General features: G+C 61.4%; 26 protein-coding genes, 1 tRNA gene and 1 pseudogene. 18 read left to right on the forward strand and 10 right to left on the reverse strand.

What is annotated here, in order from left to right:
- Positions 1-2,383, reverse strand: a 2,383-nt coding sequence (locus BV034_RS05510; protein ID WP_265592660.1) for a hypothetical protein, incomplete at its 3' end; no start/stop codon positions are given.
- A gap of 563 nt (positions 2,384-2,946) precedes the next feature.
- Between BV034_RS05510 and BV034_RS05515 the strand changes: the two genes are divergently transcribed.
- The 6 genes from BV034_RS05515 to BV034_RS05545 all read left to right on the forward strand — a co-directional run bounded on the left by BV034_RS05515 (position 2,947) and on the right by BV034_RS05545 (position 16,297).
- On the forward strand, positions 2,947-6,939 hold the full coding sequence (locus BV034_RS05515) for a polysaccharide deacetylase family protein (RefSeq protein ID WP_265592661.1): 3,993 nt from the start codon (positions 2,947-2,949) through the stop codon (positions 6,937-6,939).
- Complete coding sequence (locus BV034_RS05520; protein ID WP_265592662.1) at positions 6,936-9,863, forward strand: hypothetical protein; 2,928 nt, start codon at positions 6,936-6,938, stop codon at positions 9,861-9,863. Before BV034_RS05515 ends, BV034_RS05520 begins: the two co-directional genes overlap by 4 nt.
- Positions 9,864-9,889: 26 nt before the next feature.
- Entirely contained in the window at positions 9,890-12,580 is a 2,691-nt protein-coding gene (locus BV034_RS05525) for a hypothetical protein (protein WP_050024953.1), read from the forward strand.
- 25 nt (positions 12,581-12,605) lie between these two features.
- Positions 12,606-14,393, forward strand: coding sequence for a hypothetical protein (locus BV034_RS05530; RefSeq protein WP_050024955.1), 1,788 nt, complete (start codon positions 12,606-12,608; stop codon positions 14,391-14,393).
- A gap of 311 nt (positions 14,394-14,704) precedes the next feature.
- On the forward strand, positions 14,705-15,433 hold the full coding sequence (locus BV034_RS05540; RefSeq protein WP_050024959.1) for a hypothetical protein: 729 nt from the start codon (positions 14,705-14,707) through the stop codon (positions 15,431-15,433).
- A gap of 42 nt (positions 15,434-15,475) precedes the next feature.
- The gene (locus BV034_RS05545; protein WP_050024960.1) at positions 15,476-16,297 is read left to right on the forward strand and encodes a hypothetical protein; all 822 of its coding nucleotides are present in this window, start codon (positions 15,476-15,478) and stop codon (positions 16,295-16,297) included.
- Positions 16,298-16,379: 82 nt separating this feature from the next.
- Here the strand turns inward: BV034_RS05545 and BV034_RS05550 are convergent, their stop codons facing one another.
- Positions 16,380-17,366 (reverse strand): hypothetical protein, encoded by a 987-nt coding sequence (locus tag BV034_RS05550; RefSeq protein WP_265592663.1) that lies wholly within the window; start codon positions 17,364-17,366, stop codon positions 16,380-16,382.
- A 350-nt stretch (positions 17,367-17,716) separates the two neighbouring features.
- Between BV034_RS05550 and BV034_RS05555 the strand changes: the two genes are divergently transcribed.
- The 4 genes from BV034_RS05555 to BV034_RS35695 all read left to right on the forward strand — a co-directional run bounded on the left by BV034_RS05555 (position 17,717) and on the right by BV034_RS35695 (position 20,537).
- Positions 17,717-18,619 carry a hypothetical protein gene (locus BV034_RS05555; RefSeq protein ID WP_050024964.1) on the forward strand — a complete coding sequence of 301 codons (903 nt, stop codon included), beginning with the start codon at positions 17,717-17,719 and terminating at the stop codon, positions 18,617-18,619.
- A 67-nt stretch (positions 18,620-18,686) separates the two neighbouring features.
- A tRNA-Thr gene (locus BV034_RS05560) sits at positions 18,687-18,758 on the forward strand.
- Between the two features lie 61 nt (positions 18,759-18,819).
- Positions 18,820-20,118 carry an EF-Tu/IF-2/RF-3 family GTPase gene (locus tag BV034_RS05565; RefSeq protein ID WP_050024966.1) on the forward strand — a complete coding sequence of 433 codons (1,299 nt, stop codon included), beginning with the start codon at positions 18,820-18,822 and terminating at the stop codon, positions 20,116-20,118.
- Between the two features lie 242 nt (positions 20,119-20,360).
- A complete protein-coding gene (locus tag BV034_RS35695; RefSeq protein WP_265592664.1) occupies positions 20,361-20,537 on the forward strand; it encodes a hypothetical protein in 177 nt (58 codons plus the stop codon).
- A 64-nt stretch (positions 20,538-20,601) separates the two neighbouring features.
- On the opposite strand, the gene BV034_RS05570 is transcribed toward BV034_RS35695, so the two are convergent.
- The 5 genes and pseudogenes from BV034_RS05570 to BV034_RS35700 form a co-directional block, all read right to left on the reverse strand.
- On the reverse strand, positions 20,602-21,783 hold the full coding sequence (locus tag BV034_RS05570; RefSeq protein WP_050024968.1) for a COR domain-containing protein: 1,182 nt from the start codon (positions 21,781-21,783) through the stop codon (positions 20,602-20,604).
- The gene (locus BV034_RS05575) at positions 21,768-22,355 is read right to left on the reverse strand and encodes a COR domain-containing protein (protein ID WP_081887594.1); all 588 of its coding nucleotides are present in this window, start codon (positions 22,353-22,355) and stop codon (positions 21,768-21,770) included. Before BV034_RS05575 ends, BV034_RS05570 begins: the two co-directional genes overlap by 16 nt.
- On the reverse strand, positions 22,288-23,649 hold the full coding sequence (locus BV034_RS34475) for a hypothetical protein (protein ID WP_343123283.1): 1,362 nt from the start codon (positions 23,647-23,649) through the stop codon (positions 22,288-22,290). Before BV034_RS34475 ends, BV034_RS05575 begins: the two co-directional genes overlap by 68 nt.
- Positions 23,650-23,727: 78 nt before the next feature.
- Positions 23,728-23,814: pseudogene (locus tag BV034_RS36790) on the reverse strand (hypothetical protein); the annotation flags it as partial.
- An 18-nt stretch (positions 23,815-23,832) separates the two neighbouring features.
- Positions 23,833-24,054, reverse strand: a complete 222-nt coding sequence (locus BV034_RS35700) for a hypothetical protein (RefSeq protein WP_265592665.1) — start codon at positions 24,052-24,054, stop codon at positions 23,833-23,835.
- 375 nt (positions 24,055-24,429) lie between these two features.
- On the opposite strand from BV034_RS35700, the gene BV034_RS05585 reads away from it, so the two are divergent.
- The 8 genes from BV034_RS05585 to BV034_RS05620 all read left to right on the forward strand — a co-directional run bounded on the left by BV034_RS05585 (position 24,430) and on the right by BV034_RS05620 (position 45,129).
- Entirely contained in the window at positions 24,430-25,107 is a 678-nt protein-coding gene (locus BV034_RS05585) for a hypothetical protein (RefSeq protein WP_265592666.1), read from the forward strand.
- The gene (locus BV034_RS05590; protein WP_050024973.1) at positions 25,107-25,643 is read left to right on the forward strand and encodes a hypothetical protein; all 537 of its coding nucleotides are present in this window, start codon (positions 25,107-25,109) and stop codon (positions 25,641-25,643) included. The genes BV034_RS05585 and BV034_RS05590 overlap by 1 nt, the downstream gene beginning before the upstream one ends.
- A 1,329-nt stretch (positions 25,644-26,972) precedes the next feature.
- On the forward strand, positions 26,973-32,546 hold the full coding sequence (locus BV034_RS34140) for a fibronectin type III domain-containing protein (protein WP_265592667.1): 5,574 nt from the start codon (positions 26,973-26,975) through the stop codon (positions 32,544-32,546).
- Positions 32,547-32,609: 63 nt separating this feature from the next.
- Positions 32,610-33,119, forward strand: coding sequence for a hypothetical protein (locus tag BV034_RS05600; protein ID WP_050024975.1), 510 nt, complete (start codon positions 32,610-32,612; stop codon positions 33,117-33,119).
- Positions 33,120-33,181: 62 nt separating this feature from the next.
- Complete coding sequence (locus BV034_RS05605) at positions 33,182-43,372, forward strand: RHS repeat-associated core domain-containing protein (RefSeq protein ID WP_050024980.1); 10,191 nt, start codon at positions 33,182-33,184, stop codon at positions 43,370-43,372.
- Positions 43,373-43,570: 198 nt separating this feature from the next.
- A complete protein-coding gene (locus tag BV034_RS05610; protein ID WP_050024981.1) occupies positions 43,571-44,053 on the forward strand; it encodes a hypothetical protein in 483 nt (160 codons plus the stop codon).
- Positions 44,054-44,118: 65 nt separating this feature from the next.
- Positions 44,119-44,541 (forward strand): hypothetical protein, encoded by a 423-nt coding sequence (locus BV034_RS05615; protein ID WP_265592668.1) that lies wholly within the window; start codon positions 44,119-44,121, stop codon positions 44,539-44,541.
- A 105-nt stretch (positions 44,542-44,646) separates the two neighbouring features.
- Positions 44,647-45,129: a helix-hairpin-helix domain-containing protein gene (locus tag BV034_RS05620; RefSeq protein WP_050024985.1), complete on the forward strand. Its 483-nt coding sequence runs from the start codon at positions 44,647-44,649 to the stop codon at positions 45,127-45,129.
- 233 nt (positions 45,130-45,362) lie between these two features.
- Here the strand turns inward: BV034_RS05620 and BV034_RS05625 are convergent, their stop codons facing one another.
- The 3 genes from BV034_RS05625 to BV034_RS05635 form a co-directional block, all read right to left on the reverse strand.
- A complete protein-coding gene (locus tag BV034_RS05625) occupies positions 45,363-45,896 on the reverse strand; it encodes a hypothetical protein (protein ID WP_265592669.1) in 534 nt (177 codons plus the stop codon).
- 399 nt (positions 45,897-46,295) lie between these two features.
- Positions 46,296-46,916 carry a hypothetical protein gene (locus BV034_RS05630; protein ID WP_050024988.1) on the reverse strand — a complete coding sequence of 207 codons (621 nt, stop codon included), beginning with the start codon at positions 46,914-46,916 and terminating at the stop codon, positions 46,296-46,298.
- A 317-nt stretch (positions 46,917-47,233) separates the two neighbouring features.
- A complete protein-coding gene (locus BV034_RS05635; protein ID WP_050024990.1) occupies positions 47,234-47,710 on the reverse strand; it encodes a hypothetical protein in 477 nt (158 codons plus the stop codon).
- Between the last annotated feature and the right edge of the window lie 601 nt (positions 47,711-48,311).

The raw sequence follows: 48,311 nt of genomic DNA on the forward strand, positions 1-48,311 counted from the left end.
CGGTGCCCAGAGCCAGGGCGCAGCCGAAGTGGAGCCAGCTGACGAAGGTCTCCCGCTGATGCTGGGTGGGGAAGGTGCGCCGCAGCCACGCGACGAGCGGGCGGTACGTGGAAGGGGGCGTGGAGCCAGGGGTGCTCCCCTGGGGTGGGTCTTCATCCTCATCCATCCACAAGGTGGGGAAGAAGACGCGCCAGAAGTGGAGGTGCAGGGGGGACTTGCCGCCGGTGCGCTGGCCCCTGGAGAGCCTCTCTGCCAGCCAGAACTGGAAGGGGACGAGCAGGAGCAGGGCGGCGATGAAGAGGGCCCAGGAACTGGAGGCGGTAAGCTGGGTCAGGGTGGCGTCATGGGTGGCCCTGTCCTCTCCACAGACGTCCATGTAGAGGGCCTGGAAGGCGAGCAGGAAGGCGGCACTGAGCAGGACGCGGCCAAGGCCCTCCCAGGACTCCAGCAGGAGGGTGTGCTTCCTCACGGTGCCGGAGAAGTAGGTGCTCTGCCCCTGGATCCAGCCTTTCTGCACGGCTTCCAGGAGAGTGAGCTGGTCTGGCAGCGGCTGTTGGAGAAACCACTGCCGGGTGCGCAGGTAGGGGAAGGTGAAGCTGCTGACGACGCCGCGGATCCAGCCGAGCTCCCCACGCAGACGCTGGATGTAGCGGCTGGCGACGGCGGAGTAGAGGCCGGAGATGGACCAGTAGGCCTGGACGCGCATGCCTTCGGCAATGATGCGGTAGTCGAACTGGCGGTCTTCCACCTGGGCAGGGGGGACTCTGGTCTGGTCCTCCTTCTCCAGCCCAAACTGAAAGAGGCGGGCGGGATTGTGCCCCCGGTGGAGCAGCCAGGCGACGGCTGAACTGCCGGTGGCGATGGCGAAGGCCAGCCCACGCAGGATGCCTGAGGCGGACTCGCTGAGGGAGAACTTGACCAGATTGGTGGTGGAGAGGACGAACAGAAAAAGGGAGGCGACGGTGATGCCGACTATGAAGAGGTGAAGGTGGTCCGCCCTCTTGCCCCAGCCGTTGCCGACGTCGGCGGTGAGATCCCGCAGCCGGGCAAAGGTGCCGAAGGGGGAGGTGGTGCAGCTCAAGGCGATCCCCACGGCGCGATCGTGGGTGGTGGCGTTCTTGCTGCCGGTGAAGAGCTTCCGCAGGGCCTCCTCCCGCTGCGCGGCGGTGGTGGGTACGGTGGGGAGAAGATGCTGATAGGCGTGCAGGTTCCTGACCATCGCCTGAAGGAGGCGGTGGCCGTTCTCCTGCCAGCGGGGGTGGTGCTCGGGCAGGTGCGTAGCGGAGGGGAGATCGTCAGGCTGCGCGTCGTAGGGCTGAAGGAGACGGAGCGGCCGGTGGGGGAGGGTGAGGCCGTTGGCGCCGGTCTTTGCCCGGTCGATGGGGACGTGAAGCACGGGGCCGGTGTCTGCCCAGGCGATGATGCTGGGGATGGGCAGGAGGCCATCGGTCAGGCCGCGGCGTTTGGCCAGGGTGATGACGGCCGCACCGGGGTTCTGGAGGGAGGTGAGGTCTGCCGGGGTGGCGGTGTCATGCGTCTCATCGTAGATGGCGAGCAGGACGTCGCTGTAGGCGGCGATGTATTCACCGGCGGCGCGGTAGCGGATGTTGCGCCGGGTGAACCTGACGGGGGTGGTGGTACCTGCGGTGAGGTCCACGGCGGGATCGCCGGTCGGATTGTAGTCAGGGTCTGCGGAGACGTCTGGGTGCAGGGGCACGCAGAAGAGATCCCGCTCCGGGCAGAAGCCGTCCTGGCTCTTGATCAGCTCCAGCAGATGCTGGAGGCGGCGCTTGGGGGCGTCTGCAACGCCCAGGGGATTCTGATCGGGGGTGCAGCGGGAGAAGGAGCTGGCCTCGGCATAGATCTCCTCCGGAAAGGGCAGGGGGGCGCGCACGGTGATGCGGGCTTCCGGGTGCCACTTCTTGTAGGCGAAGACGGCTTCCACCACGAGGGTGTCCACCCCCGGTGCCAGGGAGCTGAGCACGACGATGGGGGTGGTGCCCAGGCCGAGGGGCTGCCAGATGGCGTGGTAGGCCTCTGCGGTGTTCCCCTGGGCGTTCTCAAACTGGAGGAAGCGGCGGGAATGAGGATCCAACCGGCCGGTGAAGAGCAGCGGGGTGGGGGTGTGGAGCAGCCAGTCCAGCGTGGCAAACACGGCGTCCCGCACGGCCTGGATGGCTGGCAGAGGGGATGGGCCGGGGTGGGGGCTGCCTGGAGAGTACGTGGGAGGCCAGTGGACGTAGCCCGCGGGATCGTTGTTTCCTGTGACGCCGAGGATGAAAGCGGGAGTCAGAACTGCTTCATTAACAATGGCATGGGGGAAATTTGATGCCGTCGATTGCCGTGTGCCGGCAGCAACAGCAGTTGCAGTGGGGCTTGACATGGAGAGGTGTTTTTCCACGCACGACATGTGCCATGCGATCTTTCTTTTAGACTACTACTACGTTGAGTCATTGTATGTCCATCTGGCAATATGCTGTTGGGTGAATATTTTGATATATTTGCCGGAGATTGCTCATGCGGTCCCCGTTGGGACGGTTGGGATAGTCCGATGGACGATATCTCATCCCTTGAGTGCTGGCTGTTTCGGAGGGGATCGAGCATCGTTCATCCCAATACGAAGCGGGATGCCCGCAGAGGGGGCGAAGGCGCTGCCTGCCTCATTCTTAAAGGCTTGCGCGTGCCTGGCCTGTGCACTTTCAACCATCACTGTGCCTGGGCGGGCCGGTTCACGGGCCGGTGTGGTATCGAACCGAAGCAGTAGTCCGACTTATGCCATGGCGGGTGAAGGCGGAGGGGGCGGTGACAACAAAGTAGTATGTAAATATGTTGATATGTTGATAAGTCCGCTGGTGAATCGAAGACGGCTTGGTTTGTCAGCAACTTGATGGAGAAATGGACTTGACAATGGTCTGGTGTAAAACTTGTTGGAGGGAGATGAGTGGCATGCTTTCGACCCTCTATTTCGCCCTGCCAGTGGTGGTTGTGGTTGTGCTCTCTATTGTCGCGATGGTGTTCAGGATGAGGAGCGGGCTGATAGTGTTGCTGTTGTCCGCGGCGGTGATGGTGACGGGGCTTTGTTTCGCCGGGATGTGGCAACGCGCGACGAACGACCATGCGCGCTGGGAGTGGAAGCTGACCGGCTTCCAAACCAGTGTGAGTGCGGTGCCCTGGGATGAAGGGAAGAACAGGAAGGGGGCGGGAGGCGAGAAGGCGGATCGCTTTGCGTTGCTGCCCTGGAGACTGCTGAACTCCGCATCCGGTGGGCTGGAGATCGGAGTTCAAGGCGGTGATGGAAGACTTCTGGCGCGCCGTGCGGTGGTCGATCCTGGTGAAGGGGTGCTGTTTGTGGACTTCTCGAAGGCGGAGGTACCAGGAAATGACGGTGAGGTGCGGTTTCCGGTGGAAAGAGGAGCGAAGGTGGTCCTGCGGTCCACCGGCGTCATTGATTGTGAACTGACCTATGACGACAACGAATACCGGTGGACGCGGAAGGTTCTGAACAACAAAGGATTGTCCCAGCTTTTGGACAGCGTGAGCGTGCCGGCTTTTCCCAAGGCGGTGCGATTGGGTGAGGATGCGGTGTTTTGGACCACGCGAAAGGGCACGCAGGTCTACGTCCTCCGTACGGGTGTGGGCGGTCTGGAGCTGGATGGAACGGTGAAGGAGCCGACTGCGGTATGGACGGCTCCTGAGCAGTCCTCCTCAATGCTGCGGGTGTGGACGACACGCGAACGCAATGGGGAGACTCGTCTGGTGAGCCTGGCAGAGTTCAGCGTGGGGATCAAAGATGGCGGGTTGAAGGGGAAGCTGACGGGAGGGGCGGCCTCCAAGCGGGAGCAGACGGTGCGCATCCCGGAGCAGTTCATGATGCAGGGAGGCCTGGAGCACTTTCTGGTGAGTGGCTGGGTCTATGATCATGAAGGGGAGCGGGTTCCGGAGTCAACGGCCGTGAGGGCTGGGGATGACCTCTGGAGCGGGATCTATGGGGAGGGTCAGGAGGGGTTGTTGGGGAACAAGGGGCAGGTCCGTATTCTGCCCAATGACCGGCCGAGGATGCAGGTGGCGGTGACGTTTGACGACGGTCCGCACCCCACGAACACGCCCAAGGTGCTGGAGGCGCTACGGCGGCATGGGGCGGTGGCGACGTTTTTCATCCTGGACAGCCGGAAGAGTTTTGCCAGCCCGGCAGATTACGCGAAGATGGTGCGGCGCATCGTGGCAGAGGGGCACGAGCTGGGCAATCACACGCGGACTCACAGCGTCGGCAACTGGACGGATGTGGAGGTGAACGAGTTGCAACGGATCCTGGTGGAGGATTGCAAGGTGCCGCGGCCCAGCTTGTTTCGTAACCCGGGTGGAGCGATGCCAATGCGACATGGGCATGGGGCAAGGCTTTTCGACAGACTGGGGCTCCCGGCGATCTTTTGGACGGTGGATTCTGGGGATTCCACCAAGGGGATCGACCAAAGCGTGACGGCGTTGACGGAGCGGGTGCTCAATGGGACAGACGGGACCTCGGGACGGCTGCAGGATGGCGCGATCATCCTGCTGCATGACATTCAAAATCATACGGTGGCCGCAGTGGATGCCATCCTCACGGGGTTGAGAAACCGGAATGTGGAGTTTTTCACCGTGTCTGAGCTGCGGAGGTTGCAGCTCGGGTCGCAGCTGGCAGGGCTGAGGGTGGCGGAGCTGCCCAGAGCGGGCACAGAGCGTTATGCTTCATACCTGACACTGGGTGGATTGCCTGCGAGATATGAGCATCCTGAGCAGCCATGGCGGTTGATGATGGGGGCTCCTGAGGGCGGGCGGCGTGTGAGATTGGAAGGCGGGGCGGATTTTGCCATGGACTTGCCGGGGCAGGTGGATCTGACGCCCGCTGGTGAGATGAAGGATGGAGAGCGGATGCTGCTGGAGGTGGGGCGGTATGGAGCGGATAACAGGGGGGCTGCCACGATATTGGGGGCCGGAATACTGCTGGGCCTGCTGTTGTGGAGTACTCCTGACCGGGTGTGGCCCCATGGGGGCGTCTTGCTGGCTTTGCTATCCGTTCTGGCGCTGACGCGGGTGCTTCTGGGATGGAGTGCGGACTGGGTGTTCCCGAGCGATGAGGCGGTGCACGTGCGCTCAAGCTGGGCCATTGGCGTGCCGGTGCTCTTCTGGGTGGTGGTCTGGGCGCGTGGTTTTGTATCCTGGCTGCTGAAGCCTCTCAACTGGCAGGGGCTGTATCTGCGGGTGAAGCAGGGAGGACCGCATGGGCCGGAGGTTCGGGAGTCGGCGGTGCTCACGGTGGTGATGGTGCTGGCGGCGGTGCTCACGTTGGGGGCTGCGGTCATGGGAGGGTGGACGGGGGCCTGGGGGGTGGAGCACGATTGGAAGATCCAGGCTGCGGTGGGCGTCGCCGGTGGGGGGGTGGGATTCCTGGGGGGCTATTTGCCAGGCAGGCTGTTGAAGTGGATCAAGCAGGAGGCCGTTCTGGGGGCTCTGTTGCTTGTGATTCTTGGTCTGGGGCTGCTGGTGTGGAAACTGGGTGATGGATGGGGTGGGCTGGTGAAGACCGGCGGCTGGGCGGCCCTGGGCGGGCTTGCTCTATATTGCACGAAGGCTGCCTTTGGCGGGGCCCGGGCAGGCGGGGCCTGGGCGGACGGAGCCCGGGCTGGCGGGGTGATCTTCATCACGGGGATTCTGGTGCTGTTGGTGTTGGGCCCCGGGGTTCTACCGGGCGGGGAACGAATCGCCCTCGGCGTCGGCAACATTCAGAAGTCGGCGATCTATTTCCTCGCCCTGCCTCTGCTGGCGGGCTGGCTGGTGGCGGGATTTGGCCGGAGGTGGCAGCTGAAGCAGCAGTATGAGGAGCAGTCCTGGATGGTGTGGCGCTGGGTCATCCTTGTCTTCGGCGCGGTTGCCGGTCTGCACGCCGCGATATACGGCCTGGTGGTAAAGGATCTCGGTGCGGTGCTGATCCTGGCGCCTGTGGGGTTGGTGCTGCTGAGTTACGTCGCGGGACGGGTGCCCGGATGGCTGGCGAGACTGGTGTTCTGGCTGTTGCTGCCGTTGACGGTCGGATGGTTCGGCATGCTGGGGTACAACTGCCTGGAGCGGGCATTCCGTGAGGATCTGGACGGGGTGGTGGAAAGCGCTGTCAGACTGAACTACTGGATGATTCTGGCCGCTTTGGCGTTGGGCGTGCTGGCCTTAGCCCCAAGGGTGATTGTCTTGTGGAAGGGGTGGGGCGTGGTGCTGGCGGTTTTGGCCATGGTGTTGATCCCCTATGTCTCCAGCTTGATGGCGGAGGGGCCGTTGAGATCTGATCACCTGCTGCCGGCGACGGCGTGGGCCGCAGAGAATGGCCGGGGGGCGGAGGAGGCTGATGGTGAGCTGCGGAAAGACGAGCTGGGGTGGCGCAAAAAATTCCTGCGGCTGCGGTCGCATGACCGGGAGTTCGTGGCGAGCCAGCCGGACGTGAAGGCGGTGGAGATCTTCCAGGAACTGGAGATGGTGGAGATCTACGGGAGGTCTGGCTGGGGGGGAGATGGGTTGTTGAGCGTGCCGATCCGGCAGGGGGCGCGGGCGAATCTGCTGTGTGATTACGCGCCATCTGTGTTTTTGAAGTCGCAGCTGGGCATCCAGGGCACGCTGGCGGTGGTGGCGCTGTACGCGATGTTTCCGCTGGTGGCCTGTTTGTACTGGCGTCCTGAGGGGGGAAGCTCGGTGTTGGTGGTGATGTCTGAGGTGGCGGGCAAGGCTGCCGCGTGGGCGATGGGACTGCTCTCGCTCTACATGATTGCCAGCAACTTCGGTCTCCTGCCCCTGACGGGCAAGAACATGATCATGCTGGGATTGAACAGCTATTCTGACCTGCTGGAGGCGGGTGGGCTGGCCGTGCTGATGGGATGGTGGGGCCAGGGACTGAACTCAAATGGGGGTGACTCATGAGGTGGACGAGGAAACTACGCGAGGTGGTCAGGCCGGTCAGGAGAGGGCTGGAGGCCTGGGCGCGAAGCTCGACGTCCTTCCGGCTGGATGGGGTGCGTGGCGATGGCTGGATCACCCGGACGGTGACGATCTGCCTGGCCCTGACGGGAGCGCTGGCGGTGGGCTGGGTGGTTTACAAGGCGGACAACCTGGAAAGACCGACCCATATCGATCACGACTTCTATGCCCAGACGGTGGAGCAGATGCTGAAGGACGGAGTTTTGACGTCCGACCTGAAACCGTGGTTGGAGATCAGCAAGAAGGCGCAGCAGGAAATCGCTGCGGGCTTTCCCGGCTTCTCCGAATGGCTCACCCGGCAGAAGCCCGAGATGCTGCGCAAACCCAAGGATTACCAGCGTCTGAGCTATCTGATGGAAGAGCATGAGGACAGCTTGGTGGAGGCTGTGGAAAGGTTGCGCAGCAGCAGCCGGTTGAGCGGTTTTGTGCGGCACAGTCCGCTGCTGCAGGAGCTGGAGAAAATGCACCGCAGCTATCTGACCTGGCATGTCGCCCGGAGTACTGCCGGGATCGGGGTCAAAAGAGCTGCGGCAGAGGCGACGGATGCGGTGGAAGGGGATGAGGCGGATGGATGGCGTGAGGGTGTGCTGAAGAGTCAAACCACGTTTGAACTGAATGGTTCGCGCTATGTGGCCAGGCGGGGAGTGCACCGGCAGGAGACTGCGTACCACCAGAAGTTTTCCTGGAGAGGGGAGCTGATGTTCCTGGACCAGTTCAAGCGCCTGGAGGAGCAGCGCCGCCAGGGCAAGGATCCGGTGCTGACGCTGGGCTCGCAGGTCCGGATCGGGTACGTGGGGAAGCACGAGTCTTTCTGCCAGACGGTGATGCCGCAGAGCAGCAAGCCTGCTGTGGTGACGGCGCTGAACCGCAGTCTTGAGGATGGGCGGTTCGATCTTCAGGCGCGTACAGCCGTGCCGGTCATCATGTTGCGGGAGAATGGCAGGGATGTGTGCCACCTCTACGTCCTGAAGACGGGCTCGGGTCAGGAGCTGCGCCTGATCAATCTGGCGAATACTAATAACGTGCGTCTCGATCCGGGAACGGATTGGGAGAGGATTGCAGGAACCAACCCCTTGGAGTACCGGTTGAGGGAGGGCCCGAGGGGGACGATTCACTACCGGCAGGGGGGGCGTAACTCAGACCGGGAGAGGTTGATGGTCACGCTGTTGGACGCCGGGCAGGCCGCGGCCACCCCCTATGTGGCGCCAGGCGGCCGTCGCGAGGAGGATGATCTGATCGGGTTCTTCCACTACCACAACGGTGGGCCGCAGCGGAGGGGGCGTGGGGTGGAGGACAGGATGCCTGGAGCGGAGTATGTGGCCAAGCTGGATGAGGCGATCGACTCTGCCATGGGCTCGATCGCGGAGGAGCACAGCCTCCGGGACAAGTCCTACATGTGCACGCTGGACCGTACATTGCAGGTGCAGATGCAGACGTCGGTGACTCGGCGGCAGGGAGAGCATCGGGGGACGGTGGAGCGGGAGTACGGGGTGACGATCATGAACGAGCATGGTGAGCTGCTGGCTCTGGGATCTGCCGTGCGCGGGATGAAAGCGGGGCTGAATCCCAAGAGTGACCGGGCCATGAATGTAAATTTCCGGCATCATCCGGTGGGCAGTGCGGCGAAGCCGATGTTTGCCGCGGCTGCGGCAGCCGTGGCACCAAGCTTGCTGAATCTGGAGATCGATGGAAAGGGAGCCGAGGACTTGGGAAATAACAGTCGCTCGACGAGTGACGACCGCCTTCGCCTCTCCGCAGTGGGGCGGCAGGTGCGGTGGCTCAAGCCGTTCCACGACTGGACCTATGGCACGGCGGACCAGACGGCACTGGCCTTTGCCAAGTCCTCGAACCTCTGGTTCATCAACCAGGCGCTGCTGGCGGTGGCGCTGACGGGAGACAAGGGGCAGCAGATGACGGCGTGGCAGTTGCGCCCCGGCGGAGGGCAGGGCTTCCGCCTGAACGGAGAGCCCTTTGGGCCGGTGGAAGTGCCGTTGATGGAGGGCAGGGATGAGGTGGCCAAGTTCCCCAAGGGCATCTCAGACACTGGCTTTGCCACGCATCTGGCGGCGCTCTTTGGCACGCCTCTGGCTCCGCCGGCGGAGGGGGATTTCAGTGTCTATGATGCGGAGAGGACTTATGCGGAGCTTTGCAGGGAGCTTCCCGCCGCAGTGCAATGGTTGGGGCGGCACCGGTGTGCCCCTCAGTACAGCCAGCAGTACCTGGTGTCATCGGACATCGATCTTCGGAACGACTTTGTCAGCATGATCGTGGGCGGGGGCAGATTGGGGGAGTGGACGAATGTGGCGCTGGCGCAGAACTTTGCCCGGTTGGTGACGGGACGGCAGGTGCAGGCCACCTTGTTGCGGGCCCGGCCGGAGGCGGGAAGTCCGCTCCAGATGCCGGCACGGGCCGCCCCGCTGGCCCTGCCGGAGCTGACGGTGGCAAGGATGCGCGACCTGTTGCGCAAGCCCATCACGGGAACGGAGTCGGTTGCGGGCACGGCGTCCGTGGTGGGAACGGCGATGCAGAAGTACCCGAACCTTGAGGCGTTTGGCAAGACGGGCACCTATCTGCTGCGAGACTACGACACGGGGCACTACCGGATGTTTGTGTGTTACCTGAAACCCAAGGCGGGGGCCTGGGATGGCCCGGGGCTGTCTCTGGTGGTCTCCGTCAATGGCGATGAGACGGTGAGCCACGGCGATGGCGAGGCGCTGGAACTCTTCGTCAAAGATGTGCTGCCGGTCGCGGCCACCTGGCTGGGATACTATGTGCAGATGCAGACGGCCGGCGCGGTGCCGCCTGCGGCGGGAACGGCGGAATCAGACGGGGCGAAACGGACGGGCAAGGAGAAACAAGGAAGATAGATTCTAAGAGCAACAACGGGGACGATATGAGCAAGATCAAGGAGCTGCTGGAAAAGATGGGCCTTACAAACGATGAGGCAGGGGGTGGGGCGGGAGCCCGATACCCTCTGTCCGGAGGCGCGTCACATCTCGATCCGGCGAAGTGGTCGGCAAACTTTGAGGAAAGTTCCAGGAAGATCGAGGAGGTCCTGACCGGCTGGGATATCCTGCCGAACGGACATGACAACGACAGCAACCCTGAAGTTTACTCGTTTGGCGAGGCTTTCGCCGCGCTTTCAAAAAAGATCCAACCTCCGGGCTTCTTGATGAAACAGTTTGGGCGTGGGAAAGCGAACCGCGCCAAACCCACCACGAAGGACCTGGCAAAGGCCTTCGCCGAAGGTGTGGCAGCCCAGCCCAAGGTGGATCTGATGCTGCAGCGCATGCTGGAGTCTGACATGGAGCAGTATGACGTTTTCATCGTCATCCCGGTGGGGGCGGTTTTGACCCGGGACGCCAAGGACTTCTGGGTCAGCAACCAGGTGGGGCCTGCGTGCAAGGAGTTCACGAACGTGACGAGAGAAGCGATCCTGGAGAAGGCGGACCGTCTGGCCATCTCGATGGCCCGCAAACCTGGCAACTTGAAAGCCCTGCTGTCGGTGAAGATCCACGTCGAGGTGTGTTTCATAGATGCCTCGGGTGATCTGAAGAAGTCGGAGTATGTGCTGGTCACGAAGCGCCGCAGCGGTCCAGATGCGGTCATCTTCCGGTTAAAGGTAAGTACGGAAGCGCGCAGTGAACCCATCCTGTTTGCTGAGACCAGGGGGGTGATCGACCGGGCCTCAGATGCCAATGCCAGTCGCAAGCCGATCCGGCGGGCCGTCTATCCTGAGAACTACCAGTTCTACCTTTGCCACTATCCCGCCCGGCAGGTGAAGCTCAGCATCACGGATATCGCCGTGCCAGAGAGGGACGGCAGCAAAAACAACGGCGGCTGGCGCCCCCCAACGAAGTCGAAAAAGTTGTCCGTTTTTGAGATCCAGCATATTCCTGGACTGGGGCTGACGACCAACCAGCTGGCGGAGGAGATCCGGAGATTTACAGGGAGGAAACTCGAAGTGAACGCGACGGCCAACGATGTGCGCCGCATCTATCAGGACTGGATGAGCCAGGCTGATGCGGGCATCAAGGGCAACATCGCCTGGCTGGGAGCCGCTACTTATGATGATGCAAAAGGGTGGCAGATGGATGCACCCAAGGTGTCGGGTCAGCGCGAGTTCAACCGGCTGCGCATTGACAGCCTGAACTATTTTCCAGAGTTCGACACCGATGCTTTCCAGGATCAAGAAGGGGTGGACGTGCATCTGGAGGCTCTGCCTTCTCTGGTGGAGGCGGTAAAGGCGTCTGATCACGGACCCGACTTGTGGCGTGCGGCGACTCCTCCAGCCAAGGCTGGCCATGCTGCCGCCAAAGGCCTGTTCCGAATTGCGTTCGATACGAAGAAGGATCACTACATCCTGGAAACTTATGAGGGGGTCGCAGCGGACCTTCAGTTCAAGGTGGCAACGCGCATGGAGCTCAACCCCGCGGGTACGGATGACCCGTTGCAGTTGAAGGAGAAGCTGCTGGGGTTTGTCTCTGGGGAATTGCTGCGAGGAGATCAGAAAGACATCAAGCAAGGGATTCCGCTGGGCAACGGGGTCTTTTACCTCGCGGTCGGCTTTCCAGCCGTAGGGTATCTGTTGTTTGTGATCAGCACCGGGTCACGCACCACCTCCTCTGAGGCGTCCAGGGAGAACTCGCTTCCCGTGGAGTTGCAGCAGGCGCACCTGGTGAGCTTCTGTGAGAAGAAGGGGATTACCGGTCTGCGGAAGGCGTTTGCCGACCGGATCACGACCCAGGGGGAAATCTTTGTCGCAGAACCAAGCGATGCCCCGGGGCAGACACACTTCGTCAAAGTCTTCTGGGGGAATGACCTCAACGGCCGGAAAAAGGCCCTCCGTAACATCTGGCCGGTGCTGCAGGACAAGGGCCTGCTGCCGCCCGACATCAAGTGCCTGGCGATGAACGCGGAGTTCAGGGAGGTCTATCCAGAAGACAATAGCTCTGTCGTCTGGCTGGTGGTGTCGCCGAAATTCAAGACCCTGGAGGAGCGCCTGGAGGAACCGCTCACGGTGGTGGAGCGACTGGAGCTGGTGAATCAGCTGCGGCAATTCTACCGCCGGGCGCTGGCGGCCGGGCTGGCCTTTCCGGATTGTACTGCGGAAGACCTGGTGTTGTTTCCTGATGAATCCGGTCTGACGCTGATCGACTTCGGCTCCTACCTGCCGCAGGGGCAGTGGGATGACGACCCCCTGCCCCGCAAGGACGACTACCGGGACCCGGCTTTCGAGGCCTGGAAGAAGTGGCGAAGCAAAGACCTGCCACCATCGAGGGAGCTGCTGCTCAAACAGCATGCCTACAATCTGGGCCTTCTGCAGGCAAGGGTGCTTACTGGAGAGCTCTGCGATGTGGCGGACACCCCCCTGCAGACGGACTCGCAAATGAGGAAGGTGCAGGCGGACTACGAAACACGTCTGGCTGCCATCTCAGGAAAAATCGCAGAAACTTGGGCCGCGGACACGGAGGCGAGTGTGTGGCCTGCGCAGTTGATGCTGGTTCAAGGGGACACGGAGGCATTGCTGTCCTGGGATGTGCCTGGGCGCCCGTCTCCATTGGACTTGGAGGATATTGAGTGAAGAGTCTACAGGACTGAGGAGAACCATGAATCAACCTGAACTTTACGGATTTACCTGCTTTGAGCCGGGGTACTTTTTTGACAAGGCTGTCGCCGGGGGGAGGGATGATGCAGTTCTATGGGTCGATGAAAGAACTGGGAGGTTGGTTGGCTATGTGACCGATGCTCCTGAAGACGTTCCCACGGCGATTCTGGGCGTGATAAGAAACGCGTTTGTGACGGCGGCCCAGCGACTGATCCAGGGGCCTGGTGGAGGGGCCAAGGTTGCGGCGGACCTGATGACCTCCGTCAATCGCGATGTGGCCGCCTATGCCGGTGATCGTGGTGCCCGGGATAAGATGGTGGCATGTCTCACCTGTGTGTACCGGGACTATGACGGCCTCTATGTCGCCTGCCTGGGGGACACCTCAGCAGTGCTTCTTTATCAGGACGGGAGTGCGGCGCGCGTGACGGTCACTGAACTGAATGACAGGCATGGTGACCGGTTTATCGAAAGAAAGAATGAGCTTGTTGAATCTTACTGGGGGCGGCGGGTTGGGAGTCTGGAGATTGCCTATCCAGAGCAGGCGGTTTCCCGGTTTGCTGCCAATGCGAGAGCGATCTGCCTCTTCACGGACGGGATCGAGAAGCACTATCCGGACTTTGAACGCCTGCTGGTGCAGGTGAATGGTTTTGCCCAGCTGAACCAGGGGCTTTCCAGCAGCGGACGCATCCCAACCGATGCTCCGGACAAGCTTGAGGATGACATCTGCGTGTTATATCATGAACTGCCGCCTCTCAACAAGGAGGCAGGTCTGTTGGTCATCGCCCAGGGGCCTGGCGGGGCGAGAACGGGGAGGAAAGATGAGGCGATGGGGGATGCCTCCCAAAAACAGCCTGCTCCGGCCTCGCCACAACTCTCAAAAGAGACGGTTGAGGAGCTGAGAAAGAGCTTGCTCCAGGAAGGCCAGAGCCGGGGAAAGGTACTGGAGGGAAGGATCAAGGGGGTTGAAGAAAAGCTGCAACAACTCAGGCAGGATTCAGTAACCCACCTTGATAGAGTCTTTGATGAGTTGACGAAACTACAGATGCAACGGGCGGATTCGGCGCATGCAGGACGGATTGAACGACCGAGGCAAACCTCTGCCAGGAAAGGGAAATGGGTTCCGAATTGGCTGGCCCGAATGATCGGGTCGCCGAAGCTCGATAACTTGCAGGACTACATTGAGTCTTCTCCGGCTAGTCACCAAGAGCCTCCGTCAGGAGTGGATGCCGAGCGGCTGTTGAACCTGGAAGCCTCTGTCGAGACCCTCAGGGAGGGCCAGAAGCAGATCGTAGATGCTCTGGAAAAATTGCCGCAAAAGCAGAAGAGCGCCGTGGGGCCTGGCACCTTCGTCGCGATGGCACTGGGGGGAGTTCTGCTTTTCTATGGTCCGTTGATATTGGTTTACTCTGACATGACCTCGAAGTCGGAGGAAGCTGCGGAAAAACAAAGTCGCCTGGAAAGGGAGATTTTGGCTGTCAGACAGAATCTGCAGGGTGCCAGAGAGGGCAAGCAGCCGGACAAAACGGGAGCGACCGACAAAGGGGCCGCGTCTGGATCGTCGGAGCCCGATGATGCGGGCATCTCAGGCCCGCCTGATGTCACCAAAGCGGCGGCTGGTGCCGCGGATAAAAAGGAACCAAAGGCTGGAACGCCGGGGGGGCAACCTACTCTGGCGATGCCAAACCAGAAGTGGGAAGGCCTCTGCCAGTGGCGGAAGTGCCCAGAGCTGAAATGGACGCGCTTAACAAGAAACGGGAGGAGCTCAGAACTGAACTCGGAAAGGAAATGAAGAAGCTGAGGGACGAGTGGACGGCAGCGCAAAAACTCCATTCAGAGTCGATGAGCAAGCTCAATCAGGAGGTGGACGCGCTGAAGAAAGAGGCTGAAAAGGCCAAAGTGGGGGCGGCAAAAAACAGTCCGGCAAAAGAGCAACAGAATGCCTCAGGAGGCGGATCAAGAAGGAGAACCGGGCAATAACACCCTTCACGTTATTGCGGAGAGTTGTGCTGAGGAGATGCAAAGACCCAGCGAAATCATGACCGATCTGACAAAACTATGAGGCAGATACTGCTTTGGCTTTCTTTCTCTTCACTCCTGGTGATGGGCTACTATTCAGTCTGGCCGGTGATCCGATATGGAGATCTGTCCAGGCATACGGTGCCATTCGGATGGGATTTTGCGACGCTCGCAGCCTGTCACGTGGTGGTGGTGTTTTTGTTGGCCCTGGTGGCGAGCTTCGGCCAGGGCAAATGGCGCGTGGCCCCACAGGCGGGGGCTGAGCTGGTGAAGCTGACTGGCTACCTCTATACCCTGGCCGGCATGGTGGTGCTGCTGTACGGGAATGCCGGAGGGAGCGCGCAGGCGGCATCCAACGAGTCATCGCAGCAAATTTTGAAGCGAATGCTGCCCATGCTGGGCAGTGGGCTGTTTAGCAGCCTGCTGGGCTGGTTTCTGGCGGGGTTTCTGGATGTGTGGGCGCTCAACCGCCTGCTTCTCCAGCCAAAGACGCCTGGTCCAGCCGTGGTGGCAAACCTGCCGGAGCCCAGCGCCAATGCTATTGTCGAAGGAGTGTCGGTGACCATGCTGGAGGCGATCCGGGAGAACATGGGACACTTTCACCAGACGGTGCAGCAGGCGGCGGACACGGTGACCCTGGCTTCTGTGGGTGTTGACAACGCGAACCTCTTCGTGGGCAAGGCGGCGGAACTGATGGCCGGTGTGCAGACGCTGTTGCTGACGGACGTTGCCCGCAGGGAGCAGTTGGAGGGTGAGCTGGCCGCCATCAAGGTGAACCTGGAAATCCTGACCGCGGAACTGCGGGACAGATGATGTGTGACGGCCACCCAGGGCCTCTCTTCCCCTAGCCATACCATGACGCATCGAGGAATCACTCCGCAGCAAGAACTGTTCATGGCCATCCTGCTGATTGGTATTGCGATGGCCGTGATCAGCAAGAACCCGGAACCGGAGCCTCCTCCTCCTCCTCCGCCTCCTCCTCCGCCTCCTCCTCCTCCAGTACCCGACCTGGTGGTTGAACCTGTGGCTCCGCCGGAGAAACTCCCGCAGATACGGCCCATCTCGGGTGAGGGGGCGTTTTTCGGGGAGCTGTCCTTTGATATTCCGGCTGACTCAGATCTGGCGCAGCGGCTGCTGGGCGTGGCGCGGGAGATTGAGGAGAAGGGGCGGGCTGGTGGGTTTGACGGGGTGGAGGTGGTGGGCCATGCGGACACGACGCCGTTGAACTTTTCGACCTTCGATTCCAAGGCTGATCTGGATACGTTGATGGCTGGCTGGCTGCGGGGGGATGAGACGGTGTCATTGCAACCTGAGCAGGGCAGTCCGCTGATCTTCGTGCCAGTGCCCTCCGCAACCGATTGGGCCAGAAGAAAAATGATCCCCAGCAACGTGGATCTGGCGATGCTGCGTGCTCTGGCGGTGGTGAAGTTTTTGCAGAAGAACCGCGGAGGCTCAGACTGGCCTTCGCTGGACTTCATCAGGGTGTTCCTGCCCTTGTCGGCAGGGGCTTTCATCTCCCCTGATTCCAGGCTGGATCAGGGGCTGATGAAGCAGGAGAAGGAGGTTGCCCGCAAACGCCGGCGCATTGAGTTCCATCTGTTCAAAACAGCGGACCGTCTTTCAGGACAGGCGGAGGAGCTCTTTCCTCCTCCGCCGGTGGCTCTGCCGGTTGAGTGAGGCGCGCAGTGGCAGGCAAGGCAAGGGATGGCATGGCCGCCCACGAAGATGATGCGCGGTATCGGTATCCCTCTTTCCGGGTCTAGGGGAGACGGGGTACAGTGTTTCGGCTGAACCAGGATTTCAGGCGTTCGACTTCGTCCTGCCACTTTCTTTGCTCAGGAGAGGGAGGCATCTGGGCAACGAAGTCCAGCAAGACGTAAGCGGCCCAGGGGCTGGGGGCAACTTGCTGCTTTTCCAGACTGCCTCCGTAATCGGGAGCATTCCAGAGGCGGTGGAAGGCATCCCGATCTTCAAGGGTGACAGGACGGTGGGCTGTGTCGGGAGGCGGTGGCGACGATCGCTTGGGGCGGCCTGTGGGGGCCTTTTGTTTGTTGATGATTTTCTCGCCGAGTTCCTGCCAGCACCGCAGCTCCAGGCTATAGGCGGAGATGGAGTCGAGGTTCTCCTTCTCCACCCAGGCCCAGCGCTGTTGAATGAGGGGGACCCAGGCTGCGGCATTGAGGTGTGTCTTGAGGCTGGAGCTCAGTTTCTCGATGTTGCCCAGGATGAAGCACGCCCGGACGAGGCGGGCCTGGTAGTGGTCAATAGAGGTGGGGCACCTCATTCGAAGCACGGCGTGAACGACCTCTATGTCGATGCCATGCTTGACCGCGCCTGCGCAGGCCATTTCCTCGAACTGAACCCCCTGGCGCCATCTGGCGAGCCGGTGGGGCCGGGCCCTGTTCATCTCATCGTAGGTGAAGCCTTCTCTCTTGCTCCACTCCGCCACGGCGGCGGCAGGGCCGTGGAGGCGGGCGGACTCCAGGACGTCGGCAGGTGCCAGGCTGCAGCCCACGCGGTCGAGCAGGAAACGGACGTAGCCATCACAAACCTCTTCAAGGTCGGCAAACCGGGATGGGGTGGAGGTGGAAGGAAGGAGCGGGGAATAGGGGTGTGACAGGGCCTGGTGGCGGTAGATGGTCAGGCGCCGTGAGTCATACTGCTGCCTGAGGGCTTGTATCTGGCGCGGAATGACGGTGCCAATACGCCTGCCCTGGCGGAGCCACGGCCGAACTTGGTGCCTCATGCGTGAGACCCACCTGCGCCACGGATTGAAGAAGCCCATGCGAGACGGTGCTACAGGTGGCGGGGTTTTTCAAGGGGCTTGCCTGTGCCGTATGCATGAAATTTCGTCAAAAAGGTGGAAAAATTTTACCATTCCCGCGCGAACCAATTCTGCAAGACTGTCAGTGCGTCATTACGATTTTTACCTGCTCGAATCCTCAATTGAATTAACAAACTTAACCGGACCGTCGACAGCCTATGACCCCGCGCAATCCCATTTTTGGACTGGATGCCACCATTTGTGACGACTTAAGCCTATCAGGGCTCCCTTGGGGATCTTTGTATGCCGAGAGACTCGATCAAAGTGCTGAGATGAGCATCCTTCTCGGTATTCCTGACCGTGATCACCGCAACTTTGAGCAGGTGTGTAAATCCAAGATCGAAGAGCGTCTTATCGATTCGTCGTCTCTGACCAAGGTGGCCATGAAAGGCCTGCGCGGGATAACGAAAAATCCGATTCCCATTCGCAGTGAGCAGTTTAAGGATGGTGACCAAAAGCTCCGTGAAACAGCGGCGAGCGCTTCGCCTTTTCGCATCACTCGTCGCCTGGCCGAGGCCGTGAGTGCGGGAGGATTTGTAACGGAAAGACAACTGGCCGCCATCCTACAGATCGGGGTTGATCATGCGGGGGCGATCATCAGGGCCCTCTGCAAGCATGGCAGTCTGAGGAAGCGGGGCAGATTGCCCAATGGAGACACCAAGTATGAATACACAGGAAAAGGGTTCCAGCTCCCGCCCTCTGACAGCGTCTTGCGGGAGCTGGTCTTCCGTATTGGAAATCAAATTGTGAATGCCACTCCCCGCAACAGCGGGTTCTTTGTGGAGGCGGCATTCGACCAGAATGAACGCGTTGATTTTTGCAACTACCTGAGAAGGAGCACCGCCCTCAGCCTGCAGCCTGTTCACGAGGGAATGTCTGAACACAACTATGGCTGTCTGGCACTTGTGGCACCCTGGGAGCAGGGGGATCCGGCAGAGCTCGCTGTCAGCAATGCGATGAGGAACTATCAGTCTCCAGGATGTGCTGTGATGAGGCTGGCGCTGGCTTCAGTGAGCGAAGAGGGGTGGGACCGGGCGACGAACGATCTCATCCCTTCCATGCGCCACGCCCTTGTGGAGCAGGCCGCCGCATCGTGCTCCAAGAAAAAAACCAGCCGCAACCGCTATTTGATCGCGCTGTTGCACGCTCCCGTTTTGCTCCAGAAAGCATCCTAATTCCAACGCAACGAGTCATCAGGAATCTTTGAAGTCATCCAAACCGGCGCTCCACGGACCGTGGTGTGCTTGTGCAGCTCAGTGGTAGAGCACGTCCTTGGTAAGGACGAGGAAGCGGGTTCGAGCCCCGCCATAAGTCCATCTGTCTGCGGAGTCAGCAACTGCCCGAAGTCTAACGCCTACCTACCTCCCTATCCACCATGGAAAAACAAGTCGTTAATAAGGCCGCCAGGAAACAGGCGGGCCCCACCGCCCGGAATGCCTGCATCAACCACGGCAAGACCACGCTCTCCGCTGCGATCGTGAGGGTGCTTTCACAGCATGACGAGGTCTTGACCAAGAAGTATGATGAAATCGACGCTGCTCCTGAACCAGGAGAACCTCACATCACCATGAGCGATGCCCATGAAGTGAGTGCTGCCGGCGAGCGTTGCGTCGTCTATGTCGTCCACCCTGAGCCCGCCGACTATGAGGAGCACAGGATGACCAGCCTCGGCAGGAGAGGCCAAGGAGATTCCGATGATGATGGACTCACTGATGCCTGCCTCGCGCGAGCAAAGGAGTATGATGAAATCGACGCTGCTCCGGGAGAAGGGGAGCAGGGCGTCATCCAGGGCGATGCCTGCGTGGTGTATGATATCGATGTGTGTTGCGTCGTCTATGCTGTTCACCCTGAGCCTGCCGACTATGAGGAAAACAGAATGACCAGCCTCGGCTGGAGGGAGGAGGGCGCTGTTTGTGATGGTGGCAGTCTCTGGCACCTGTTCCGGGAGTTCGCCCGGCGCGTTGTTGGCATCGGCAAGAGAGGCCAAGGAGACACAGATGGCGATGGTCTGCCTGATACGGCCCGAAGGGAGTGTGGACTCCTCGCGGAGGCTGTTGCTTGCGTCACCATGTCCCGGGCCGTCCCAGGTGTGGCAGAACGCAACGCGGAGGACTTAAAGGTCATGGACCCGGTGGACAGCTTGATGGCTCTTTCAGAGCGCCTCATGGATCCTGACATCCTGATGCCCGCGGAAGACGCGATCGCGATCGCAGATCGTGGAGCTGTTGGCCACGGCCGTGTCGAGCGCGGGATCCTCAAGGAGATGCCCTCCGTCCGAACCGTGTCCCCCAGCACCACCGTTACGGACATTGAAATGTTCCGCAAGCTTCTCGACGAAGGCCGCGTGGGTGACAACGTGGGCCTCCTCCTCCGTGGTGTGAAAAAGATCGACGTGAGGCGAGGCCAGGCGGTCGTCAAGACCGGCGCAGGAAGGCCCCGGGGCAAGGTCAAAGGCGGCGGTGGTCGCCGCACCCGCTCCAAATGCCAGCAAGAACAGGCGGAGCTGTCGATCCTCGAGTTGGCGGCACGGAATGGCTGCGGCATGGTGCGTGTCGTCAACTCCCCGACGGACCTCCAAACGGAGCGACAGAAGCCTCCTTTCCTGGCAAGCGTCGCACGGACAGGCAGCCTGGCACCTTCTTTGAAGGTCCCTGCGATCGACCTGGTCTGCTGATGCGTTCTGCAGGTTGACACGCGCCGGTGGCGGCAGGCCATCAGTGAGTGACAACTCGAACCTCACGCGATCACTGCGTCAGACGTGAACACTCAATGCCCGCTGGCCCATGACAAGGCCAGCGGGCATTTTGTTCCGCTTGGTGCCGGAAATAATTTGCCTGAAAAATGGCTTCCAGGCCGGTGCCGGCACAGAAAATAAGGGGGGCAGCAGCTTGGGTGCATTGGGTGTAAAACACCCTCATGAAACTAAAGCACCTGCATTCAGTGTTGTACTTTGTCATGGCAGTCTCTCATGTGGGCGACATCATTCTTGCCGTGAGTTACCTGGGGTTGTCTGTTATTTGTTTGTGTGAGATTCACCACGACGGTGCCAATCGTGATGAATCGAACGAGGTGAACGCTCACGAGGAGGATTAACAGGGGCGGTGGAAACGAGTGAACGTGCGCCGCCGGAAGCCGAGGTGGGGCTTGGGGACTGCGGTCAGGATTTTGAAGCGCGGCGGTTCAGGAAATCGAGAAAGAGCATCCAACCGACAAGGAATGCCATCACAATGTTGAACGATGGCGAGAAGTCTGCCACCCATTTGAGGCCTCCCAGCATGCCCTGGCCTTCGTACTTCGCATCCAGGTGGAAGCCGAGTGCATTGCCGATACTGAGAATGGAGAGGCCAGTGACCGCCAACCTTCGGTGAAAGAGTTGCGGATCCCACTTCATAAAAATGAGCGTGAGGACCGCGAATACTGCGATGGCGTAGCGCAGCCATTGCCATGGCGTGTACCAGGCAGTGAGGATCAGAGCGGTGCCACCGGCGGCCAGGATGACCGACCAGAGCCACCAGGGCATCCCCACAGGGGCGGGGTTCGTGGAGCTTGCTTCCTCCGCTGGGTCAGGGGCAGGAGCAGGTGAAGTTGAGGTTGCCGGGGGGCGGGCATGGTCAGCATGGCGCTCTTCACGATGCCGCTCCCACTCTCCCAAGTCCTGGCGCCGACGGGCAGGAGCGATGCCGTTGAGCAACTGGGACAGGGGCACGTCGCCGACGTCCTCGATGTAGACTTCGGTCTTGCCGTCGCGCTCCATTTGAAGGAGTTTGCGGTAGGGCTCCCTCTTGCCGGGGTTTCCGGGTACGGGCACGAACTCCTGGGCGCCGAGTTTTTCCGAGAACCCTTCGTGGATGGAGTCGAGCACCTCACGGATCACCTCCAGAAAGCTGCGGAGGCTGGCTTCAGGCCCCATCACCTGGATCTCCAGCACGTGGTCCTCAAGGTCGGCTTTGACGCGGGCCTGGCAACCTTCCCTCTCCAGGATGGCGCCGTAGCGCCACGCAGAGTTGGGCTTGATATGGCGGTGCATGGCGACGATGAACCGGCTCACGACGGCCTGGGGCAGCACGGTGTACTTGTAGATGAAGGCGAGGGAGTTCGACCATTGTCCCCGGTAGCCCTCCTCCTTCTGCAGGAGGTCGGGAATCAACATGCCGGGTTCCTTGTGCCCGGGAGCCTCAAATTCGAAGCCGAGCTGGAACCGCTTCATCATCTCCCAGATAAAAGACTCATGCTGTACGTACTTGTAGCCGTCAACCTTCTTGAGGACCTCCACGAAGTACGGGTACTCCAGCAGTCCGTGCCGTTGATTGAGCGGATGGTCATTCAGCAGCCGGTACACCGCAGCGGTGTGACCCAGCCAGGATCCAGCACATGCGTATCCTTCATCAGGGCATGATCGCCAAAGTGGAGCACCAACCCAAGGTCATGCAGGAAGTGGAGGAGAAACTTGCGGTCCTCCTCCGCCACCTCACAGGTGCCACAAGCTCGCTCGAACTGTGCTTCCGTGAGGACATCGCGCTTGTCGTGCTCCAGCTTCGTTTTAAGGTTCAGCCATTCGGGGCGGAACGGGGTGTCCACATGGGCTACATTCTCCGCGACGGTGCGTCCGATGAGGGTGCGCAGTTCATCTAGGCCCTGCCGCTTGTCCTCGCGGGTGGTCTTGTCTTCGAAGCAGGATACCAGCCTGGCGTAGTGTTTGACCTGGGGGTACTTTTCCTTAAGCCCGTGCCAGTTGAGCTGCATGGGCTGCTGGTCGCACTTGTTGCAGACGATGATGACGGGCGAGTTGCCGCCGAAGCTCTGGATGAGCTTGAGCCAGTACTGTTCCTCGTTCGCATAGAGATCAAGGTACTGTAGGAGGGGGAGTTTGGTGAGGGTCTCGGGCAGGTGCTTGAGAGCGTTGCGGTACAATTTCAGATTCCGGAGCTTCTTCAAAATCGCCAATCCAGTCCGGCAGTCTTTTCAGCTCGTTGTTGTCGAGGTCGAGCGTCTCCAGGTTGACCAAGTTTCTTAACGATTCGGGCACCGTGTCGAAGTGGCTGTTGCGCAGGCTCAGATGCTCCAATCCGGTCAACTGGTTAAACCAAGGCGGCAGATCGCATCCACGCATGGAGGTGAATGCCAGGGATCGCAGCCTGGGGAGAGCTTTGATTGAAACGGGAAGCGTCCCTAGAGGATTTTGTGTTGCATCGAGTGACCGTAGTTTTCGGAGGTCGCCCATGCTATCCGGCAATTGACCGAGTTTATTGAAGCTGACATCCAGATCTCTGAGTTGGGGCAAATCAGACAGCCACGACGGTAGCGATGACAAACTGTTCCCAAACACAGAGAGCTCCCGAAGGTGCGATAGATGCCGGATCTCTGATGGCAGCTCATGCAGATTGTTGTTTTCAAGACGGAGGCTTGTAAGAAGGGGGAGCTCACCCAGCTCCTCTGGAACGGACCCCAATCTCAAGTCAGCATGGTTCAGGTGCTGTAGTTTTTTGAGCTGGCCAATTTTTGGGGACAATGAAACGGCACCGGCATTGGAGAGATCCAGCTGGCGAAGTTGATGGAGATCCCAAATCCAGGCTGGAAGTGAGCTGAGCCTGTTCATGGAGAGGTCGAGCTCTTGCAGTTGGGTGAACTCGCTCATCCATTTTGGCAGGGCTTTCAGGTCATTGTGCCCCAGGGAAAGGCGCTTCATTTTGACGAAGGCGGCGTATTCATCGGGGATCTCCTCCAGGTTGCATCCATATAGATCCAGCTCTTGAAGGTGACGACATTCAACGAGCCAGTCGGGGGGACGCAGCCGGTTGCAGTGCCTCAATTTCAATGACTGCAAGCGGGGTAGATGACAAAGCCAGCGTGGAAGATTTTGCAAACTGGGACTGCGAAGGCCCAGCTCTACCAAATGGGTGCATGTATCGATCCAATCTGGCGGCTTATGGTCGATCAAGTTGTTGGTTCCAATATGGAGCTTTGTGAACCGATCGAAATTCTGCAGCCATTCTGGAAACCTCAGGAAGCGATGGCTCGTGAGGTCGAGCTCTTCCAGTTGAGTGAACTGTTGCATCCACTGGGGAAGCTCCATGAGACGGTTGAAGCCTGCGTTGAGGCGCTTCAACCGGCCAGCCGAGCACACCCATTCCGGGATTCTCGGGAGGGAGTTGCGGCTGATGTCGAGAGACCGCAATTCTGGCAGGCCACCGACAAGCACTGGCATCTTGCCGAATCGGTTGTCAGCCAGGGACAGTGTATGGAGATGGGTCAGATTCTCCCGTTTGGCCACTGGATTGTACTCCAGATCAAGCTCTCTCAGGTGGGGGATGTCTCCCACCCAGCCTGATACATGCTCGATATGATTCCGCTTTAGTTTGAGTGACTCAAGCTGAGGAAGTTCTGAGAGTCATCTCGGCAGGGTGGACAACCGGTTGCCGCCGAGATTGAGCCAGCGCAGGTTTTTGCATTCAAGAAGCCATTCTGGGGTGTGGGGAAGATTGCAGTCGGATAGATCGATGGATTCAGCCTGATAAATGGGCTCCATGTCCCTTGGAAGATTATCAGGATCAACTTCGAATGGAGCGTTCGCGTTTGTGCTATCGGAAGGGATGAGGAATGCGCTGGACATGATGAAGGGGAGCGGGAAGGAGCAAGGGCTGGGCCAGTTTCTCCATGGGGCGTGGTAAATTAAGGTTGGATCTGCCGACGGCGTCGCTGCCCTGGGGAGCTCATCTGGTTTCAGATGGGTGGGCCCAGCTGACACGTGGTGCCGGATGTCACCGCTTCGGAATAGGAGGGGGCTGCCAACAGGGGAGCCGGCCTTGGGGCGGCGCGATGCTGCGAGCAGGGGCGCGATGGTTTCCAAGATCGGCGCAATCGATCCTGGTTCGCGAGGTCTTCGATGACTCTTTGGAGTGCCCACCCGTCGATGCGCATGAACCCTCCCAATCAAAGAGCTATTGGAACTGAGTTGTCAGAGTTGAACGGTCCTGAGACGCATGCGTTGGCTGCTCCCCTAGCGCAGCCTGGTGGGGAAGCGCCGGCCAAGGTGGGCCGGTTCGTCGCTTACTGGCGCAAGGTGGGTGGCGGCTCCCTGGTGATCAGCTTGCTCATCCACGCGGGGATCATCATCGCCGCTTACTTCATTGTGAAGAGCGTGATCATCGAGCCGAAGGTGGACTTCCTGCCGGGTGGAGGCTCGAAGTGGGGCAACGATGCGTCCCAAGAACTGAAGCAGAAGGTCAATAGCAAGAAGAACAACCTTCACAAGAAGGTGCCTCTGCAACGGCTGGTCAGCACCTCCATGAATGCTGCGATCGCCCTGCCGGACATGCCGTTGGAGGATCTGGACCTTCCAGACATGAGCAGCCTGTCGGGCGGGGGCGCGATGAGTGGGGGCGGCTTTGGCTCAGGTGGTTTCGGGGGAGGGTCGGGAGGCGGGGCTGGCATGGGTTCTATGAAAGGGGTCATGCTTCGCACGGTCTTTGGCAGTGTGGGGAAGGGGGAGGGCCTGGTGGGCACTTTCTATGACTTCAAGCGGGAGCAGAATGGCGAGGCTGTTGGCATTGATCGCGCCGCCTACGTGGAGATCATCCGGAACTTTGCCAAGGGGAACCGTTGGGAGCCTCCGCACAGCGGCAAGTATTTCGTCTCGGACACGAGCTGTATGCAAAGATCCTGATGTTCAAAGGCATCCCTGATGTCGAGGCGGGGAAGGCCTTTCAAGCCCCTGGCACGGGCCCGGGCAAGTGGCTGGTCCACTACACGGGGGAAGTGCAGGTGGCGACCCCGGGTTCTTACCGGCTGGTTGGGTGGGGGGACAACTGTTTGATCATCGGCATCAATGGCAAGGTGGTTTTGGACGCCTCTGACAAGGGGTACACCGGGGAGAAACGCGAGAGCCTTGGCCTCATCAATGTGCCCGGCAAACCCAGTGCAGCCGTCTTTGCGGGAGATTACTTCAAATTAGGCGTGGGCCAGCGCATCCGTGTGGATGTGCTCATCGGTGATGAGGGCGGCATCTTCTCTGCGGGCGCTCTTTTGCAGAAGGAGGGTTCGGAACTGGAACGAGGGGAGGGCGGCCTGCCTGACCTGCCGGCATTCATTGTGGCACCGCTGGACCGCGCGGATGAGGCGCTCTTCGACTTTGTCCCCGCCAAGAATCTCAAGGGTGGCCTCTTTCAAATGAAGAAGAGCCTGTTCGACAAGGGGATGTGATGGAGGGGCGGGTGAGGGGGAGGTCTTCAGGGGTGGGGGGAAATTCTAGTTTGACCACAGAGGCACAGAGAGCGCAGAGGGGTGGTGGGGTGGTGGAGTGGTGGAGTGGTGGAGTGGTGGAGGGCGCTGGGGTGTTTGTTTGCGCGTTCTTGCGGCGCACTGAGCCGACGGGAGGGGGTGATTAATTCGCTATTTTTTGGCTGGGGATGGGGGTGAGTGGGGCGGTTGGCGCTGGCCCGGAGTTGCTCAGGGGCCTGGACGCGAGGTGACCGGGGGTGCCCTATCTTATATAGGAAACAATTCAGGACGGGTGCGTTTGTGTCGGTGGCGTTACATTTGGCGGCGGAGGTTCTCCAATTTGCATGTTAGGGATGAAAGGCATGAGGGAAGGGGGAGGGCGACTGGAGGGAGGTGGCAAGGGGGGTGGTGCACGGCGCTGTCATGTTCCAGATGCAAGAATGAGTGGATGTGGCAAAAATGGAATGAGGGTCGTCTGATCTGATGCGGACAGGGTTCCCAATCGTGAGAGAGCTGATGCTCATGTTTGAATGGATGAAAAATATACATGGGCAATTTCGCCAGATGGGCGGGGAAATCTGTGCGACAAAAAATTAAAGAGAACATCGAATAATGCATTGCAAGATGGTGAGAGGCGGACAAGGATTTGTGCCGTTAACTCATCCGGACGAGGAAACTGAGTCACTTGTCCGAGCCTGGAAGGAATGGCGCGGTGCCCGTACGAACGGCGGCTGCGCCCATTGAAGAAGACCATGAAGACGGACATTGTGGTTCTATGTAATTGCGTGTGCAGACGGGAGGATGCCCGGCGGGACGGCTTGCGCGGCAGGCGTGCCATGGGGTTCCCTGAAAGCACACGTTTGACCCGGGATTGCCGCGGGGTTGCCTGGATGAGAAAAGCAACTTATGGATAAACTTATTGCGCTTGACGAACTTATGAAGTGCATGTAGAGGGCCGGAGCAAGAGGCTGGCTGACCAACGGAGCGAAGTAGAAGGAATCGAAGGAGTCGAGAGCAGGAGATCGTCAGAGTCACACTTGAAGAGATGGACGACGCGTCGTCATGGAGCGCTGTGCTTCAGAGGCGCGCCGGGATGTCTGCGGATTTTTCACGCCAATCACCATGAAGTTTACAACCAAATGCTTCACGCACAGAGGTGGCTGCCCGAGTGGGGCGGCACCGCATGCCAGTCGTCTGCATGACGGGGAGGCCGTGGGCCACCCGGGATCAGCAGGGGAGGACGGGCTGCCTTGTCCCAGCAGCAGAAGTTCTGGTGCCAGCAGGAGAAGAGGCCGGGGCAGGGTGAGAAGGATGCTGCGCCCGCGGTCAACGACGTGGATGATGCTGACGACGGCGCTGGTGACTCTGGCGAGCCTGGCCTGGGGAGACGGGGCGAGGGCGCAGGCGGTTACGGGAAAGAACCTGGCGGCGGGCCTGTATCACACGGTGGTGGTCAGGGAGGACGGCACGGTCTGGGGCGTGGGCTCGGCAGAGGTGGGGCAGTTGGGCGTTTCCATGACGGGGAGTGCGGAGCTGCCGGTGCAGTCAGGGTCGCTCTCGAACGTCGTGTCTGTTGCAGCCGGGGCGGCGCATACTGCGGCGGTGCGGAGTGATGGCACGTTGTGGATGTACGGGCTCAACACCTTTGGCCAGTTGGGCCTGGGCTACTCGACGGTGAGCGTGTGGAATCCCACCCAGGTGGGGGCGCTCTCCGGGGTGACGGCGGATGCGGCGGCCGGGGATCTGTACACAGTGGTGCTCAAGACGGACGGGACGGTGTGGGGTTTTGGTGAGAACGGAACGGGGAACCTGGGGGACGGCACGACCACGGGGCGGCTCTCGCCAGTGCAGGCCACGGGTCTGACGGATGTGGTGGATGTGGCGGCGGGCAGCGGGCATTCCCTGGCGCTGAAGAGCGATGGCACGGTGTGGGCCTATGGGTCGAACTATGAAGGGCAGCTTGGCGATGGCTCCAACACGACGCGGCTGACCGCGGTGCAGGTGTCGGGGCTGACGGATGTGGTGTCGATCGCGGCGGCGGGGAGCCACTCGCTGGCGCTGAAGAGCGATGGCACGGTGTGGGCCTTTGGGGCGAATGGGCAGGGGCAACTTGGCGATGGGACGACGACATCACGCAATGCACCGGTACAGGTGACGGGCCTGACGGATGTGGTGGCGATTGCGGCCGGAGGCACGCATTCCCTGGCGCTGAAGAGCGATGGCACGGTGTGGGCTTTTGGAGCCAACAACTACGGGCAGCTGGGGGATGGCAGCCTGACGGCCAGCACGGTGCCGGTGGAGATGACGATCACGGATGTGGCGGCGATCGCGGCGGCGAGTGAACACTCGGTGATGATGAAGAACGACGGCACGCTGTGGGGGGTGGGCTACTCTGCGGGGGGCAAGCTGGGCGGGCTCTCGCCATCCCCCAGGACGCTGCCCATGCCGGTGAGCGGGGTGACGACGGTGGCGACGCTGAAGGCGGGGGGGGACAACACCGGGGTGGTGCGGGCCAACGGGGCGGTGCTGGGTTTTGGGTATAACAATTGCGGTCAACTCGGGAACGGGGTGGTGGTGCCGTCTTCCGTGCCGGTGCAGCCCACGGGGCTGAGCGCGGTGCAGGATGTGGCGGTGGGGTACAACCATACGGTGGTGGCCAAGACGGATGGTACGGTGTGGTCTTACGGGCTGAATTCCCTGGGGCAACTCGGGGTGACGGCGGGGGCGTCGCAGCTGACGCCGGTGCAGGTGACGGCCCTGAGCAATGCGAAGGCAGTGGCGGTGGGGTATGACCATTCCCTGGTGCTGAAGACGGATGGCACGGTGTGGGGTTTTGGCAGCAACAGCAATGGCGAGCTGGGGGATGGAACGTGGGTGTCATCCCGGGCCACGCCGCTGCAGGTGAGCGGGACGACGAACATCACGGCGGTGGCGGCTGGGCGGGACCACTCGGTGATGTTGAAGTCGGATGGCACGGTGTGGACCTTTGGCTCGAACACCTATGGCAGGCTGGGGGATGGGACGACGACGGGGCGGAATGTGCCGGTGCAGGCGACGGGGCTGACGGGCGTGGTGGCGGTGGCGGCGGGTGGGATGCACACGGTGGTGCTGAAGTCTGATGGCACGGTGTGGACCTTCGGTGGCAACATAAGTGGGCAGCTGGGGGACGGGACCACGACCAACCGGCTGACGGCAGTGCAGATGAGCGGGCTGACGAATGTGGTGGCGATCGCTGCAGGTGAGGACCACACGGTGGCGGTGCGGAGTGATGGCACGGTCTGGACGGCGGGCAAGAATGCGACGGGCCAGCTGGGCGACGGGACGGTGGCGAACCGGACGACGGCGGTGCAGGTGCCGGGGGTGACGCATGCGGTGGCGGTGGCGGCGGGCCGGGGGCACACGCTGGTGCTGCAGATAGATGGCACTCTCCTCTCCTGGGGTGCGGGGGAGCAGGGGCAGTTGCGTGAGTTTGGCGGGGGCGTGCCGGTGTCCCTGCCCATCAACTCACCTGCGCTGGGCTATCAGTTCGTGGAGCCTACGGCGACCATCGTGTCGCCACCCACGGCGACGATCGTGCCCCTGGGCACGGCCCAGACGATCACGGCCACGATCTCCTCGACCGCAGCGCCTGCCAGGGTGCACTTTTACCACCAGGGGGTCCTGCTGGGGTCTGATGACACGGCGCCGTACACGGTGGAGTTCACGCCCTGGACCTTTGGGGACTTTGAAATAACGGCGGTGGGTGAGGATGAGCTGGGGGCGCTCTCCCTGCCATCGGATCCGGTGGTGATCCGGGCGCCGTATGATCACGATGGCGATGACCTGCCGGACTGGTGGGAGCATGCGCACCACGGTACGCTGGCGCATGACCAGGCGGATGATGTGGACGGGGACGGGCTGACGGAGGCGGGCGAGTACTTCTACGAAACCTCGCCGGTGGACACGGACAGCAATGATGACTCCATCACGGACGGGCAGGCCTTTGCCACGGCGCACGGGCTGGTGGCGACGAGTGTGACGGTGACGGAGCGCCATGCGAATGCGGTGAAGCTCACGTGGCTGAGCGCGTGCACCTTTGAGACGAGCTTCAGCATTGAGAAGTCCCTGGATGGCGGCACCACCTGGGTGGCGGCGGGGAGTGCGCCGGCGAATGCGACGACCTACCTGGTGTCTGGCCTGCCGGAGAAGACGGCGCACCTGTTCCGCGTGGCGACGGTGAGCCTCTATGGCACGGGCCGGAGCGGCACGGTGGCGGCCAGCACGAAGCCCGCCAAGCCGGCCGCGCCTGCGCAGTTGACGCTGGTATCGGCCAATCCGGTGGAGGCGACGCTGTCCTGGCTGGACCAGGCGGGCAATGAAACGAGCTATGTGGTGGAGGGCAAGGAGGTGGGCGCGCCCGCCTTCCTGACCGGGGCCACCACGGGGAGCAATGCCACCACGGCCACGGTGGAGGATCTGGTGGGGGCCAGTGCCTACGTCTTCCGGGTTCGGGCTGTGAACACTGACGGGGTGGACACGGAGTACTCCGACTATTCCAGCGAGCTGACGCTGCCGAAGGTCCCCGCCGCCCCCACCTCCCTGGTGGTGGCTGCGACGCTGCCCTACCAGGCAACACTGGGCTGGGCCCTGCCGGTGGATGCGACCCGCACGGCGGTGCGGGTGCGGGGCTATGATGCGACCGGGGCGAACCAGCGTTTCCAGATCGATCTGGCCCCTGCGGCCCTGCAGTATGTGGACACGGGCCTGGTGCCCGCCACCACGTACCAGTACAAGGTGGCGACGGTGAACGAGCGGGGTGAGACGCAGACGGCCTTTGTGGGGGCGACCACGCAGGGGCTGCTGCCGGCGACGCCCACGGGCGTGACGGCGACGGCGCTGGCCGCACGCGCCATGCTGGTGAACTGGACGGACAACGCCAACAATGAGGTGAGCTACATCGTGGAGCGGTCCACGACCTCCGGCTTTGCCGTGGTGGTGGCGAGCCCGCTGCTGCCGGCCAACACCACGAGCTATGAGGACCGCGTGGGTCTGCAGGGGGCGACCACGTACTACTACCGGGTTAAGGCTGTCAACGAGTCCGGCAGCTCCGCCTACTCGTCCACTGCCACGGGTGTGACCTCGAACTACCCCACGGCCAACCATGCGCCGGATGCGCTGGGCGTGGTGCCGGATGAGCTGGCGCTCTACAGCACGAGTGCGCCGAGTTATGCGGTCTTCACCACCATCGGCACGGGGCAGTTCACGGAGGCGTTCCAGGATGGGGAATTCGTCGCCACCTCAGTGGGCACGGTCTTTCTCTGGCGCACCACGCCGGCCTCGCCCACGGGGGCGGCTCCGCTGAACCAGGTGGAGGTGTATCTCTACAATGGCAGCAGCTGGGTGTACCAGGGGGCGCTGACGCCTCCGGTCGGGGCGGGCACGACCTCAGGGTTCGGCACGAGCATTGTGGCTTCAGGAAACAAGGCCTTCATCGGCGCGCCGGGGGCGGTGAACGGGGGCAGCGGGGCCACGGGCCTGGTCTATGTGCTGGATTTCAACGGGCTGAGCATCACCTCCAGCGTCATCGCGGCTCCGGGTGGCGGGGCGGTGGGGGACCAGTTCGGCGCGTCGTTGTCGGTGGATGGCACCCGCCTGATCGTGGGCTCCCCGGGCAAGGACAAGCCCAACGGCGGCGGCTCGATCACGGATGCGGGCGCGGCGCACCTGTACAACTGGAACGGCAGTGCGTGGGCGCTGCACCGCACGGAGTACAGCCTGGGCGCGCAGACCGGGGGCAAGTATGGCTTCTCTGTCTCCCTCCGCGGGCGGAACTATGTGGTGGGTGCGCCGTATGAGGACGGGCTCTTCCAGGTGGGCAGCACGCTCTATGCGCTGGGGGACACGGGCTCGGTCTATCTGAGCCGGTGGAATGAGCCGGGACAGATCCTGGGCTTCCAGAACCTGTTTGCCCTCTATCCCGCGGTGCAGGCGAAGATCGCCGGCCTGGGCAGCTCGCTCTTTGGTTACTCGGTCTCCATCGACAGCGCGATGCGCATCGCGGTGGGGCGGCCGGCCTCGACCTGGACGGCGGGGGACAACATGAGTGCGTGGGACCGGGGCAATGTGATGCTGCTGCAGTGGAACGGGGAGCTGGACCAGGACTACATCTTTGCGATCGACACCATCACGGACGGTGCGCTCGCGGCGGGGGCCCGCTTTGGCGAGTATGTGGAGGAGGCGCAGGGCTATGAGCTGGCGGTCCGCACGGGTCTGCGTAATGCCACAAACCTGCCCGGGCACTACTACTCCTACCTGGGCATCACGGCGCGGCCGGGCCAGGTGATCGGCGGGGTGCCGGTGTCCCGCCGTGTGGGGGACATGGTGGGGCTGGATGAGGACTATGATCCGCTGACGTTCTCCATCCCGGGCACGAGCAACCCTCTGGCCACGCATTTTGAGATCGGCACCGGCGGGGTGCTGAAGGCGAAGAACACGCTCTCTGGCGTGACCAACGGGCTCTATGTGCTGGCGCTGGCGGTGAGCGATGACCGGGGCGGCTCTGTGGCGCGGGGCCTGGTGGTGGATGTGACGGGGGCCACGGCCTCCAATGACGCGGACCAGGACGGCATCGATGACACGTGGGAGCTGGCCCATGGGCTGAACCCTGCGGACGGGCTGGATTCGCTCTCTGACCTGGATGGGGACGGCTACACGGCGCTGGAGGAGTACCAGCGGGGCCTCTCCGGCCAGAGCTACGCGATCAACCCGGGATCCTGGGATCTGGATCCGAACGGCGACATCGACGGCGACTCGATCGCCAACAAGCTGGACGGCAATCCGCATGATCCCAGCGTGGGCCAGATGAACGTGCAGATCACCTCCCCTGGCAGCGGAGCGACGCTCTGACCGCCGCCTCCTTCACGAACCTCGTTCTTTCTTTCCTGAAACTCTCCCAACCGGACCTCCTCCATGAAACTGTTGTTCACAACTAGAACTCCCGGCGCGCTCCTCACCCTCAGCCTCCTCTGCGCCGCGGTCTGGGGGCTGGGCTCCTGCTCCAAGGAGGGGGCACCTCCGCCAGCTGCGAGCCAGGTGTCTGCGCCGGCACCGGTGAAGAAGAAGGTGTCCGCCGACGGGATCGAGATCATCGAGCACCCCGCCCTGCCGGAGACCAAGGATCTGCGCCCGCTGGCGGTGGCACCGGAGCCCCCGGCCAATCCAGCAGCGGCAGCGGCAGCGATGCCAGCGCAGCCGCTGACGGTGTCGGGTGAGGGCGGGCTGACGCTCTCCAAAGCACCGGGGGAAAACGGCAGCCTCCTGACGGTGGAGTCTGCGACGGAGCAGAAGCTGCAGAAGCAGCCGCCCGCGGAGGGGCCCCAGACGGCGCCGCTGCGGCTGGAGGCCCGGCACCAGGCCATGGCGGAGATGCTGCGCGTGCGCAAGGCCGCAGAAACCCCCGCCCCCGTCCCGGCCCGGTAAGACGAGGCTGACCCACCCTTTCACTCAGGTTTCATAGAACCCTTCTTCACCCCTCTGCTGCAATGATGACGAAGAGCACTCCCCGGGTCTTTTTGTGCCTGGCCACGGCCTTGATGGCCGTGAGCTCATGGTTGACTCCGGCCTCCGCCCAGGCCCCGTCCGGCCCCCAGCCGCGCACGGGCAGGTTTTCCTACGGGGCGGGGGATGACCCCACGTACCAGGCCTTTGTCATTCCGCTGGATTTCCAGAAGGGGGTGCAGCTCTCCCCCACGGGCATTGCGCCGTGGGCCTCCGGCCTGGACTACAATGCCTACCCCTGGTTCTTCAAGATCACGGGGCAGTCCAGCTTCCTCATCCAGAACAACAGCGGCACGGTGACGTATCCGCTGGAGGTGCAGAACCCGATCGCGGGCTTTGGCAGTGAGTCGGGCGGGACGCCGCTGTACATCGGCCAGAGCAGCCGCTTTGCCCTGCACACGGGCGGCCAGTCTGCGGCGACGGATGTGCCGGATGAGATGAGCATCCGCGTGTACCGGAGGTCGGACTTTGCCCAGCAGGGGAACGTGGTGCCGGTGCAGGTGCAGGCGCTGGACATCCCGCACTGGAAGAGCGCCTCCGCCACGAACTCGGCGGCGGAGTGGAAGCAGTTTGGGGACAACGGATTTCAGAAGACCTTTGTGACGACGGTGAGCGGGGTGCAGGTTCTTGAAACTACGGTGCAGCTGGCGCTGGAGGCGGGTCCGGACGGCATGTTTGGCGCGGGCTACTCCGCCCCCTTCATCATCACGCACCGGGCGCTGCCGGGTGCGGAGAACTATTACTTCTCTGTGGCGGCGGTGGGGAACACGATGGTGGGCAGCAACGCCCACTGGATGGCGGTGAGTGATCCGGCCCAGCCGGGCACGAGCGGGACGTTCGTGGTGGGTTATGCCTTGAACTTCGAGTCCGCCCCGCCCTGGGGCACCACGCTGGTGAAGACGCCCCACTTCCAGGGGGAGCCCGCGCCGCCCACGTACCACGGGAAGACGGCGGAGGAGATCCAGGCGCTGACGCCGCGGTTCGAGCACCAGTTCGCGGCACCGGCGGGCAGCACGTACACGCAGCTCAACCAGGCACCGGAACTGCAGGGCCACACGATCCTGGACCGCTTTGTCTCTGAGATGGGGAGCAACCCGATGGCGCTGGTGAACTATGTGCACAATGAGATCGGCCTGACGGATGCGCTGGGCTACAATGAGAACGGGGACATCGATGAGGCGGCGGTGAATGCGGGCGGGATCAACCGCAGCGCGCTGGCCACCTTCCAGGAGGGGCAGGGCTCGCCCGATGAGCAGTGTGCACTGCTGGTGTATCTGCTGCGCAAGGCCGGGGTGCATGCGTCTTATGTGCGCTCCTCGCCCAATGCGGTGAAGATGCTGGACCAGCGCCTGAGCAACCTGCTGCGCATGCGGCTGAAGGGGCTGCAGACGCCGGATGGGACGCAGCCGGTGCCGCAGCTCATCGGGGTGAACTACCCGTGGGTGGCGGCCTATGTGAATGTGGACGGGGTGAACAAGTGGGTGCACCTCTTCCCCTGGCTGAAGGACACGGAGGTGGTGGAAGGCCTGGCCGTGGAAGGCTATCTGCCGAGCGGGACGAAGAGCATCCGTGAATGGGTGCGCAAGTACCTGAAGGCGGAGGCCAATGATGCGCTCTGGACGCTGGATGCGGAGGACCGCACGCCGGGGAACATCTTTCTGAAGGATCTGGACAAGTCCCTGCAGCAGAACTGGCCGGGGCTGGCGAAGGACAGCCTGGGGGTGCGCTTCCGCAATCGGAAGTTCAACCGCGTGCAGTGGAAGGAGTTCCCGCAGCCGACGCAGTTCAACACGACGACGGGGACGTACACGCAGAGCGACCGGGTGAGTGCGAATGGTTCGAGGTTTGACACGGTGGACATTGAGATCGCAAGCGTGCAGTTCCCCACGAACAAGGCGGTCATCAACGGGGTGCGGATCATGGACATGCACAACCGCCGGGCGGTGGTGAGCATTGCTCCACGGGCCGAGGCCGGGCACTACGACATGACTTTCACCATGCAGCCGTTTGACCTGGAGAATCCGGACTCCGGCACGGGCAACTACACGTACGGGACGGATGCGTACCTGCGCAAGAAGCAGGTGACGACGCAGCATGTCAGCACGGTGGATGACCAGTTCAGCTTCAAGGTCACCTACCACCGCCAGCGCAACTACGGTGGACCGGTGGGTGTGGCGGATCAAAATCTGCTGGGTGGCTGGAGCCACTTCGCGGGCATCACGAACTTGGACTTTGGCCCCAACCAGGCGGCTCAAGCTGGCAGCGCGACGACTTCTTATTTCAATCTGGGCGATCTGAATGCCTTCTGTCTGAACACGGGCAGGGTGACGGACCGGATGCTGAAGGTTCACCTGGAGCCGTTCTGGAAGCATGAGCAGGAAAGGGCTGCGAACTCCAGCATCAATCCGGACTATGACCTGATCCAGGGCACCATGGCCTATCTGATGGGTATGTCCTACTATCAACGTGTGTCCCGCTCGTTTGAAACGCTGAAGGACACGTTCAAGGTGCATGCGGTGTCGATGCGCGCCCACGGGTTTGCCCAGCTGGGGGCGGAGCTGAATGGAACACGTGACCCGATCATGGTGACGGTGCCCAACCAGGCGGCCAAGCGGCCCAATCTGGTGTACCCGGTCGTGGACATGAACTTCAGCCGCACGGCCTGGGCCGGCTACGGGGACCTGCGACCAGATGCGGGTGGCCAGGGCATGATCACGGGGGCGGACTTCATGACGAACCTGTTCATCGCAGAGATCTCTGCCCTGGAGCACCACACCATCAAGCAATACATCAAGGTGGAGGACAGTGATGCTGTCTCCACGGTGGATCTGATCCATCGGGTGCAGCAGGATGGGAACGTGAACACCAACGTCGTCGAGCTTACAGTAGACAACTACGTGACGGAGAAGACGAAGACGTACTCCTTTGAGTCGCAGACAAAGACATTGCAGAACTGGGCACCCAGCCTGTGGACCAGCGTGGAGGCGGCTTTTGCGGGTTGGGACAAGAACCTGGCGCGTGTCTTCATCACGCCCGGACCGGTGGCGGGGGCGGCCGGGCAGTGGAAGGGCATGGGGGCGCTGATCATTGGCAAGAGCCAGGCGGGGGCCTTGATCGGGCGCATCAATGGTGGTGCTTCGAACTGGCTGTTCGGCGGCTCCAACACGTACTCATCCTCCAACCTGAGCTTCGGCAACTCCACGATCAGCATCTCCAGCGGCGGCACGTTGAGCTTTTCCCCACAGCCTGCCTATACGCCCAGCTATGGCTTTCTCTCAGACAGCTGGTCGATGAGCTCCACACCCAGTGTGGCCAGCCTGCTGGGATCGGCGGGCGGCTTCCTCTCCAGCAGCAGTTCGTGGTATTACGATGTGTACAGCACGCCATCGGGCTCGCTCGGCAGCCAGTTTCTGAGCAATGTGAGCACCGGCATGCTGCTGGGCAACACGAGCAGCACGCTCACCTTTGGCGACTACTACGGCTCGTCTGGCTACGGGGGCTTTGTGGGGGACCCGGTAAACTCCATCACTGGGGAGCTGTATGCGGATGAGCTGGACCTGACCCTGCCAGGCCCGATCCCGCTCCAGATCCGGCGCAACTATAGCAGCCAGTCCCGCGCGTATGGTCACTTTGGCTACGGATGGAAGATGTCCTACTTCCCCTACATGGTGCCGGTGGATGGTACTGACAAGCTGCAGGTGGCCGAGCTGGATGGCTCTGTGATCGTATATGCCAGAAACACGGCGAACCTGGTGCAGGAGGAATGGACGGTGCGCGCCCAGGACAACCCCCATCTCACCAACGGTGACGGGCTGGAGCTGGGATCTGTACGCAATCTCTTCCGGAACCGGATCCTGCGCACCAGCCCGGGTGGTGTGGTCACGTACACGTTGTACGGGGCCGATGGGAGCACGCGAGTCTATGAGAAGCGGAGCTATCCCGTCTTTGGCGCCAGCCCTGCCATCAGCCGCGAGCGGCCGTATCTGAAGCGCTGGACGGACTCGGCCGGCAACTACCTTGATTTCAAGTTCTTTGGCGACGGGGTTTCGGGGGATCCGTGGTATGTGGCGACGTCAAATTCATCCTACGGTGAGCTGGCGCGGGTACAGGCCAGCAATGGCAACTACTACGGGTTCAAGTACGATGTGTATGGTCACATCGTGGAGATCTATACAGGGGACGGGCGGCGCATCTCCTACCGGTATGACGGCTCTGGCGACCTGGTGGAGGTGACACTGCCGGACAACGCGTGGGTTCGATACGACTACCTCCATGAGCTGGGCAAGGTGGGGAGCACGAGCAACACGGCATGGTCATCCACCCACCTGATCAAGAAGGAGATCCGCCCTGGCGGACGGACGGTGGAGAGCGACTACCAGCTCTATGTGCAGGGCGACCTGGACCTGGAGGGGAATGTCATCGGTGCCGGGAGCGACAAGATCGGCAAGACATCGCACCTGCGCCGTGTGGTGCAGCAGCGGGCGACGGTGGGCAAGCACAGTGGAGGAAACAACCAGGCCCTGCCTGCGGCGGAGTCCTATGAGGCAGTGCGCAATGCCACCTACAGCTACTTCAACAGTGAGGATGCGAACGGGATGACCACCGGCCGGACGGAGATCCTGGACGCGTACAACCGCAAGACCATCTACTACTACACCAACAACCGGCTGACCAAGGTCTTCGACCCGGTGAGCACGGTGACGAATGCCGCGACGGGCACGGGCACAAATCCGAAGATGGAGCAGGAGTGGTACACGGCGCTGGATGTGATCAACGGGGTGCCGGGGGCGTTTGCGGGTGCCTTGAAATCGCTGCAAAACCGGGGGGGAGTGCGCACGGAGTTTGGCTACAACAGCGGCGGCGATGCGACGGAGATCCGCGTGAAGGGGGACCTGGACGGTGATGGCGTCTCTACGGATGTGGCAGTGACGACTGCCACCTACAACAGCCTGCACCTGCCGGAGCTGATCACCCACCCGAATCCCACCACGGGTCTGGCCACGGGCAGGCGCACCCGATACTACTACCAGGATGCGGCGCGACCCTACGCAGTGACCCGGGTGGAGAACCAGGATGCCTCTGGCACGGTGCTGAACGCATCCACCACGAGCTACCAGGATGCCTTCAGCAACCCCTCCAATCAAGCCCAGGTGCCGTTCTGCAAGGGCATGGTCTACACGACCAAGATGGCCGAGGGCACGGCGGAAGAGGCGGTGACGGTGTATCAGCAGGATGCACGTGGGTTCATCACCAAGAGGACGGGCTACAGCGGCCAGGTGGATCAGACTAACTACCCTGACGTGGTCATCGAGTACTCCCACAATCTGCGGGGCGAGCTAGTGGAGGAACGGGTGATGGATGGTGTGGTGGCCAAGAAGGTGAACCGCTATGCCTATGATGACATGGGCCGCCGCCTGTGGATCGAGAATCTGAACGAGTCCGGCACGCAGCTGGGCTGGAACTACACCTACTACAACCTGACGGGTGAGGTGGAGTGGACGGATGGTTCAAGGACCAACCCGGAGGACTACACCTACACCCGGTACGATGGCGCGGGACGCAAGGTGGAGCAGGTGTCCTGGCGCTCCCGGGCGAAGGCGGACGGCACGGGAGTGGAGGCAGTACCGGGAGTGGAGCAGTACGCGACGACGAAATACTTCTACAACCTCTTCGGCGATCTCATCAAGATCATGGACCCTCGTGGACATACGGGGAAGGCGGGCTACGACGGCATTGGCCGCAAGACCCTCACGGAGGCCTACCAGGGTGACTGGCAGAATGGCGGAACCCTGCTGGCAACGGAGACGACTGCCTATGATGATGCCCTGCTGAAGGTGACGCAGACGGATTCCCGCGGAGGGGTCACGCAGAAGTTCTTCACCTCTGATGCGAGACCCAGACGGCAGATCAATCCGGATGGCACGGAGCTGGAGTGGCGCTACTATCTGGACGGGAGGATCAAGCGGGAGCCCGTGAGTGAGCACCAGTACCACGAGTATGCCTACAACGACGCGACTCGCACTACGACGAAGACCTTGAAAAATGCCAGTGGGCAAACGCAGGGCAGTGAGGTCACCACGGCGGATCGCAGGGGGAACGTGGTCAGCTCGACGAACTTTGTCGGGCATGTGACCACGAGCACGTTCGACAAGCTGGATCGCGCCATGACGACGGTGCTGCCAGCCTCTGGTGCCACGAGTGCCGCTCAATCCACCACCGTGTCCTATGACGCCGCCGGTCTGAAGAACAAGGCGGTGAGCAGCCTGGGCGAGAGCACGGAAACGATCTGCGATGCACTGGGGAGGAAGGTGAGCGTGACCGTGAGGAATGCTGCAAACACCATCATCACTCAGTCTGTCTCGACCTACAGCCTGGACTCCCACCAAGTGACCTCCACCACTGGCTCAGGAGGGGAGCAACTGACCCAGTCAACCTGGACAGACACGGCGGGCAGGACGGTCCTTGTCAAAAACGCAGACGGAACCTACGCACGCACGGAGTATGATGCAGCGGGGAATGCAGCCGCGGTCACGGACGAGTCCGGGCAGACGACGAAGACGAGCTACGACGGGATGAACCGGATGGCTCTGACGCTGCTGCCAGACGGGGCTGCCACCCAGTATGTTTACACGAACCTGGGCGGAGGCGGGCAGAAGGTGGAGCGCCTCATGCCTCAAGGGCTGAAGGAAGTGGCGACGCTGGATGCGGCAGGCCGGCCCACGGAGAGCTATCTGGAGGGGGCTGGCGGAGTGCAGAGCCGGCGCTATCACACCTACCAGTTCTACACGGCGGGCAAGGAGAAGGGGATGCTCAAGCAGTTCACCGATCCGCGCGGCCTGGTGCACACCAGCACGTATGATGACTGGCAGAGGATTCTGGCCACGACGGTGGGCACGGTGGGGAGCCCGACCTATGTGAAGCGGGAGATGCTGGCCTATGATGTGCGGGGGCAGGTGACCCATATCAAGGAAACAACAGCGGCCGGGGTCACGGAGATCCTGCGCGCCTATGACGGGCAGGGGCATCTGGAGTACGAGAAGACCAAGCTGGATGGCGTGGTGATCTCCCACCTCGCCAACACTTATGACGGCTCTGGACGTCGCAACGGTCTGGCACGGGGAGGGGATGTCTCGCCTCTGGGGAGTGGTGCCGGGGGCAGCTGGGGCTTTGGCTACCGTGCGGATGGCCTGCTGGCGCAGGTGAGCCTTGGGGGCAGCACCTTCAACTACACCTATGGCGACAGCGGTCTGCTCAAGACTCGCAGCAACCCCTTCCGCAACTACACAGTGCCGGGCAGCGGCGGTCGGGACAACCGCGGCCGGGTGCTGGCGGCGCAGACGCGACTGACGGGGCGCAGCGTGGACGTGGTGGCAGAGGCCATCTCGTGGACCTCTGACAGCCGCCAGGCCAGCTACGCCGCCACGCGTCTGACAGCGAACGACGGCACAGGCACGGCCACCTGGCAGGATGCGAGAAACTACCAATACAGTGCTCAGCGGCGGCAGTTGATCAGCGAGAGCTGGGTGCCTGGTGACGGCCAGAGTGCGAGGACGCAGCTGCACGAGCATGACTACGGCCACCCGGGCGGTCTGGGCATCTACACTGGGCGTGAGACGCCGGCTCCGTCTGGCAGCACGGGCAGCCAGTTGTTCCTGGTAAATGATGCAGGGATGGAGGGCGGTGCCGGCATCAATGCCCTGGGCCGCGTGACGCGTGAAGTGAGCGGCTTCGAAACCCTGGGGCTGACCGCGCAGGGAACGGCCAAGGGGGCGAAGAATGTGGAGCTGGTGGTGAACACCAAGAGTGAGTTGAGCGAAGTGCAGCATGCGGCGGCGACCCGGTTCACCAGCGGAGCGTGGAGCAGGCAGATGTGGATGCCGGCAGGCGGCTACAATCTGTTGGCCAAGGGGAACCACCCCAGCGGGCAGTTTAGCGCCCAGGCGAATGCGACGTTTAACCTGGGGGTGCGGCATTTTGGCGTGGAGAACCTCTTTGATGACGATGGCAATGTGACCCAGCGACACATCGCGGGGGGCTTTGCCCAGAACGGCCGTTCGCAGAGCCTCACTTGGGACGGGTTTGGCCGTTTGGTGAAGGTGGTGCAGGAGGAGTTTGGCGGCTTTGGCTACGAGTGGACGGCGGTGTATGATGGCTTCGGCCGCAGGCTGCAGACCAAGTATGTGCCGAAGCGTGGCAACCTGTATCAAAGTGCGGAGCAGGTGACGGAGCGCTCATGGTATGACCCGCTGGTTGAGTTCCTGGAAGTCGGGATCGAGGTAGTACGCGGCTCTGGCGGCGCTGCGGTCAGGGAGCGCTGGTGGAAGGTGCACGGCCCCGACTTGAGCGGCGGCTATGGCGGCCTGGTAGGTATGGGCGGGCTGGAGGCCCTGGTCAATGAGGCCAATGCCCAGGCGGTGGGCACGGTGGATGATGCCTACGGCCACATCGTGGGCTTTGCCAGGGCGGCGACGCTGAGTGCGGCCGCTGGTGGGACTCTGACGTTCGAGTGGAATGACGCGCGCTTCGGCGGGTATGGACCGTTGTCTGGTTCGTGGAGCCCATCCATACCAGATGGGTTGAGCGTATGGCGTGCGTTTGGCTGGCGTGGGAAGAGGCAGGATGTGACGGGCTTCTATCACATGGGGGCGCGGTACTATGAGTCTGCAAGCGGGCGGTTCCTCTCCACCGACCCCATGGGGCATGAGGCGAGCATGTCGCTCTATGACTATGCGGGTGGCGACCCCATCAACTTCGTGGATCCACAGGGCAGAAGCGCCGTCAACATCTGGAGTTCTCCGGTGCTGGGTACGTCCTATGGCATCTACAGCGAGTCCTGGAACAGTGGCGGCAGCAGCAGCGTCAGCAGTGCTCAGTCTGCAGTGCCGCCAGCAGCGCAGCCCAAGACGGGCTTCTTTAGCGGGCTGTGGGGCGGTACGAAGGATCTCGCCGTTGGATTCTGGGAGGGTGCGGAGACGATCGGCCACACGTTGGGCTATGCCGCTGTCACGGTCTTTGACAATGATCTGGCGGAGGACTTGTACGGCACGGGATATCACCGTATGGCGGGCTTCACGTCTGAGGTGGGATACCAGCTCACGTCCGTCTATGACAGGGATCTGGCGGATGACATCTACGGCTCCACACGCAACGGCTTTGCCGATACGATCTCCAACTACGGGTTCGATGTCTATGAGGGAAATCGCAACGTGGGCGCGGACATCCAGTTTGTCCTGAAAGAGGCGTCTGGCGGACAGGATGCCAGCTGGGAGTATCGCGCTGGATATGTGATACCGGCCATCGTCAGCGCCATCGTGGAAAGGAAGATGCACACGGGTGGTGGCCTGCCGGGCTACTGCTTTGCCCCGGGCACTCCGGTACTGATGGGTGATGGCTCAACCCGCCCTGTGGAAACTATCCGGGAGGGAGACTGGATCATGGCCGATGATCCGGAAGACGAACGGGCTGCGGCACCCCAGAGAGTGCTGGCACTGCATCAAAACTGGTCAGATCACCTGTACGAAGTGCGGGTGGACAAGGACCAGGATGGGCTGCCGGATGGCAGGCTGAAGGCGACAGGGGGACACCCGTTCTGGACGAAAAACCGCGGTTGGATCAAGGTCTGCAACCTTCAACCCAATGACATCCTGGCTGATGCCAGCGGGGGTGATTCCCGGGTGCTGGACACGAAGATCGAGGAAAGAATATCCGCCACATACAACCTGAGTGTGGCCAACATTCACACCTTCTTCGTCATGGCGGGCAAGGTGCCGGTGCTGGTGCACAACACCAACCCGGGACCGAGGACCTACATCATCTACCAGGCCCCCATACCGGGGACGAACCTGATTTATACAGGCCGGGCCAGCATGCCTGGGCTTGTCAGCGGTAGAGAAGTGCTCGAATATCGGTTCGGTGGGGGGCATCATCGGGGACTCGACTTCAATAGCGCAGACGTCGTGGCCCATGTCCAAAGCACGATCGGCAGAGGCTCTATCGAGTACCAGGCGATTCGCGGTGCAGAGCAGATCTGGTACGACCGGGCGGTGCTGAATGAACAGGCCGTGCGACAAATTGCACCGATCAGTGCGTCCAACGGGATGCGGGATGACTACCTGCGGGCAGCACAGACACTTAACCAGAGTGGGTCGCTGGATCTGCCTTGCCCTCGCAGATAAGATACGCTTCGGCTTGTAATCACGATCGGTTGATGGGCGGGAGAAATAGAGCTTGGGCACTGCTCAAGCCAAGTTTCTCCCGTCCAGTCGTCTCACGGGATGGAATTGGTCTGTTGCGTGCAGTACGCAGGATCTTAAGAGAGACAGTCCGCGAAATGAGTTGCAGGCAGAGATGCCAGGAAATAGGGATCGGACACCATGGCCAGCAAACCCAAAGCGACATTGCGGAAAACCAAACCCGGGGACTATGTCGCCATCGCGACAGGGGCCAATGAGTATTGCTATGCCCGATTTTACCGTGATCGGACCATTGGCGTGCTGCCGGTGCTGTCGAGGGGGCTGGTCAATTTGGATGAGGTGAGTGGCTTTGAGCCCGCATTTTTTGCCAGACTCTGGGTGTATGACGATGATCCTACGCCGGCATCTGTCTTGGGTCACCGCGCCTTTGAGAGCGAGGAGGCCTCCTGCCCACCGCCGCAATACTACCCTCCTGACAAGTTTGATCCGGACTACCGGATCCACGGGTTCAACCATACCCTCTACTACATCAAGCGGACCAGCAATCCCGAGGATGTGAAAGGCATGGAAGAATACCTCAAACTGCAGCCGGGGGATCTCGGTTCCTATCTGGCAAAAAAGAAGATTGAATGGCCCTGGCTGGAGGGCTCCCTGGATGTGTGAGCGGGATGGTGAAACCACAAGATTTAGGCAAGTGCACGAATGACCAACTCGTGCAATCGACCCCTTTGAAATCTTTTGATGTCTGGCAAATTGAACTGAAGGAGGGGTTCCCGGGAGTCCGCATCCTCAAGTTTTACGGCAAGAACCATTACCTCGTCCTGGGCCGGCATGAGGAGCTCAAGCCTGGGCCTCACGGGGATCTCTACTTCGAGTGTGATTCCCAGGGGCAGTCTGGGTATGATGTGATCGACTCGGTGATCACGGGGCCCGTAAGTATGGAGATCCTGCTGAGGAATCATGATCCGGAGCAAGGGGTGGACACGGAGCATTTTGGCCCGAGGACTCAATACCATCTGTCAATGAAAGTGCCGGACGTCAAATGGACCAAAATCAAAGAGCTTTTGCACCATCTGTTGCGGGACTTCCGGACGGAAGTTCAAGAGGGGGGATATCACGCCTTCCAGCTACAAGCGGAGGCTGGGCAATGAGGAATGAAGGTGGTAACTGATGCTCAAGGGGGCCTTCGAAGTGGTGGTCAAGCCAACGAAGCCGCTTGAACTGGAGGTATTGTTCGGGGAAATGGATTCAAACCCATGGCAAGCAAACCCGCGGCGACGTTGCGCAAGACCAAACCGGGAGACTATGTCGCCATCGCGACAGGGGCCAATGAGTATTGCTATGCGCGATTTTACCGTGATCGGACCATGGGCGTGCTTCCGGTGTTGTCGCGGGGCCTTGTCCCTTTGGATGAGGTGAGTGGCTTTGAGCCTGCATTCTTTGCAAGACTCTGGGTGTATGACGATGATCCTACGCCGGCATCTGTCTTGGGCCACCGTGCCTTTGAGAGCGAGGAAGCGTCCTTTCCTCCGGCGCAATACCATCCCCCTGACGAATTCGACCCGGACTACCGGATCCGCGGGTTCAAGAATGCAGCCACCTACATCAAGCGGACCAGCAATCCCGAGGATGTGAAAGGCATGGAAGAGTATCTCAAGCTGCAACCGGGGGATCTCGGTTCCTATCTGGCAAAAAAGAAGATTGATTGGCCCTGGCTGGAGGGCTCCCAGGCTGGCTGACAGGGAAGGTGTTGTGTGAGCGACTTGCGGGGCGTTGTGGACGGTAGAGGTGATCAACGGCCCTTGTTCCTCTTCGAGCCTCTGATGTCGCAAGGTCAGTAACGTGCCGCAACTCCAGCGCTCTCAATATCTGGATGTGGAGCTTGACCTGTCAGAGGGCTTTTGGTCAGGCTCTGGCTTCTTCATGAATCGGGCCGCAATGTGGAGACTGGATGCTGCGTGGGTTGGGGCGCTCACCTCGGCGTCGTCTTTGATTGGTAGTGTCCATCGTCTGGATTCCAAAACGCGAACCCCGATTTGGCGACCTCCAAGCTGCCCTTGAGATTGTGCTGGGCAAGAACCCGGCGAACGGCGTTTGGGTCGCTGGTTTCAGGGAACTCCAGAACCAATGTCAAGGCAAGTACGTCCCCGTAGTGCTTCTTGATATGGTCACGGGCAAACTCTGCCGGTCGGTCTTTCACCTTTCCCAGGTCGCCCAAGCTGTGAGGATGGATGTCATGGTCCGTGGCGTATGTCCTGATGCGCCATGCCTTGTCGGGTCCAATCCAGAACTGCAAGGTGTCCGGAACGCCCCGCGCTGGCAGTTCCGTGTTCTGTGCATAGCTGCTCTCGATGGTGAGGATGCCAATGACCAGAGTGCCTCGCATGACCGAGGTTGATTGAGCAGCGGTGTTCATGTGGGTGTAGGCAACCAAGATGGTGATGAGTGCGATGAGCCGCATGACGTAACGACGGCCCGGGACGGCACGGTGGAGTTGTCTGGTCATGGCAAGTGTGCCGAGCCCACGGGCCTTCAGGTGGGAACAAATTTCGAGGGCAGACGGCGGCTCCATTTATCTGTGAAGATACGAGGTGTCTGCCAAGGTGCAGGGGAAATCAACTTTCTCAGGGCCTGCGTTTTTTGCAGGTGAGTGCTGGGCTGGGGGCAGTGACTGAACGGAACCGGCGGGACGCCGGTAGCACGCTCCGGCTGGAAGCCGGTGTCACGGGGGCATTGGGCATCGGTGCCTGCATCTGGGGCGAGATTCACAACCGATGAGCAACGCAGTCCAGGCTCAAAAGGACCGCAACCCGGAGGGGGCAGTTCTCAGGCTCGGCGAAGCCGCTTTTATCTCATTCCCTTAATTGAACCTGCCACACCCGGATGTTTTTATCCAAACAGGTTCTTAGGGTTCGGACCAGTCGTAGGGCAATGCGGCGATGGGATTGGTGGCGGTCTTTTCAGGCCAGGGCGTGTCGGTGCGCCACCATTGCTCGTAGGCATGGAGGACGGTCTCGAACGGCAACTTGTGGTGAGTGACGGCTGAAGCGAGTGGACTGAGATAGTACTTGCCGATGGAGTTGCCACGACGGCAGCCCTCGATCGCTGCCAGCGCGGCGAGCTGATGATTCTGGTCGTAAGAGGGAATGCGCGCAAAGACCTGCTCCACGAAGGGCTCTCCCATGACGTGAAGGTTCCGTCCCGGACGGCCGCGAATCTGTTGGTGGACGAAGAAGTCCACGATGCCGATGCGCTCGGAGGCTGATGGGGTGGTGAGGAATCGCCTGGCGAGGTTGGCGTCAATCTGAGGGGGGATGGAGCCGCCCTCGTGGAGGGCCAGCTCGGCGGAGAATGCGGTGAGAAAGGCCGCTTTGTCCGAGTTGCTCGCGTAGCGCAGGCGGAAGAGCGGGATGCCAACGGCGCTGTCTGGCTCGGTGATGGCATACTCAACTAACCCTGCGGATCCCAAGACGAAGAGCGCAAGGAGAGCGAGGCCGCTTGCCAGCCTGCGAAGATGAGAGGTCATGGGGCGTGGAGTGATGGGAACGTTGTGAGGTATGTCCCGGAGGGACGCTGGACTGGATGAGGGTGCTCCCGGAAAAGGCGGTGAGTGGTGAAACGGTTCGTAGTACAAACTAAAGATTGAACGAACTGGCCTTTGCTGGCGGTGGTGTCGGGGTGGGAAGGGAGTCTTGCCGGTTGGCGAAAGCGACGCCGAGCCGCACGCACTCCAAGACGCTTCGCGAGGCTGTGGATGCTGGGGCAAAGGGGATCGCGTGAAGGTGGGCGTCTCGTGACCGCAACCAACTCGCCAAGGCGGCAGGTCGGGAGCCGCATGGATTCTCATTTGAGCCTGGTCTTGTGAAGTTCAACGGTTCCCGTTGGGGAGTCGGCGTGAAGCAGGCAGGTTTTTGCGCCGCGCTGAATGACGGCGAAGGCCAGATCCGCATCCTGGGATATTGGCGATTCGAACAGGAGGATCATGCCGTCGTATAGATACCAGTGACCCGCTTTCATCTCCGGCCTGAGCGATGTGGATGACCAGGTGCCATTGCTTGAGAGCGTTAGGGCAACTTTCGTTGGTTCCTCACCGTCTTCCTCCAGGAAACTTCCCTTCCAAGTGCCAACGTATTGGTCATGACTTTTGGCTGGGATCTTGTCGTAAACAAGCTCGCCCTTTTCCATCCATTCCTTCCAAATTGCCTTGATGGTGATTGCTGCTTCTTTGAGCAGGAGGTCTTCCTCAGCGCTTTGAGCCGGGGATGATGAAACTACGGTGGAACAGGCTGCCGCTATTGTCAGAAGGCGTTTTATGTTCATGAGGCGAACAGGTGATAGTACCGATGAGTCTGTGTTGGCTGCGGAAGCCGGAGCCGGAGGCGGTGATGGGCGGGGCGAGCTTCGTGCTGTTGAGGCACTGCGCTGTGGTCATTCAAATTTGAAGCCCGCATTTGGGGTTGTCTTCGCGCCGGACGGTCTCGTCACCGGATTTCTTGCAAGCGGTGAAGGCGAGTGATGCGACTAGGAAGGCGAGTGGGAGTGTCTTCATCTTGGATGAGCGGGGGCGACGCGTAACGTTGGACCTCAACCGCAACTTGGCGGAGGCGTGGGGAAAACGAAGGGATGTTGGGCGAACTGTCGGAGCCTGTCAATGGAGCGATGTTTGGCTGTGCACGTCCCGCCTTGCACATGCGAGAGCGCTCTGACGCCAAGGGCGTCATACAAAGTAGCCCAGGGTCAGGCGAGGCACGAGCTGCCACCCTGGGTGCTTGGGCGGGTGAACCTGAACTCCGAAGTGAGCTCTACAAACCGTGACCGCCTTCCCGAGGTGTCCGCCGCATGTAAGAGGATCGTCTCCGGGTGATCTGGACGGTCTGTAGAACTCCCTTGGAGTTCCATCACTACCGCGTGTTACCCGGGG

The sequence above is a fragment of the Verrucomicrobium sp. BvORR034 genome, assembly GCF_000739635.1.
Lineage (GTDB): Bacteria > Verrucomicrobiota > Verrucomicrobiia > Verrucomicrobiales > Verrucomicrobiaceae > Verrucomicrobium.

Excerpts from the sequence above, each read along its gene's own strand:
- BV034_RS05600 (WP_050024975.1), top strand. The coding sequence starts at position 32,610 with ATGAAACTGTTGTTCACAACTAGAACTCCCGGCGCGCTCCTCACCCTC.
- BV034_RS05525 (WP_050024953.1), top strand. The coding sequence starts at position 9,890 with ATGAGCAAGATCAAGGAGCTGCTGGAAAAGATGGGCCTTACAAACGAT.
- BV034_RS34475 (WP_343123283.1), bottom strand. The coding sequence starts at position 23,649 with ATGCCAGTGCTTGTCGGTGGCCTGCCAGAATTGCGGTCTCTCGACATC.
- BV034_RS05565 (WP_050024966.1), top strand. The coding sequence starts at position 18,820 with ATGGAAAAACAAGTCGTTAATAAGGCCGCCAGGAAACAGGCGGGCCCC.
- BV034_RS05520 (WP_265592662.1), top strand. The coding sequence starts at position 6,936 with ATGAGGTGGACGAGGAAACTACGCGAGGTGGTCAGGCCGGTCAGGAGA.
- BV034_RS05540 (WP_050024959.1), top strand. The coding sequence starts at position 14,705 with ATGGGCTACTATTCAGTCTGGCCGGTGATCCGATATGGAGATCTGTCC.
- BV034_RS05635 (WP_050024990.1), bottom strand. The coding sequence starts at position 47,710 with ATGAACATAAAACGCCTTCTGACAATAGCGGCAGCCTGTTCCACCGTA.
- BV034_RS05625 (WP_265592669.1), bottom strand. The coding sequence starts at position 45,896 with ATGACCAGACAACTCCACCGTGCCGTCCCGGGCCGTCGTTACGTCATG.
- BV034_RS05620 (WP_050024985.1), top strand. The coding sequence starts at position 44,647 with ATGGCAAGCAAACCCGCGGCGACGTTGCGCAAGACCAAACCGGGAGAC.
- BV034_RS05530 (WP_050024955.1), top strand. The coding sequence starts at position 12,606 with ATGAATCAACCTGAACTTTACGGATTTACCTGCTTTGAGCCGGGGTAC.
- BV034_RS05545 (WP_050024960.1), top strand. The coding sequence starts at position 15,476 with ATGACGCATCGAGGAATCACTCCGCAGCAAGAACTGTTCATGGCCATC.
- BV034_RS05550 (WP_265592663.1), bottom strand. The coding sequence starts at position 17,366 with ATGAGGCACCAAGTTCGGCCGTGGCTCCGCCAGGGCAGGCGTATTGGC.
- BV034_RS35695 (WP_265592664.1), top strand. The coding sequence starts at position 20,361 with ATGAAACTAAAGCACCTGCATTCAGTGTTGTACTTTGTCATGGCAGTC.
- BV034_RS34140 (WP_265592667.1), top strand. The coding sequence starts at position 26,973 with ATGCTGCGCCCGCGGTCAACGACGTGGATGATGCTGACGACGGCGCTG.
- BV034_RS35700 (WP_265592665.1), bottom strand. The coding sequence starts at position 24,054 with ATGTCCAGCGCATTCCTCATCCCTTCCGATAGCACAAACGCGAACGCT.
- BV034_RS05630 (WP_050024988.1), bottom strand. The coding sequence starts at position 46,916 with ATGACCTCTCATCTTCGCAGGCTGGCAAGCGGCCTCGCTCTCCTTGCG.
- BV034_RS05610 (WP_050024981.1), top strand. The coding sequence starts at position 43,571 with ATGGCCAGCAAACCCAAAGCGACATTGCGGAAAACCAAACCCGGGGAC.
- BV034_RS05555 (WP_050024964.1), top strand. The coding sequence starts at position 17,717 with ATGAGCATCCTTCTCGGTATTCCTGACCGTGATCACCGCAACTTTGAG.
- BV034_RS05605 (WP_050024980.1), top strand. The coding sequence starts at position 33,182 with ATGATGACGAAGAGCACTCCCCGGGTCTTTTTGTGCCTGGCCACGGCC.
- BV034_RS05515 (WP_265592661.1), top strand. The coding sequence starts at position 2,947 with ATGCTTTCGACCCTCTATTTCGCCCTGCCAGTGGTGGTTGTGGTTGTG.
- BV034_RS05590 (WP_050024973.1), top strand. The coding sequence starts at position 25,107 with ATGTTCAAAGGCATCCCTGATGTCGAGGCGGGGAAGGCCTTTCAAGCC.